The following is a 56208-nucleotide window of genomic DNA, read 5'->3' as shown; positions in this document are numbered from 1 at the left end:
GCACGTCGCACCCGTTCCGCGTGTTCGACGTCGAGGCCGGCCGCACGACAGACTTGTGGGAGATGCCGCTCGCCGTCATGGACACGACGCTCGCCGCGCACCGCGGTCTGGACGCCGAGGGCGCGGCGGCCGCGCTCGGCGCCGTGCTCGACGCCGCACGCCGGTCCGGCGGCTGCGCCGTCGTCCTGTGGCACAACGACCTCGGCGGCGACCCAGCGGGCGGGGCGGGGTGGTCCGCCCGGCTGTCCGCCCTCGACCACGCGGTCGGACGAGCGGAGGCCGCGGGCGCCGCCGTCGCCCCGCTCGACCGGCTCCTCGACGGGTGGCTCGGGCGGAGCGGTCAAAAAACGAGCGAGAACGCCGACACATCGGCGGCGGCACGGCGTTCTCTCTAGAGCACCCTTCGGGTGAGTACGGGGTACCGGGTACGAGGTACGGCCCGATCTGAGCTCAGCGCGCGCGTACCTCGTACCGAGTACCTCCCTGCACGTTGCTCTAGGCTCCGGCCGCCCCGCCCGCGCGCACCCCGCCCCGCCCCGCCCCCTCCCGCATGGGTTCGTCTGCCCCCTCCGCCCCCGACCTCCTCGACCGGCTCCCGCTCGGGGTCTCGGTCTACCGGCTCGACGACCCCGCCGACGCGCGCTCGCTCCGGCTCGTCTACGCCAACGCGGCGAGCGGGGCGGCCATCGGGCTCGACCCGACGCGCGAGGTGGGCCGCCGGCTCGTCGAGGTGCTCCCCGACATCGGCGAGACGGACGCCCTCGAACGCTACGCCGAGGTCGCGCGCACGGGCCGGCCGGCCAACCTCGGGCTCGTGACCTACGGCGACGACCGGGTGCCGGAGCGGACATTCCAGGTCGAGGCGGTCCCGCTCCCGGACCACCAGGTCGGCGTGGTGTTCGAGGACGTAAGCTCGCGGGCCGAGCTCCGGGCGCTCCGGGCCGCGCGCGGCGACCTCGCCCGCGAGGAGGCCCGCTACCGCTCGCTCATCGAGGCGACGGCGGCCATCGTCTGGGTCACGGCGCCCGACGGCACGTTCGTCGAGGACCAGCCGCAGTGGCGGGCCGTGACCGGGCAGACGACGGCGGAGCTGACAGGCGCGGGGTGGATCGATGCCGTCCACCCCGACGACCGGGCCGAGACGCTCGCCGCGTGGGAGGCGGCCGTGGCCGCCGGGACCCCGTACCAGGTCGAGCACCGGCTCCGCCTGGCCGACGGCGGCTACCGCTGGATGGCGGCCCGGGCCGCCCCGGTCCGCGGCGCGGGCGGGGCGGTCGTCGAGTGGGTCGGGATCCACGCCGACATCGAGGCCGAGCGGGCGGCGGCGGAGGAGCTGGCGGCCAGCGAGAGCCGGTTCCAGACGCTCTTCGACGCCATCAGCGACGTGGTCCTCGTGTACCCGCTCGGGCCGGACGGTCCCGAGCCGTTCGTCGCGTTCAACCAGGCGGCCGTCGACCTCTACGGGTACGCCGCCGACGAGCTCCGCGCGATGACCCCGGCCGACCTCGTCGACCCCCGGCGCGTCGACCTGCGCGCCGCGCTCGTCGAGCTCCGGCGGACGCGGCGGTCGACGTTCGAGTCAGTCCACCTCACGAAAGACGGCCGGCGCCTCCCGATGTCGACGAGCGCGCAGCTGGCCGAGTTCGACGGGCGCCTGTGCGTGATCGCCCTGTGCCGCGACGACACCGAGCGCCGCCAGTTCCGGCGCGAGCTGTCGCGGGCGAACCTGGGCCTCGAACGCGCCGTCGCCGAGCGGACGGCCCGGGCCGAGGCGTTCGCCGAGGACCTCAAGATCCTCCACCGGATCACGACCGTCGAGCACGACTCGCCGCAGGCCCGTTACGAGGCGTACCTCCGGGCGGGGTGCGAGATGTTCGACCTCCCCGTCGGCATCCTGTCCGCGACGCCTATCGACGAGGCGACCGACGAGCAGTTGTACCGGATCGAGGCGGTCGTCTCGCCCGACTCCGAGCTCGAGCCTGGGGTCACGGTCCCGCTCCGCGAGGCGTTCTGCGACGCGGTCATCGAGAGCGGCGAGACGGTCGTCTACGCCGACGCCCAGGAGGAGGCCCCGGACCACCCCGCCTGCGCCGGCCGCGGCCTGCGCGCCTTTATCGGGACCCCGCTCCGCGTCGACGGCGAGGTCGTGGGCACGCTCAACTTCGTCTCGCCGGAGCCGCGCGAGGGCGGGTTCAGCGCGGCCGAGCGCGACCTCGTCGAGGTCATGGCCGACGCCGTCGCCCGGCGGCTCTCGCTCGACCGCGCCGAGGCGGCCGAGACGGCGGCCCGCGAGCGGTACCGCTCGATCGTCGACACCGTCGAGGCCGGCGTCGTCGTGGTCGACGCCCAGGCCCGCGTCGTCGTGTCGAACCCGTCGGCCCGCGCGTTTCTCGGGCTCTCCGACGACGGCGAGGACCGCCCCGCCCGCTGGCCCGTGGTCGACGAGGGCGGGGCGGCGATCGCGGACGACGACCTCCCCGAGCGCACGGTGCTCCGCACCGGCGAGCCCGTCCGCGGCAGGGTGCAAGGCATCACCCCGCCCGGCCAGCCCACGCGGTGGTACCGCGTCAACGCGACGCCCATCGACGAGGACCACGACGGCCGGCCCGACGCCGTCGTCGTCTCGTTCCTCGACGTGACCGACTACCGCGAGGCGCTCCTCGACGCCCGGCGCTCGCAGGGCCTCCTCCGCTCGGTCCTCATCGCCTCGCCCGACGGCGTGATGGCGTTCCGGTCCGTCCGCGACGACGGCGGCCACATCGTCGACTTTGAGTGGACGCTGGCCAACCCGCGCGCGTCCGAGATCGTGGGCCGCGACGTGGCGGACCTCGTGGGGCGCCGGCTGCTCGACGTGCTCCCCGGCAACCGCGACGCGGGCCTGTTCGACGCCTACGTGGGCGTGGTCGAGACGGGCGCCCGCTACGAGACCGTCGTCCCGTACGCCCACGACGGCCTGGACGCGTCGTTCCGGCTCGTGGCCGTCCCGCTCCCCACCGACGACGGGTTCACGGTTACGTTCGCCGACGTGGTCGAGGGCCACGTCGTCGACGAGGCGCCGGGGGTGGCCCTCGACGTGTTCGACGTGAGCGGGCCGCGCCCGGACCGCGCGGGCGGGGTGGCGTGACTGACCGCCCCGCCCCGCCCTCGGCGTCCGCCCCGCCCGATTCGTCTGGCCCTGTGCCGTCGGGCGGGGCGGGGCGGTCGGCGCTCCTCGTGTTCGCGAAGGTGCCCGAGGCCGGGCGCGTCAAGACGCGGCTGTGCCCGCCGCTCGCGCCCGAGGAGGCGGCCGCGCTCTACGACGCCTTCCTCCGCGACGCGCTCGACCGCTACGCCGCGCTCGGGGCCGCGCCCGGCGGCCCGGCCGTCCGGCTCTACCTGACCGGCGCGGCGCGCGAGCCGGCCGGCCTGGTCCCGCCCGGCGTGAGCGTGCACCCGCAGCGCGGCCGGGACCTGGGCGAGCGGATGCTCCGGGCGTTCGTCGAGACGTTCGCGGCCGGCTACGGCCGCGCCGTCGTCGTGGGGACCGACCACCCGACGCTCCCCGACGCCTTTTTCGGGCTCGCCTTCGAGGCCCTGGAGGACCCGATGACGGCCGTTATCGGTCCCTCTAGCGACGGCGGCTACTACCTCCTCGGGCTCAACGAGGTCACGGCCGACCTGTTCGACATGGCCTACAGCCACGACGCCGTCTTCGAGGACACGCTCGCGCGCGTGATGGACAACGACCTCACGCCCGTCGTCCTCCCCGCCCACTACGACGTCGACGACGGCGACGCGCTCGACCGCCTGGTCGCCGAGTGGCGGGGCGGGGCGGAGGTCGGGCCGCGGACGGCGCGGCTCCTCCAAACCCTGGCCGGGCAGGACCGGATCGGGGCGTAGCTTCTAGCGAACGTTCGCTCTCGCCTGAAGCCCCTTCTCCCGACCCCCTCCGCGCATGGACTCCCCGACGCCCGCCACCCCGCCCACGGCCCCGACGACAGACGGGCACTCCTCGAACGGCCTCGGCGGCGGCACGCTCGCGACGGGCGGCGGCGCGCTCAAGACGCTCGAGCAGTTCATCATCGAGCGCGAGGCCGACGCGCCGGGCTCGAAGGGCCAGTTCTCGCGGCTCCTCCGCGACATCGTCGTCGCCGCCAAGATCGTCGACCGCGACGTGCGCAAAGCGGGCTTGGTCGACCTCTTCGGCGACACGGGCGACGTGAACGTGCAGGGCGAGGTCCAGAAAAAGCTGGACCTCTTGGCCCACGAGGAGTTCGTCCGCGCGCTCCGTCGGGGCGGGGAGGTCTGCCTCATCGGGTCCGAGGAGCACGCCGAGGCCATCCCGCTCCTCTTCGAGGACTGCCAGGGCAAGTACGTCGTGCTCTTCGACCCGCTCGACGGGTCCTCGAACGTCGACGTCAACGTGTCGATCGGGACCATCTTCTCGATCTACCGCATCCCCGACGACCACGTCGGCCGGGTCACGATGGCGAGCGCGCTCCAGTCGGGGCGGAAGCAGGTGGCGGCCGGCTACGTCGTCTACGGCTCGTCGACGGTCCTCGTGTACACGACCGGGAACGGGGTCAACGGGTTCACGCTCGACCCGTCGATCGGCGAGTTCCTGCTCTCGCACCCCGGCATCCGCACGCCCGAGCGCGGCCGGATGTACTCGGTCAACGAGGGCAACTACAACTCGTGGGAGGACGGCCTCAAGGAGTACATCAAGTGGATGCAGACCGAGGCCCCCGACGACACGCCGCCCCGCCCCTACACGACGCGCTACATCGGCTCGTTCGTGGCCGACTTCCACCGGAACCTGATGAAGGGCGGCGTCTACATCTACCCGGCCAACGCGCGCAACCCGAACGGGAAGCTCCGGCTGATGTACGAGGCCAACCCGATGGCCCTGATCGTCGAGCAGGCCGGCGGCCGCGCCGAGACCGGCCACGGCCCGATCCTGGACGTCGAGCCCGGGGCGCTCCACGACCGCTGCCCGGTCTACATCGGGAGCCGCGACATGGTCGACGACGCCATCGGGTTCCTCTCGGGCGAACGGACGAGCGACGGGTAGCGAGCGACGCGCAGCGCGGGCGGGGCGGCGTCCCACACCGCCCAAGGCCGCGAGCGGGGCGGGGCGGGGTGGCGGGAAGAAGCGCCCAATCTCAGCGCCCGCACCCCGCCCAGGAATCTTCTGGGGCGGGCGCGGGTTGGTGGGCGTGTCGAGCCTGACACGACTCCCGCCCCGCCCGGGGCGGTTCTTTCCCCCCGCCGTACCTCTCTGTGGTCTGTTCTGGACCGCGAGAAACGGAGCCCGACGCCCATTCTCCTACACCCACTCCCATGCGCCTTTTCCTCCTGGCTACCGCTCTCCTCTTCACCGCCTCTGTCGCCGACGCCCAGATTCAGCAGGACGTCATCCAGGTCGGCGGGACGGGGAACCTCTCGATTGAGCCTGAATTCGCCTTTGGGCTAGCGCCCGTCGTCGGCTACTTCATCACGGACAACATCGAGGTAGGCGGAAACCCCCGGCTCGCGACCGACTTCAGCGATTTCTTCAACGCGACCATCAGCGCCTTCGGCAACTACTACCCGACGGGCGGGACGGACACGAACACCTACCCGTTCATCGGCGCCAACCTCGGCGTGAACGTGGGCGACGGCGGTGGCGGCATCGGGATCGGCGGCCAGGCGGGCGTCCAGCGGTTCATCTCGGACACCGCGGCCCTCACGCTCGCCGTGCGCGCGACGACGGACGACGACTTCGACGAGGTGACTCTCCTCGCAGAGGCCGGGTTCTCGATCTTCATCAACCGGGGCGCCGCTGAGGACGTGATCGAGTCCATCGACTAGGTCCAACGGGTTAGGCTCACCGGCCGAACCTTGGCGGGCGGGGCGGGGTAGCTCGGGCATGACGCCCGACGCTGCCCCGCCCTCCGCGTTTGACGCGGCCGTCCCGTTCCGCCGCCCCGCCCCGCTCAGCCTCACGTTCGAGGGCTTCCCGGACGAGGCGTTCGAGGCGCTGGAGAGGCTCCGCGCCGAGCCGCACATCGGCCGGTACCGCGAAGAGAAAGAGGTCCTGGACCGGGCCGTCACGGCCCCGTTCAAGCGCTACCGCGACGACCTCGCGGTCAACTGGGTGCTCCCGAACGGGCTCCCCTTCGAGACCGAGCGGAACGTGTTCAGCCGCATCCTGAAAAACGACTTCGGGCGGGGCGGCTCGCACAGCCACCTCTGGATGTCGTTCTACCGGACGGGCCGGAAGCGGCTCGCGGACGTCCAGCTCAGCCACGCCGTCCACCCCGACGCCTTCCGCTGGGGCATCTACGTGGGCGAGTACGCCGGCGAGGTGTTCCGGGCGGCCCGGTCGCGCATGGAGGCGCAGCCGGCGGAGGCGCTCGCGCTCGTCAACGCGCTCATCGGGCGGGGCTACCGGCTCGCGTTCGCACCCCACGTGACGAAGCCCGAGGGCCACCCCGAGCACGACGAGCCGCTCGACGCGCTGCCTGACGGGCTCCTCAAGGCCAAGGGCATTTGGCTCATGCGCCGCATCCCGCGCGCCGAGGCGCAGGCGCTCGGCCCGGACCTCGTCGGCGCCGCGATCGACGCGCAGGAGGAGCTGTGGCCGCTCTACCGCTTCTGGACGGGGGCGGGGGGGGACGGGTGACGAGTTACGGGTGATGAGTGATGAGCAATCCGCCGCGAGGCCGGCGCCTGAGCAGACGGCCCCGCCCCAACGCGCCGAGGCTCGGGTTGACGGGGCGGGGTGGCGCGAGCCGACCGCCCCGCCCCGTCGCCGCTGCGCCCCGCCCCGCCCCAGCGCGCTGAGGCTTGTGTCGGCGGGGCGGGGTGGAGGGTCGGACAGCGTATCACCTTGCCTGACGTCGCCCCGCCCGGTGGGCGGCCGCCGACTGCCCCTTTGCCACCGCCCGGACGCTGCGGCCCGGCGGCGTTGCATGCAACGCCGCTACGCCGGCCGCCCCGCCCTCGCGCATTGCGGGCGGGGCGGCGCATTTCGCCGCCCGCTGAGGCGTGGGTTGACACCGACGGGCGGGGCGGGCACCTTTCCCACTCTCCACTCTCCACTCTCCTGTGCTTCAGTCCTCCCGCTCCGGCCCCGTCCTCACGCTCACGCTCGACCGCTCCGACAAGCGGAACGCGCTCGACGCCGCTCTCGTCGGCGCGCTCACCGACGCGCTCCGGGGCGCCGGCGCCGACCCGTCCGTCCGCGTCGTGGTGCTGACGGGGGCGGGGCGGGCGTTCTCGGCCGGCGCCGACCTGGCGGCCCTGGAGGCGCTCCAGACGGCGAGCGCCGAGGCCAACTTGGCCGACTCCGAGCACCTCGCGCGCCTGTTCGAGACCATCTACACGTTGCCGAAGCCGGTCGTGGCGCGCGTCAACGGGCACGCGATCGCGGGCGGGTGTGGGCTCGCCGCCGTCTGCGATTTCTCCCTCGTGGCCGAGGGCGCCAAGCTCGGGTTCACGGAAACGAGAATCGGGTTCGTGCCGGCGATCGTGTCCGTGTTCGTCGTGCGCAAGCTGGGCGAGGCGGCGGCACGGGACCTCCTGCTCCGCGGCCACTTGGTCGACGCCGCCGAGGCGGCCCGGATCGGGCTCGTCACGCGCGCCGTCGCCCCGGACGCACTCGACGCCGAGACCGACGCGCTCTGCGCCGAGCTGGCGACGGAGACGAGCGCGAGCGCCGTCGCCCTCACCAAGCGGCTCCTGGCCGATGTGCCCTCGATGGGGCTGGCCGAGGGGCTGAGCTATGCCTCCCGCCTCAACGCGCTCGCGCGGTCGACGGGCGACTGCCGCGCCGGCGTCGCCGCCTTCCTCGGCAAGGCCGCCCCGCCATGGAAGGCCGGTGGGGCAGTAGAGGATCAGTAGGTCAGTTGAAGATCAGTGGCTCGGTAGAAGATCAGTGAGTCAGTGGGGGAGCCGCAGGGTGGCCGTTGCGCCTGGCGCTGAGCGGGGCGGCGCTGTGGACAACTCCCGGACAACGCGCCGCCCCGCCCCTGGCGCCACGCGGGCGGGGTGGGCACCTTGACCCACCGACCCACCGACCCACCGACCCACCGACCCACCGACCCACCGACCCGCCGGTACCTTCCGCTCTCACCGCAGCACAGGCATGGCAACGTACAAAGAGGCCGGGGTCGACATTGACGCGGGCGAGGAGGCCGTCCGGCGGATCTCGGACCACGTCCGGGGCACGTTCACGCCCGGCGTGCTCACCGACGTCGGCGCGTTCGGCGGGCTGTTCGCGCTGGCCCAGGAGGGCGTGCGCGACCCCGTGCTCGTGTCGTCGATGGACGGCGTGGGGACGAAGCTGAAGGTGGCTCAGCGCGTGGACCGCCACGAGACGGTGGGCGAGGACCTCGTCAACCACTGCGTCAACGACATCGCGGTCTGCGGGGCGCGGCCGCTGTTCTTCCTCGACTACTTCGCCGCCGGCGTCCTCAAGCCGGACGTGGTCGAGGCCGTCGTCAAGGGGTTCGCCAAGGCGTGCCGCGAGAACGGGTGCGCGCTCATCGGCGGCGAGACGGCCGAGATGCCCGACCTCTACAAGGCCGGCGACTACGACCTCGCCGGGACCGTCGTGGGCGTCGTCGAGCGCGACGCGATCGTTGACGGCTCCGCCATCGAGGCCGGTGACGTCCTGCTCGGGCTGCCCTCGACCGGCCTCCACACGAACGGCTACAGCCTGGCCCGGAAGGTCCTGTTCGACCGCTTCGTCGCCGCCGACACGCCGGACGTGCTGGGCGGGGTGACGGTCGGCGAGGCGCTCCTGCGCGTCCACAAAAGCTACCTCGACGCCATCCAGGCCCTCATCGCCGAGGGGCTCGCGCACGGCTTCGCGCACGTCACCGGGGGCGGCCTCGTGGGCAACACCGAGCGCGTCCTGCCCGACAGCCTCGCCCTCGACGTGGACTGGGACGCCTGGAGCCGCCCCGCCCTGTTCCGCCTGATCCAGGAGACCGGCGAGGTGCCCGAGGACGACATGCGGCGGACGTTCAACCTGGGCGTCGGGCTCGTGGCCGTCGTGCCGTCCGACGCCCGCGCGCGGGCGCTCGCCGTGCTCGGGGCGCTCGGCGAGCCGGCCTTCGAGATCGGCCGCGTGGTGGAGGGGAGCAGGTAGAGCAGGTAGAGCAGGTAGAGCAGGTAGAGCAGGTAGAGCAGGTAGAGCAGGTAGAGCAGGTAGAGCAGGTAGAGCAGGTAGAGCAGGTAGAGCAGGTAGAGCAGGGGGCGGGGTGGCCGAAAAGTTCCACGGCGGCTCCGCCCCGCCCGGTGGCGCGCGCGGGGCGGGGTGGGCATCTTGCTCTCTCCGCTCTCTCCGCTCTCTCCGCTCTCTCCGCTCTCTCCGCTCTCTCCGCTCGTCATGCCCACCGCCCCGCCCACCGCCGTTCTCGGAGCCGGAAGCTGGGGGACGGCCCTGGCCATCAGCCTCGCCCGCGCCGGCCACCCCGCCCGCCTGTGGGCGCGCCGCGAGGAGGCCGCCGCCGAGATCGCGCGGACGCGCCGGAACGAGGCGTACCTCCCGGGCGCCGACGTCCCGCGCACGGTCGAGGTGTCGTCGGACCTGGAGGCGGTCGTGGGCGGGGCGGCGGTGTGGGTGGTCGCCGTGCCCAGCCAGTCGGTCCGCGCCGTCGTGGCGCCGCTCGCGGGGCGGATCGAGAATGAGACCGTTATTGTATCCGTCGCCAAGGGGATCGAGACCGACACGCTCCTGACCACGAGCGCCGTGCTCCGCGACGTGCTCCCGGCCGCCGACGCGGGCCGCGTGGGCGTGCTCTACGGGCCGAGCCACGCCGAGGAGGTCGCCCAGGAGCGGCCGACGAGCGTCGTCGCCGCGCTCCCCGACCCGGACACCGCGGCGTTCGTCCAGGACCTGTTCATGACGCCTAGCCTCCGCGTCTACACGAACCCCGATGTCGTCGGCGTCGAGGTGGGCGGGTCGGTCAAGAACGTGATGGCCGTCGCGGCCGGGATGTCCGACGGGCTGGACCTGGGCGACAACGCGAAGGCCGCGCTCGTGACGCGGGGGCTCGCCGAGATCACACGGCTCGGGCTCGCGCTCGGCGCCGACGCGCACACGTTCGCCGGACTCGCTGGCCTGGGCGACCTCGTGGTGACGTGCTTTAGCCGGCACAGCCGCAACCGGGCCTTCGGCGAGCGCGTCGGGCGGGGCGAGACGCGGGCCGAGGCGCTCGGCCACTCGACGATGGTCGTCGAGGGCGTCCAGACGACGGCGTCGGTCCGCGCGCTCGCGCGCCGGCACGGCGTCGAGATGCCGATCACCGAGGCCGTGTGGTCCATCCTGTTCGACGGCCTCGCCCCGCGCGACGCCGTCGAGGCGCTCATGACGCGGAGCGCCGCGCCGGAGACGGACCCCGCCCGCGGCCCGGCCTTCGACGGAACCGCGGCGTAGCCCTCGCGCGTGCACGGGCGGGGCGGAGAGGGCGCGGAGGCGGGGCGGCCCGTCGTTCCACCCCGCCCGTTCCCCCACCACCATCCTCCCACCCGGCATGACCCACGACGACCTCAAGCGGCTGGCGGCGATGGGGGAGGGCGCGCACCTCGAGTTCAAGAACCGCGTGCCCCGCCCCGAGCGGATCGCCCGCGAGGTGATCGCGCTCGCGAACACGGGCGGCGGCAAGGTGCTCGTCGGCGTCGACGACGACGGGACGGTCCTCGGGCTGAAAGACGCCCATGAGGAGTTCTACGCGCTCGGGCAGGCGCTCCACGAGCGGATCCTGCCCGAGATCGACCTGGGCTTCGAGACCGTCCGCGTGAGCCGGAAGCGCGAGGTCCTCGTCGTCCACGTCCCCGCCAGCCTCGACCGCCCGCACGTCCTGCTCCCCGACCGCCGGCCGGACGGGACGCTCCCCAAGCGCCGGGCGTTCGTCCGCGTGGCCGACCAGTCGGTCGAGGCCAGCCGCGAGGCCGTCCAGATCATGCGCGCCGAGGGCCGCGGCGAGGGCGCCCAGTTCACGTTCGGCGACGCTGAGCGGACGCTCCTGGAGTACCTCGAACGCCACGAGCGGATCACCGTCCGCGAGTACGCGCGGATGACGAAGGCGCCGCCGTGGCGGGCCTCGAAGACGCTCGTGGCGCTGGCCCGGGCCGGAATCGTCGCGCTCCACCCGCAGCCCGGCGGCGACGACTACTTCACGGCCGCGCTCGGAAACGCCGCCTAGGGCGGGGCGGGGTGGGGTAGAGGCGGCGGCCGCCCCGCCTGCCGGTGCTGTCTGCGCCGCGGGCCGTCAGATCCCGTCGCACGCGCCGCCGTGCCACCGCCCCGCCCACGCTACGGGCGGGCGGTCCAGGCTGGCCGCCCGCCCACGCGCCTACGTGCTGGCGCGCCTGCTCGCCGCCCCGCCCGCTACTGGTCCCACCAGATGCGGTCCGTCAGCGAGGCCTCCGGGATGTTGCTCGCGTTGCGGCTGTACTCGGTGTCCGGGTAGTCGATCCGGCGGATAAACTCCGGGAGCTCGGCGTTGGCCGGCAGCACGAACCCCTCGTAGTCGTAGTCGTGGCGGCGGGCGTCGACCCAGGCCTCGGGGTTCAGGAACAGGACCTTGTACTTTTCGCGGAACACGTCGTCCAAGGTCAGCGCCGCGGCGCCCACGCTGACCTGCGGGGCCGCGAGGTAGGCCGCCGCCGCGTCGGCGCCGACGCCCAGTTTGTCCATGTGCGCGCGGATGGCCTCGGTGTAGGCGGCGTAGGCCCGGTCGCGCTGGCCGGCCCGGAGCGCGGCCTCGGCCTCGACGAGCTTGACCTCGCTGTACGTCACGAGCTCGAGCGGGGCGGTCCGGCGGGCGTAGTACGTGTTCGTGGTGAGCACGACGCGCTCGCCCTGCTCTTTGGCGCCACCCCGCCCCGCCCCGTTGACGGTCCCCACGTAGGAGCCGTCGGCGAGCGAGTCGGTGTAGGCCTCGATGCGGGGGTCGACCACGCCGTAGGTGGTCCCGTCGACGGCCTGGACGAACTGCTCCGAAAGCCACCCGCCGAGGAACAGGTTCGCGTTGTCGATGGCGACATCGGCCCACGGGTTGATCTCGTCATCGAAGTACGCGACCGTCGCGCTCTCGGCCTCCGACGTGTAGGCCCGGTCCACGGCCGCAAGCACGGCCTGCGGGTCGTACGCGTCCGTTTTGGTCAGGTGGTTGAGGTAGCGCGCCCGGAGCGCGTAGGCCGTCTTGACCCACAGGTCGGTGTCGCCGCCGTACACGAAGTCGTCGCCGCCGGGGGAGAGCGTGGAGCCGCCCGCTTCGAGCGCGGCGATCCCGTCCGCGAGGAGCCGGAACACCTCGTTGTAGAGGGCCTCGCCGTCGTCGTAGGCCGGGTTCAGCGTCTCGACCGGGTCGAAGGCCTGCGAGTACGGGGCGCTCCCCCACGCGTCGACCGTCGAGGCGAGGTGGTACGCCAGGAGGATCCGGGCGACGCCCGCGTAGTCGGTCGCCCCCTCCGCCGCGGCCTGGGCCTCGAGCCGCTTGAGGTCGGCCATCACGTCGTACAGGTTCCCCCACGTCTCGTCGAGGCTGATTCGCTCGTAGACGTCGGAGGCCGAGGCGCGGTTGGGCGAGGCCAGGTACTGGACGTAGTTCGCGGTGAGGTTGCCCAGGCCGAACGTGGTCTCGCCCGTCGCGAACGTCGTGCTGGCGAGGAGCGCGCCGACCGGCACCTGCGTCGGCTCGTTGGGGTTCTCGTTGATGTCGAGGAACCCGTCGCACCCGGGCGCGGCCACGAAGAACGCGCCGGCGAGGAGGACGGAGAGGGCGGGGCGGAGGCGCGCGGTCATGGGGCAGCGGAGAGGGCGGGGTGGTCCGATGGGCGGGGCGCCGCGCGGGCGAGCCCGCTGGGCGGGGCGGCTCAGATCCCGAGCTCGAGCGTGAGCGTGTAGCTGGCGACGCCGGGGTGGGCCAGGCCCGAGAACCCGGTCGCATTCGAGCCCGACCCCGCCGACGTCACCTCGGGGTCCCAGTACGGGTAGGGCGACCACAGGACGACGTTGTTGACGGCCAGCCGGATGCGAGCGCGGTCGATCCCCGCCCGGCCGACGAGCGAGGCCGGCAGGCCGTAGGCGAGGCTCACGTTGCGGAGCTTGACGTAGCTGGCGTCGAAGACCGAGTTCTCGGTCGAGGCCCGGTACGTGTTCCGGTAGTAGCCGGCCCCGTAGTCCCGGCCGTCCGGCCCCGCGCCCTGGCCGAGGTAGACCGGCTGCGCGTTGGGCTGCCCGTCGGCCGTCGTGCCCTCGAAGACCATCGTGTCTTCGCGGTCGAGGGTGTACTCGGGGATGCCGAACGCGGCGAAAAAGTTGTTGAACTGGCTGTATTTCTCTGCCCCAAAGCTCACGTCGATGAGCGCCGAGAGCTCGACGTTCTTGTAGCGGACCCGGTTGAGAAGGCCGCCGATCCAATCGGGCGTCATGTTGCCCAGGATGCGGAGCGTCCGGTCGACGACGGGGAACCCGTCGGCGCCGATAAGGAGCGGGCGGTCGGGGTCGAGCTCGAGCGGGTCGGCGTCCTCGCCGGGCGCGTAGTAGCGGGCGTAGCTCGTGCCGTAGATGGCGCCGTACGGAGCGTCCGGGAGGAGCCGGAGGTAGGCGGTGCTGCCGGCGTACCCGGACTGCCTCCCGACCTCGATGGTCTCGATCCCCTCGCGGATCTCGACGACCTCGTTCCGGTTCCGGGCGAAGTTGGCCGTCACGTCCCACCCGACGTCCGAGGTTTCGACGACGGCCGCGTTGAGGACGAGCTCGACGCCCGTGTTGCGGATCGAGCCGGCGTTCGTGATAAAGCGCGAGAACCCAGTCGCGTTCGAGATCGGGACCGGGATGATCTGGTCCCGGCTCGTCGCGTTGTAGTACGTGGCGTCGAGCCCGACGCGGCCGCCGAGAAAGCGGAGGTCGACGCCGGCCTCGAACGACGTGGTCCGCTCGGGCTTGAGGTCGGGCGAGCCCAGAACGCCCGACTGCGTAAACCCGGTCTGGCCGTCGAGCGGGAAGGCGCCGGGCGAGACGAACGTGACGTTCGTGGCGTAGGGCGGGGCGTCCTTGCCCACCTGCGAGAACGAGGCGCGGACCTTCCCGAACTCCAGCACGGGCGACGACCCGAGCGTCTCGGTAAACACGTAGGCTAGGCTCAGGGACGGGTAGAAGAACGAGCGGCTCTCGACGGGGAGCGTCGAGGTCCAGTCGTTCCGGCCGGTGAGGCTGAGGTAGAGGGTCTCGTCGTAGGCCAGCTTGAGGTCGCCGTAGAGCCCGACGAGCCGCTGGTCGCGGACGAACTGGCTGGTGGTGAGGTCGCGGGCGTTCGAGAGGGTGTAGAAGTTGGGGATCGTGAGGTCGGAGCCGGACACGTTCACGCGGTCGTAGCTCCGGCCAAACACGTCGTTGCCCAGGAGGAGGTCGGCCTGGAGCTTGTCGCCGAACCGCCTCGACAAGGAGACGTTGAGCGTCGAGGTCAGGTCGCGGCTCGAGATCCGCGTCTCGCCGACCTCGCCCTCGCTGTCCAGCGCGTTCTCGCCCGCGATCCCCTGCGGCCCCTGGAGCGTCTCGAAGCGGGAGTCGGAGTAGGTGTCGACGCCCAGCCGGTACGTCACGTCGACGCCCTCGGCGAAGGTGTAGCCGGCGTTGACGCTCCCGATGAGGCGGTCGACGTCGTCGTTGTAGGTCGCGAAACGGGCGTCGTAGAGCGCGTTCGTGCCCACGTTGTCGTCGCTCCCGTAGTACCCGAACATGGTCCCGTTCGGCTTGATGTACTGGGCGACGTCCTGGTTCGGGGTCCAGTAGACGAGCCGCTCGTTGAAGCGGTCGGCGAAGACGCGGTCGCCGCCCGAGTTGACGTAGTTGAGCGTGCCGCCGAACCGGAACGCCGCCGACGGCTGGACCGCCCCGCTCAGGCGGGCCGAGGTGCGCGCCCAGTCGCTGAAGGGGAGGACGCCGCCGTTGTCGAGGCGCCCGACCGAGGCGTAGAACGAGGCCGCGTCCGTCCCGCCCGACACGCTCACGTTGTTCTCGACCGTGTAGCCGGTCTGGTACGCCTGCTCCCAGTTGTTGTAGAACTGGAGGTCGGGCGTGACCTGGCGGGCCTCGTCGATCGGGGCGCCCCAGCAGCACCAGAAGCTCGTGGGGTCGTACGCGCCGCCGAACCCCTGGGTGTAGACCTGCTGGACCTCGGGGGTGCGGTTGACGCCCTCGGCCCCGACCTCGCTCGTGACCTCGACGCGCGTGGTCCCGGCGCGGCCGCGCTTGGTGGTCACGATGACGGCCCCGTTGGCGGCGCGGACCCCGTAGAGCGTCGTGGCGGCGGCCCCCTTTAGCACGTTGACCGAGGCGACGTCATTGGGGTTGAGGTCGACGGCCCGGTTCGAGAACCCGCGCGAGTTGAACCCCTCGGCGCCCGAGTCCGTCGAGTTGTCGATGGGGACGCCGTCGACGACGAAGAGCGGCTGGTTGTCGGCGTTCGGGTCGAGCGAGGTGATCCCGCGGAGGATGATCCGGGCTCCCTGGCCCGGCGCCCCGCCCGTGTCGATGACTTGGGCACCGGCGACCCGGCCGGAGAGGGCCGAGACGAGGTTGCCGGTGTCGGCCTCCTGGAGGTCGGCCGCGTCGATCTGCTGGACCGAGTACCCCAACTCGCGCTCCTCGCGCTCGATTCCGAGCGCCGTCACCACGACGTCGTCGAAGACCCGGGACGCGGGCGCGAGCGCCACGTCGACGACCGCCCGCCCGTCGACGGCCACGGCGAGCCGCTCGTAGCCAATAAACGAGAACACGAGCGAGTCGGCCCCGGCCGGCACGTCCAGGCGGTAGCCGCCGTCGGCGTCGGTCGACGTCCCGACCGGCGGCGTCCCGGCCACCACGTTCACGCCGGCCAGCGGGGCGCCGGTCTCGGCGTCGGTGACGGTCCCGGTCACCGCCCGCTCCTGGGCGCGGGCGGGGTGGGCGGCGGCGAGCAGGACGAGGAGCCCTGTGGCGAGGGCGACGCGGGTAGCGAAGAGCATAGGGCCGGGGGCGGGGTGGGGCGCTCGGGAGCCGCCGTCAAGGTAGCGTGAAGCGCCTGTAGGGCAAGGGCTTTTCTTAGGCCCCGCTCCGCCCCGCCCTTAGGTCCGCTGCTCCTGCGGCCTCGCTCCGCCCCGCCCCACACTGACGGCCCGTGCTGCCCCGCCCCGCCCGCGGCCTACACCGACGGCCCGTACCGACCACCCCGCCCACAGCCCGTGCCGACCGCCTCGCCCAAACGAGCGCCGCCCCGCCCCCGGCGTGCGGGGGCGGGGCGGCGCGGGCCTACCGAGGGCGGGCGGGGCGGCTCAGGAGAGCGCGTCCTTCGCCTTCTGGACCAGCCCAGCGGCCCCGCTTTTGGCCCCGTCCTGCGGCGTCGCCGCGTCGAACGTGGACGGCGGCGGCTCGGGGAGCTGGGGCTCGCCGCCGAGCGGCTCCATCTTCGGGATGAACGAGAACTCGCCCTTGCCGTCGATCGAGCGGCCCGACGTGTAGCGGGCGCCGGGGTCGTCCTGCGGCTCGATGTGCGTCGACATGAACGCGTAGCTCAGGTTCATCTCCTCGACGTGCGGCCCCTTCTGCTCCTCCGACATGGGGATCGACGCCGGGATCGGGTGGACGTTCTCCACCCCGCCCAGCTCCTCGATGACGGCCAGCCACTGGTTCTGGTGCATCGTGTCGCGGGCGAGCAGGAACCGGAGCATGTCCTTCATGCCCGCGTCGTCGGTCATGTGGTAGAGCCGGGCCGCGAGCGTGCGGCCGGTCGACTCGGCCATGACGTTGGCGTACATGTCGCCGGCGAGGTTGCCGCTCGCCACGATGTAGTTGCCCGTGAACGGGCCGCCGTTGGCGTCGACGGGCATCGCGCCCAGCCCGGCCGAGAGGAACTGGCGCGGCTGCATCCCGCCGAGGATGGCGGCCACCATCGGGTTCTCGGCCGCCTCGTCCTGGACCTGGGTCGGGGCGCCTTCGAGGTTAAGGGCGACGGCCGTGCACAGGATCTCGATGTGGCTGATCTCCTCGGTGCCCGTGTTGAGCAGCATGTCGCGGTACTTCGACTGCGACGGCGGCTGGTTCCACGCCTGGAACAGGTACTGGAGGCACACGCGCATCTCGCCCTCCTGGCCGCCGATGGCCTGCTGGAGGGCCTTGGCGAAGAGCGGGTTCGGCTTGTCGACCTTGACCTCGTACTGGAGCTTGTTGTCGTGGTAAAACATGTGGGGAGAGAGGGTGGGGGAAGTGAAAACGTGACCGCCCCGCCCTCGTGAGCGGGGCGGGGCGGATGGCCTAGGCCTCGGCGGCGAACGGGTTGACGATGGACTCGGCGAGCTGCGTGAGCGAGTCGTCCGTCGCCTCCTCCTCAGCCAGCGTTTCGGCGAGGAGTCGGGCGTCGTCGTCGCGGCGGAGCCGCTCGGCGAACGTGCGGACGGTCCCGTAGCCGGCGATCTCGTAGTGCTCGACGCGCTGGGCCGCCGCGATCAGGCCGGCGTCGCGGACGGCCTCGTCGCCGTCGGCGTCGATGATCTCCTGGCCCTCCTTCACGAGCCCCTTCATGGCCTCGCAGGTCTCGCCGGAGAGGCTCTTGCCGAGGTTCTTGCCGATCTGCTCGAGCCGGTCCTTCTGGCGCCTCGTGGTCTCGAGGTGGCGCATGAACGCCTGCTTGAGGTCGGGGTGGGCGGCCGCGTCGGCCATCTTGGGGAGCGCGTCGACGAGCTGCGACTCGGCGCTGTAGAGGTCCTTGAGTTGGGCGACGTAGAGGTCGTCGAAGCTTTTGAGGTTGAGGCTGAAGAGGCCCATAACACTGGGGGCGGGGTGGGAGAGAGGGGGCCGGAGGTACCGGCGCGCGCCCACGCCGGTTGCCGCCCTGCCCGCCGATCCGCCCCGCCCACGGCGATGTCGGGCGTCGCCGGACGCCCTGTCCGGTGGCTCTCCCGTGCCCGCCGTCAGGGGACGGGCGGGGGTGGGCGTGTCCCTACGGCCGCGGACGGTGGGCTGCCTGGGGCGGCGCCTCAGCAGCCGCTCGTGCGGTGCCGCCCCGCCCGCCCGACGAGCGCGCCGGGCGGGGCGGCACTCGACAGGTAGAGCGCGGGCCGCGAGACGACGTAGTGGTCGGCCTCGTCCAGCAGCAGGTCGAGCCGGCCATCGCCGTCCAGATCCCCGGCCCACAAGAGGGCGGGGCGGCCGTCGCCGACGAGGTGCGCGACGGGCTGCCCCACCCCGCCCGCCGACAGCACGGCGACGCGGGCGGGGCGGACGGGCTCGGGCGCGCCCACGGCCTCCGGGCCTTCGACCACGCTCAGCACGTAGGCCGCCCCGCCCAGCCTCAGGCCGATCTCGCCCGACGCGAGCGGCCACCGCCCGGCGAACGCCGTCGGCGCCGGCCCGTCCGCGAACGGGCGGGGTGGTCGGACGAGGAACAGGGCGTCGTCCTCGACGGAGCCCCACGCGTCGACGGTCGAGAACGGCGTCGTTACGCGCCGGCCGGTGGGCGGGCCGCCCGGGTCGTCCACGACCTCGTCCCGGACCGTCTCGACGCGGACGGCGAACGACCGGAGCGCCACCCCGCCCAGCGTCGGGTAGAGCCCCTGCCACCGCTCGCCGGTCTGCACCTCGACCTCGTCGCCGTGGAACGTGCCCGCCCCGCCCAGGAGCGCCACCGCCCCGCCCGCCGTGTCGGCGGCGGCGGCGAGCGCCCGGAACGAGTCGGCCGCGACCGGCTCGCCACGCGGACCGCGGGCGAACAGATCGAGCGGGGCGGGTGCCGGCGCCGCGTCCCGCTCGGCGGCCGCGGGCGGGGCGGCTGGCGACGGCGCCTCGGGCTGGCAACCGGCGAGGAGAGCGAGCAGGAGCCAGCGTGTGGACACGGACGCAGGGCGGGGCGGCGTGAGGCGCGCACGGACCGTGCCCGGCCGCCCCGCCCGCAGAACAGGGCGCGAGGCCGACCGCCCCGCCCTCCGGCAGGACCGGCAGGACGCGGGGCCGCATCAGACAGCCGCCGTGCGTCTGCCTCGGGGCGGGGCGGCGTATGACGCGCCCTGTCACCCCGGCCTCGTACTTTGGCGCATCCCCCGGACACGCACGCCAATGCCCGTCGTCGACACGATCCCGCTCCACGAGACCGCCAAGGAGCGGTACCTCACCTACGCCCTCTCGGTCATCACGAGCCGCGCGCTCCCCGACGTCCGCGACGGGCTGAAGCCGGTCCAGCGGCGGATCCTGTACGCGATGTACACGGGGCTCCGGCTGACGCCGGAATCTAGGCACAGAAAGAGTGCGACGATCGTGGGGGAAACAATGGGCAAGTACCACCCGCACGGCGATACGGCGATCTACGACGCCATGGTGCGGATGGCCCAGACGTGGTCGCTCCGCGCGCCGCTCGTCGACGGCCAGGGCAACTTCGGGAGCCTCGACGGCGACGCGGCCGCGGCCATGCGCTACACCGAGGCCCGGCTGCGGCCGCTCGGCGCCGAGTTGCTCCGCGAGATCCGCCAGGACACGGTCCCCTTCCGGCCGACCTACGACGGCCAACTCTTCGAGCCCGTCGTGCTCCCGGCGACGGCCCCCAACTTCCTCGTCAACGGGGCCACCGGGATCGCGGTCGGGATGGCGACGAACGTGCCGCCGCACAACCTGGGCGAGGTCGTCGACGCGGCCCTGGCGCTGCTCAAGAGCCCGAACGCGCGCGTCGACACGCTCCTGCAGTACGTCCAGGGACCCGACTTCCCGACCGGCGGGCGCATCCTCAACACGCCCGAGGAGATCGCGAAGATCTACGAGACCGGCGAGGGCGCCGTCGATCTAAGGGGCGAGTTCGAGACCGAGGGGAAGAGCCGCGTGGTCGTGACCTCGATCCCGTACGCGACCCAGAAGGCCGACCTCATCGAGAAGATCGCCGACCACATCCGGGCGGGGAAGGTCCCGCAGATCGTCGACATCCGCGATGAGTCGACCGAGGACGTCCGCATCGTGCTGGAGCTGAAGCGGGGCGCGAGCGCCGAGGCCGCGATGGCGTACCTGTTCAAGCACACGCCGCTCCAGAGCCGCTTCCACGTCAACATGACGGCGCTCGTGCCGACGGACAATCCGGAGGTCGCGGCGCCCGAGAAGGTGGACCTGCGGACGGCGCTCCGCCACTTTCTCGACTTCCGCCTCGACGTGGTCACGCGGCGGCTCGCGCACGAGCTCCGCGCGCTCGAAAAGCGGATCCACATCCTCGAAGGGCTCGCCGTCATCTTCGACGCGCTCGACGAGGCGATCGCGCTCATCCGCGCCTCGAAGAACAAGGCGGACGCGAACGGCCGGCTCCGCCACCGCTTCGGGATCGACGAGGACCAGGCCGACGCCGTGCTCGAGATCAAGCTCTACCGGCTGGCGCGGATGGAGATCGACGCCATCCTCAAGGAGCTCCGCGAAAAGGAGGCCCGGGCGGCCGAGATCCGCGCGCTCCTGGCCGACGAGGCGGGGCGGTGGAAGATGGTCCGCCGCGAGCTCCGCGACGTCAAAAAGCAGTACGCCGACGAGCGCCGCACGGCCGTCTCCGGGCCGGACGCCGTCGTCGAGTACTCGGCCGAGGACTACATCACGAAGGAGGACGTCTACGTCATCGTGACGCGCGACGGCTGGGTCAAGCGGCAGCGGTCCTACACCGACCTCGACGCGATCCGCGTGCGCGAGGGCGACCGCGTGCTCTACGCGCTCGCGGCGTCGACGCGCGCGACCGCCGGGTTCCTGACGTCGGCCGGGCGGTGCTACACGATGCGCGTCGACGACCTCCCGCAGACGACGGGCTATGGCGACCCGGTCCAGAAGTTTTTCGACTTCGCGGACAAGGAGACGGTCGTGGGCGTGGTCTCGTTCGACGACCGCGTGCTCCCGACGGGCGTCCCCGAAGTCGACGGCGAGCCGCAGCCGGAGCTGTTCGCGGGCGACGGCGCGCCCGTGGGCGACAACGTCGTCGCCGGCCCGTACATCGTCGCCGTGTCCTCAGACGGGCTCGCGGTCCGCTTCGAGACCGAGACGTTCGTGGAGCCGTCGAACAAGAACGGCCGCGTCTTTATGCGCGTGAAGTCGGGCGAGCGCGTGATCGGCGCCGAGGTCGCGGCGGGGTCCGAGAACGTGTGCCTGGCGTCGCGGCAGGGCCGGGCGCTCATCTTCCCAGTCCCGCAGGTGCCGGTCTTCAAGAGCGCAGCCAAAGGCGTCATCGCCATGCGCCTGAGCGGGGCGGACGACCGCGTGCTCGGGATGGCCGTGTCGGAGGCCGCCCGGCGCGGGCTCGAAGTCGAGACCAGCCGCGGCCGCACCGAGATCGTGCGCACGACCAAGTTCGAGGTGACCAACCGCGGCAACAAGGGCGCGACGATCATCAGCCGCGGCACGCTCCGCGCGGCGACGGCGGACCCGACGGAGCTGCACCTGCCGGGCCGCGAGTAGACCACCCCGCCCCGCTCTGAGACTGCCCCACCAGACTGCCCCGCCCATGGTGGGGCGGGGTGGACGCGAGGCGCGCCGGGCGGGGCGGCGTAACCTGGGCGGGGCGGCCGCGTACCGCTGCTGCTCCACCGCCACCCCGCCCCCATGCTCCCCGACGGCTTCGACTTTAACGACGTCCGCTTCTACCTGGCCCTCTTCGTGACGGCTGGGCTCCTGTTCGTCACGTGGCGCGCGCGGCGGATCGTGCGCGCCCAGGACGCCGAAGACCGAGAGCTCGCGCTCGCAGAGGCCGCGGGGCGGACGAGCGTCCTGGGGCCGCCCCGCCCCGTGGAGCGGGTCCGGGCGGGGCGGTAGGGCGAGGCGAGACGCCCTCGCGTCGCGCTCGGCGCCTCCGTCCAGCAGGCAGGCCTCCCTGTGCCACCCCGCCCGGGCGGGGCGGGGCGGGGCGGGGCGCTACAGCGCGAGCTCGTTCGTCCAGTAGGCGTCGGCGCCCGGCGTCTCGTCAATGAGGCCGCGCTCGTGCATCCACGCCTCAAGCTGCCGGTAGTAGTCGGCGCTCATCGAGAAGTCGTGCGTGAAGCAGGGGACGGTCGCGTCGTAAATGGCGCGCGTGAGGGCGTCGCCGGCGTCCGTCTCGGTGTGCGCGAAGTAGACGGCGCGGGCGGCCTCGGGCGCCTGCTTGACGGCGTCGACGCCGCGCCGGAGCACGCGGACGAGCGCCTCGAACGCCGCGCGCCGCTCGGCGAGCGCGTCGGGGTGCGCGATGAGGATGAGCTGGCAGAAGTCGGGGACGCCCCAGTCCTTGAGCGCGAACATTCGCACGTCGAGCCCGCGGTGCTCGGCCTCGACGATCTCGAAGTTGTGGAACACGAGCGTGGCCACGTCGGCTTTGTCCTCGGCGAGCGCGTCGGTGTGGTAGAACGAGTTGTTGACGCGGCCGTAGCCGTCTTCGGTGCCGGTCGGCCCGCCGTCGGCCTCGACCATCGTGGCGACGATGGCGGGTCCGCCGGGGCCGGGAGCGCCGGGGTACTGGATCCGCCGCCCCGCCATGTCGCGCGGGCGGGCGATCTCGGCCTTCGCCATCACGCCGCCGTTGGTGTGGAGGAAGCGAGCGAACCCGACGCACGGCCGGCCCTCGGCCCGGTCCTCGACGAGGTGGAGCGGCTCGGTGACGGCCACGTCGAGCTCGCCCCGCTCGATGGCCTCGACGGCGTCGAGGTGCTCCTCGGGCTCGACGAGCTCGATCTCTAGCCCTTCGTCGGCGAACCAGCCGCGGTCTTGGGCGAGGAGGAACGGGACGTGGTCCGGGTTGAGGAACCACTCGAGGCCGATGCGGAGGCGCGTCATGGGGGCGGGGCGGGGTGGGAGTAGGCGGAAGCTCCCGGGGCCACCCCGCCCGGGCACGCGCGTGCTCGGCGGGCGTGAAGCGCTCCCTACGCCGGTACGAGCCGGATCAGGTGCGGAGGGTCTGTCTCAGCCGCCCCGCCCGCACGAGGCGGGCTGGGGACGGCACCCCTGGCTTCCGGCGTCAAAGTACACCGCCCCGCCCAAGGTGAGGGCGGGGCGGCGGGGTGCTCTCTCAGCCTGGGCGCTGGTAGTTCAGCCCGAACGTGCCCGTCCAGGTGCCGCCCAGGCCGGGGCGGGCGCCTTCGGCCGTGTGGAACGCGGGAGCCCGTACGATCGCGAGGGCCGCGTCCAGCAGCGGCCCGCCCCCGCTGACGACGTCGATGTCGTAGGGGACGCCGTCGGCGCCGATCGTGTAGCGGACTTCCGCTGTCCCCCCCGCCGCGTTCTCCTGAGCGAGCGTGGAGGGCAGTGAGCGGATGCGGCGCTCGATCTCCGCCCCGCCCGAGAGCCGGGACACGTCGACGCCCCAGTAGCGGACCTCGCCCGGCGCCATCCCCTGGTCCTCGCCGGCCGGCAGCCGGAACGTGATGGGGACCGCGAACCGGACCGGCACCGCCTCCCCGCCCTGGCGGCCGGGCTCGAACCGGAGACCGCGCACGGCGTCGAGCGCCGCCGCGCTCAGCCGGTCGTCCGGCGAGCGGAGCACGGCCGGGTCCGCCACCCCGCCCGCCTCGGTCACGACGAACTGGACGACCACCTGGCCCTCGACGCCTTCGGCCCTGGCGTCCTCGGGGTAGACGACCCGCTCCTGGAGCGCCTCCAGGCCGCCGACCAGCTCCGGCTGGACCTCGGCCACGTTGTAGACGCCGTCGGCGCCAGCCTCGGGCACGGGCGGGGTGGCCGCCCCGCCCTCAAGCTGGAACGTGACGGGGACGGCGAACCGGACGCGGACGGGCTGCCCGTCCTGCATACCGGGCTCGAACCGCGCCTCGCGGACGGCCTCGGCCGCCGCTTGGTCCAGGCCGTCGTTGCCCGTCGAGCGGAGCAGCTGGAGGTCCGTCACGGCTCCCTCTTTGCTCACGATAAACTGAAGGACTGCCGTGCCCTCGACGCCCGCCTGGTGCTGGAGCTCGGGGTAGTCGAGGCGCTCCTGGAGGCCCTCCAGCCCGCCGATGAGCTGGGGTTGGACGTCGGCCACCTCGTACACCTCGTCCGTCGTGTCGGGTGGGGCGAGCGCGCGGTCGCCCGCGGGATCGGGCGGGGCGGGGTGGGGAGCCGTCATGGCCGCGAGTCCGCCAGCGAGAACGAGCGTCAGGAGGCCGGCGAGGCGGCCGCGGCGGGCGAGGCGGCGGGCGCGGTCGGGCGAGAGGGTGCAGGTCATGGCGTCGATGCGGGTTTTGAGGGACGAATCCCCCCGCCCCGCCCCCAGCGCGAGGGGCGGGGCGGGGAGGGAGGCGTAGCGGAGGAGGAGGTCGGCGTAGGTCCGGCGGCGGCCCGGGCAGGCCGCGAGCACGGCGGCGTCGGCGGCCCGCTCGCGGTCGAGGTCGAGGCCGCGCCCGAGCGCCTGCGCGAGCGGGTGCCACACGAAGGCGGCGGCGACGGCGCGCTGCGCCGCGTGCCACGCGAAGTCGGCCCGGCGGACGTGGGCGAGCTCGTGGGCCAGCGCCACGTCGAGCGCCGCCCCGCCCAGGTCGGCTGGCACGGCCACGACTGGGCGCCGCCAGCCGACCGTGAACGGGGCCGCGCCGGGCGGCGCCTCGACGGCCGCGACCGGCCGCCCGACGCCCGCCCGCTGCCGGGCCGCGTCGAGGGCCGCCGCGACGGCGGGCGGGGCGGGGGGGAGGGCGCGCCGCACGCGGGCCAGGCGCAGCGCGCCGCCGGCGACCCGCACGAGCGCGACGACGCTCGCGGCGAGGGCCAGCGCCGTCAGCACGCCCAGGGCGATGAGCCCGGCGGGCGGGGCGACGAGGGCGGGTGCGGCCGCCCCGCCCCCGACGACGACCTCGGGCAGCCACGTCACGGCGGGCGGGGCGAAGGCGGCGAGCGCGACGGGCACGTTGGGCGCCCACGCGCCCAGAGCGGCCGGCACGGCGAGCGCGACGGGCAGCGCGGCGAGCGCCGCCCCGCGCACGGGCAGCCCGACGGCGGCCTCGGCGCGCGTCAGGCGGAGCGCGCCCTCAATGATGAGCGCGAGCACGGTCCAGGCGGCGACGGGGAGCCAGAGCGACCCTAGCGCCGCCCCGCCCAAACTGGCGAGCGTGGCGGCGTCAGGCATCGGAGGGCGGGGCGGGGTCGTCCTCCAGGCGGTCGACGATCCGGCGGAGGTCGGCGCGGTCGGCCTCGCTCAGCGAGCCCTGGTCCACGAGGGTCTGGACGAGGTCGCGGGCCGAGCCCCCGAACACCTTGTCGAGGATGCCCGAGAGCACGGTCCCCTGGACCTCCTCGGGCGGGCGGGCTGCCGAGTAGACGTAGGCCGTCCCCTCGGGCTCGTACTGGAGGTAGCCCTTGTCGGCCAGGTTCTTCATCACCGTCATGACGGTGGTGTAGGCGAGGCGGCGGCGCGCGGAGATGCGGTCGTGGACGTCGCGGGCCGTCGCGCGGCCGAGCGCCCAGACCTCGCGGAGCACCTCCATTTCGGTCCCGCCGAGCGGGGTGAGGGGGTTTCTCATAGAGCTTCGGTCGGTTCGTACTAATTGTATAGTAGATCGGGGGCGAGCGCAACCCCCCGGATCATTTTTTCTGACCCACCCCGCCCGTCGCCGCCCTGCTCGGCTACGGGCGGGGCGGTCCTGCACGGCGCCGCTCCTCCCAGGCGCCGTTGCAGGGGACGGCGCTACGGCATCCGCCCCGCCCGTGCCGTGGGCGGGGCGGGCATTGTGCCCCCATGCGGACACCACGCGTAGTGTCCCTACGAATCTGGGCCGCTACGTTTTTGAGGGCGGGGCGGCCCCAGACGTCTCGGCCTGACGGCATCGCATGCAACGGCGCTACGACGGCCACCCCGCCCACGCCACGGACGGACCCAAAGGGCGGGGCGGTGATCTTCTGCTGCCCGCTGCCCGCTGCCCGCTGCCCGCTGCCCGCTGCCCGCTGCCCTCTTCACCGAGTCTCGGCGCGGTGGCCGGTGGTGGAATCCGCCGGCCGCCGCGTATATTCGTCAGCCCCGCCCGGCGTCACCGGCGCTAGGCAGAGCGGGTCGAGTAGCTCAGTTGGTAGAGCAACGGACTGAAAATCCGTGTGTCGGCGGTTCAAGTCCGCCCTCGACCACCCCGCCCGGATCGCGGCCTCACGGTTAAGATCCGGCGGAGCGGCCACCCCGCTCGCCCCCGCCCACATGGGGGCCGTAGTTTGGTCGCACCCCGCTGGCCCGGTAGTTCAGTTGGTTAGAACGCCTGCCTGTCACGCAGGAGGTCGCGAGTTCAAGTCTCGTCCGGGTCGCCCGACGCCCCCGCTTCGCAGGAAGCGGGGGCGTTTTGGTGTAGAGAGGGGCGGGAGGAATCGGGCACGAGCAGAGGGCGGGGCGGCCTGTAGCGCCCGCTCATCCCTCTATCCCGCATCCCTCGATCCCTCCTAAAACACCCCCGCCTGCCCCCAGGACAGCTTTTCGCGGATGGTCGAGAAGTAGTCGCGGTCGGGGAGCGTCACGAGGCGGACGGCGTGGTCCGACCGGCGGACGCGGACGACCACGTCGCCGCCGCCGTCGAGCAGCGTCGACGTGCCGTCGACGGCGAACGCGAACGGGTGGCCCCGCGTCTCGACCCGGAGCACGAGCTCGGCGTCGCACGGGAGCACGATGGGCCGGGCGGTCAGCGTGTGCGGGGCGATGGGCGCCACGACGATGACGTCCGCGCCCGGCACCAGGATCGGCCCGCCCACCGAGAGCGCGTAGGCCGTCGACCCGGTCGGCGTGGCCACGACGAGGCCATCGGCCCAGTACGTGTTGAGGTGGGCGCCGTCGACGGTCGCCTCGACCTGGATCATGCTCGTCGTGCCCGACTTGTCGACGACGACGTCGTTGAGCGCCCACGCAGGGAGGTCGGCGAGCGCCGGTCCGTCCGCCGCCCCGCCCGCGCGGCCGGTGCCCGAGACCTCGACGGCCAGCGTGATCCGGCTCTCGACCCCAAACGCCCCGGCTTCGAGGAGCTCGACGGCATGCTCGACGTCGGCGACCTCCACCTTCGTCAGGAACCCGAGCCGGCCGATGTTGACGCCCAGGATCGGCGTCCCCTCGGCCCGGTGCGCCGAGCGCAGGAGCGTGCCGTCGCCCCCGTACGAGAGCAGGACGTCGGCGTCGGCCGCGACGTCGTCCGAGCCGTGCTCGGCGGCGAACGCGTCGTCGACCAGGCCGCGCGCGACGAGGCCTTCGGCGACGTCGGCGTGGAGCCGGAACGCGATCCCCTTGCGGTGGAGCCACCGCGTGAGCGCGGTCACGGGCTCCCAGAGCGCGTCTTTCGTCGTGTTGCCGGTGATGCCGTACGTCATGCGGGGAGGGGCGCGTCCAGAGGGGACGGTGCCAACGACGGCCGCCCGTGCACCGTTCGGGCGGGGCGGGCGCCCTCGTAGACGCTCCGCCAAGTCCCGTCCGGCGACCCAGCCTCACCGCTGTGCCCCCGCCGCCGTGCGCTCGAACCCTGGGCGACCGCCTACGGCGCCACCTCGGACCGGCCCTCTCCCTACGACCCCGCCCCGCCCAGAGCCTGCGCCAGGTACGGTGCGGTCTGGCTGACCGGCGCCTGCGCCACCTCCCGAGGCGTCCCCTGCGCCACCACCCGGCCGCCCTCGTCGCCCGCGCCGGGGCCGACGTCGATCACCCAGTCGCTGCCGACGACCAGCTGCATGTCGTGCTCGACGGTGAGCACGGTGTGCCCGGCGTCGACCAGCCGTGCGAGCTGAGCGGCCAGGCGCTCCACGTCGGCGGGGTGGAGGCCCGTCGTGGGCTCGTCCAGGACGTAGAGCGTGTGGCCGCGCCCCGCGCGCTGGAGCTCGGTCGCCAGCTTGACCCGCTGCGCCTCCCCGCCCGAGAGCTCCGTGGCGGGCTGCCCCAGCCGGAGGTAGCCCAGCCCCACCTCGCGCAGGGTGTCGAGGCTGCGGAAGACGGGCGCGTCGTCCCGGAAAAAGTCCCACGCGTCGTCGACGGTCATGGCGAGCACGTCGGCGATGGTCTGGCCGCGGTACCGGACCTCCAGCGTCTCGGCGTTGTAGCGCGAGCCGTGGCAGACGGGGCAGGGCGCGTAGACGCTGGGAAGGAACAGCAGCTCCACCATCACCCACCCCTCGCCCTGGCAGTGGGGGCAGCGCCCGCCCTTGACGTTGAAGGAGAAGCGCCCCGGCTTATAGCCCCGCTCGCGGGCCAGCGGCGTGGCGGCGAACAGCTTGCGGACGGGGTCGAACAGGCCGGTGTACGTCGCCATGTTGCTCCGGGGCGTGGCCGATCGGCTTCTGGTCCACTTGCACCAGGCGCGACAGCGAGCCCACGTCGCCCTCCAGGCTCGCGGCAGCGCCCGGTGGCTGAGCGTCCTCGAGGTCGCCCTCGTCGGCGGGGCCCGTCTCCGACGGCCCGCCGCTCTGGCCGAGGCGAGCCGCCAGCGTCTCGGCCAGCACCTGGCTGACCAGCGTCGACTTGCCCGAGCCCGAGACGCCGGTCACGCACGTCAGCACGCCCAGCGGGAACGAGACGCTGAGGTCGCGGAGGTTGTGGCGCGTCACGCCGCTGAGCTCCAGCCACCCCGAGGGCGCGCGCGGCGGGCGCTTCTCGTGGGGCGCGGCGCGGAACAGGTACCCCGCGGTCTGGGAGCCTTCCACGTTGCGCAGCCCCTCGGGCGGACCGCTGTAGAGGACCTCCCCGCCCTGCTCCCCGGCTCCCGGCCCGACGTCCACCAGCCAGTCGGCCTGGCGGATCACGTCGAGGTCGTGCTCCACCACGAACAGCGAGTTGCCCGCTGCTTTGAGGCTGGCGAGCGCCGCCAGCAGCGCCTCGGTGTCGGCGGGGTGCAGCCCGGCCGAGGGCTCGTCCAGGACGTACACCACGCCGAACAGGTTGGAGTACAGCTGCGTGGCCAGGCGCAGCCGTTGCAGCTCGCCCGGCGAGAGCGTCGGCGTCGAGCGCTCCAGCTGGAGGTAGCCCAGCCCCAGGTCCAGCAGCACGTCCAGCCGAGCGACCAGGTCTTCGGTCAGGCGCTGCCGGGCGAGGGCCTGGGCGGGGTGGTCCTGGGCGTGCTTCCCGCTCCCCTGGCCGCTGGCGTAGGGGCGCAGCAGGGCGGCCACCTCCTTGAGCGGCAGGCGCGAAAAGTCGGCGACGTCGAGCCCGGCGAACGTGACGGCCAGCGACTCGGGCCGGAGCCGCTTGCCGTGGCACAGCGGGCACTCGGCCGCGATCATGTACGCCTGCACCCGCCGCCTCATGGCCGCGCTCTCGGTGTTGGCGAAGGTGTGCATGACGTGCCGCCGGGCGCTGCTGAAGGTGCCCATGTAGTTCGGCTCGTCCCCACGCTCCACGGCCTGCCGCGTCTCCTCGAAACTCCGGCCCCGGTAGACCGGCTCGACCGGCTGCTCGTCGGTGAACAGGATCCAGTCGCGCGTGGGCTCCGGCAGGTCGCGCCACGGGACGTCCACGTCGACGCCGCGCGTCACCAGGATGTCGCGCTGGTTCTGGCCGCCCCACGCCTGCGGCCACGCAGCGACGGCCCGCTCGCGGATGGTGAGCGACGGGTCCGGGACCATCGACGCCTCGGTGACCTCGTAGACCACGCCTTGGCCGTGGCACTCGGGGCAGGCGCCCTCGGGCGTGTTGGGCGAGAAGCCCTCGGCGTAGATGATGTCCGGTCCGTTCGGGTACGTCCCGTCCAGGCCTGGCGGGTAGGTCCCGGCGCGCGAGTACAGCATCCGGACTAGGTTGGAGAGCGTCGTCACGCTGCCCACGGACGACCGCGCGGTCGGCGCGCCGCGCTGCTGCTGCAGGGCTACGGCCGGCGGCAGGCCCTCGACGGCGTCCACGTCGGGCGCGCCCACCTGGTTGAACAGACGGCGGGCGTAGGGCGAGACCGACTCGAGGTAGCGCCGCTGCGCCTCGGCGTAGAGCGTCCCGAAGGCGAGCGACGACTTGCCCGAGCCGGACACGCCGGTAAAGACGACGAGCGCGTCGCGCGGCACCTGGACGGAGAGGTCTTTGAGGTTGTGCTCGCGCGCTCCGCGCACGCGCACGAAGCCGGAAAACTCAGCGGGGGTCGACATGGTGGCGCAGGTGGGGCGGGGCGTGCGGCCGAGTGGCGGGGCGGCCGGACGGCCCCGTAGGAGAGGCCCGAGGGCGGGGTGGAGCAGGGGCAAGCGGACGACGACCTCTCACGAGGCCGAGTTCGGGGGCGCCCGTGAGATCGCGTCGAGAAAGGCGCCGGGTAGAGGTCCCGGACACCGGCGGGCGGGCGAACCGCAGGGCCGAGGCGTGGTAGGACGTGGTCCCCTTCCTGTACCCTGATGCCCTCCATGCGCGCCGCGGCGATCGACCAGTTTGGCGGCCCGATCACCGTCCACACGCTGCCGGTCCCCGAGCCCGGGCCGGACCAGCTCGTGTTCCGAGTCCACACGGCCGGCGTCGGCGTGTGGGACCCGAACGTCCGCAGCGGGTCGATGGCGAAGAGGGCGGGCGCCCACCCGAGCTTCCCGCTCGTCCTCGGCTCCGACGGCGCCGGGACGGTCGTCGCCGTGGGCGAGAACGTGGTGCGGTTCCGTCCAGGCGACGAGGTCTGGGCGATCGGGACCGTCAACGAGACCGGCGGGTTCTTCGCCGAGTACGGGCTCGCCCTCGAAGACCACGTGGCGGCGCTGCCCGACGCGCTCCCGCTGGCGCAGGCCGGCGCGCTCGGCGTCGACGCGGCGACGGCGATGGGGGGGCTGAGCGGAGCGCTCGACCTCCAGTCTGGCGAGGCGCTGATGGTGTACGGCGCGAGCGGCGGCGTGGGCCACCTCGCGCTCCAATTCGCGAAGCGGATGGGTGCGCGCGTGCTCGCGGTCGCCTCCGGCGCCGACGGCGTGGCCCTTGTGGAGGCGCTCGGCGCCGACGCGTCGGTCGACGGCAGGACGGCCGACGTCGCCGCCGCGGCTCGGCGGTTCGCGCCGGACGGGCTCGACGCCGCGCTCGTGCTGACGAACGGGGGCACGCTGGACGCGGCGCTCGCGGAGATCAAGGACGGAGGCCGCATGACATGGCCGAACGGCGTCCGGCCCGTGCCCGACGTGCCCGAGGGCGTTCACGGGCAGGCGCACAACGCGACGTTGTCGCTCGACGCCATCAACGACCTGGTCCGGTCTTCGGGCGACGGTCTCCCGCCGTTCCAGGTCCACGTCGCCGAGGCGTTCCCGCTCGACGCCGTCCCCGAGGCGCTGCGGGCGCTCGACGCGCACTACGTGGGCAAGCTCGCGGTCACCGTCGCCGGCTAACGCGCGCGGGCGGGTCGGCGGCGTGCTACGGGCTCCGGTGCTCCGACGGGCACGGCCCCGTTAGCGGCCGGGGGCGGGGTGGGGGAGCTGAGAAGTAGGAAGCGGGGAGGAGCGCCCGCCCCGCCCGTTCCGCCCCGCCCTGTGGCGCCGACGGGGCGGGGCGGTCATCTTCCCGTACCCCGTACCCCGTACCCCGTACCCCGTACCCCGTACCCCGTACCGCATTTCCATGCACGCTGTCATCGTCGGAAACGGGATCGCCGGCGTCGCCGCGGCCCGCCACGTGCGGAAGGGGGACCCCGGCGCCCGCGTCACCATGATCTCGGACGAGACCGCGGACCCGTTTTCGCGGACGGCGCTGATGTACGTCTACATGGGCGTGCTCGCGCGCGCCCACACGCACCTCTACGAGCGCCGGTTCTGGGACGAGAACCGGATCGACCGTGTCCTCGACCGCGCCCTCGCCCTCGACCCCGCTGCCCGCGTCCTCACGCTCCACGAGGGCGGGGCGGTGCCCTACGACCGGCTCCTCGTGGCGACGGGCTCGCTCCCCGCCCTCCCGGACTGGCCGGGCCGCGACCTCGACGGCGTCCAAGGGCTGTACCACCTGGCCGACCTCGACCGGATGGAGGCGGCGGCGCCCGGCGCGGCCCCGGACCCCGCCGTCGTCGTGGGCGGCGGGCTGATCGGCGTCGAACTGGCCGAGATGCTCCGCACCCGGGGCGCCGCCGTCACGTTCCTCGTGCGCGAGGAGCGCTACCTGCCGCGCGTGTTCTCGGCGTCCGAGAGCGCGCTCGTGGCCGCCGAGGTTCGGCGCCACGGCGTCGACCTGAGGCTCGGCACCAAGGTCGAACGGATGGAGGGCGCGGGTCACGTCGAGGCCGTGGTCACGAGCCGCGGCGAGCGCCACCCCGCCCGCTTCGTCGGCGTGGGCACGGGCGTGCGGCCGAACGTGGCGTGGCTGGCGGGGAGCGGCGTCGAGGTCGGGCGGGGTGTGCTCGTCGACCGGACGCTGGCGACGTCGGCGCCCGGCGTGTGGGCGGCCGGCGACTGCGCCGAGCTCCGCGACCCGCCGGACGGCGTGCGCCCGCGCGAGCCCATCTGGTACACGGCTCGGCTCCAGGGCGCGACGGCCGCGCTCGGCATGCTGGGCCGCCCGCGCGTCTACGCGCCGGGCGTGTTCTACAACTCGGCCAAGTTTTTCGACCTCGAGTACCAGGTCTACGGCCGCACCGAGCCCGCCCCGCCCGACAGCACGGGCGGGGCGGACTGGGAGTGGACCGACGGCGCCCGCCACCTCCGCCTCCACCACGAGGGCGGGGCGGTCCGCGGCGTGAGCGCGCTGAGCGTCCGGCTCCGGCAGGACGTTTGCACGCGGTGGATTGCCGAGGGCTGGACGCTGGAGGCGGCGCTCGCGGACCTGGGCGCGGCGCGGTTCGACGCCGAGCTGTCGCGCCCGCTCGGGGTGTAGCGCGCGCGGTGGGCGGGGGCGGGGTGGCCGCCCCGCCCGTCTGGGCGGCCTACCTTGCCCCATGCCCGTCGTGCTCCCCGACTCTACGCCGCCCCGCGTTCGCGCCGCGATCGCGGACGCGAAGGCGCGGCTCGAAGCGCTCTACGGCGACCGGCTCGACCGGCTCGTCCTCTATGGCTCGCGCGCCCGAGGCGACGCACGGCCGGACTCGGACGTTGATTTGCTCGTGGTGCTCCGCGGGGCGTACGAGCCCTACGCCGAGCTCAAGCGGACGGCCGTGCTCCGCCTCGAGCTGTCCATCGAGCACGGCGAAGACGTCTCGATGCAGCCGTACGGCGCAGACGAAGTCGCGGCGGACGTCAACTCGTTCTTGCGGGCGGCCACGGGCGAGGGCGTCGCGCTGTGACGGAGCACCAGCAGGCCCTGTTCGACAAGGCGGAGCGGGCGCTCGCGTGCGCGCGATCCGCGTTGGAGGCCAGCGACGCGGAGGCCGCCGTGAACAGGTCGTACTACGCCTGCTTCTACCCGGCTCAAGCAGCGCTCCTCGGCGTTGGGGAGCGGCCCAAGACGCACGCGGGCACCCACAACCGCTTCGCCTTCCATTTTGCCCGGTCGGGTCGCGTCACCCCTGACATCGCGGGCATCCTCCCGCACGCCGCCCAGGCCCGCGAGCGAACGGACTACGACGCGTTCGCTGTGACGGACGCCGCCGCCGACCTTCTCGCCGACGCCGAGCGGTTCGTCCGCGCCGTCCGCGAGGTCGTCGTGCCTCCCCGCCCGTAGGTCCCGCCCTGCCCGCCGTACGATGGGCGGGGCGGGGCGCGTCCGGCACCACCCCGCCCGTTGGGACCGCCCGCACGTCCCGTCCGCTCGGTCCGCCTGTCGGGACCGCCCCGCCCTCGGGCGCCCTCACGTTATGCCCGACCTCCCGCTCGCGCAGCCGCGCCTCGCCCTGTTCGACAACCCGGCGTTCCGGCCGACGGCCGTGCAGCGGCTCGGGCTCGCGCTCGTCGGCGTGGGCGGGGTGGCCGGCGTGGTCGCGCTCGCGAGCGATCTGGGCGCGCGGCACCCGCTGGCCTTCTCGCTCGCCTTCCTGGGCGGGCTAAGCGCGGGCGGGGTGGTCTACGCGCTCGGCGGGCTCGCGCGCTCGGCCGGCGTCCACAACGAGGGGACCATGTTCTCGTCGAACGAGGCGCGCGGCGCGGTCGGGTGGACGGTCGGCGTGGTGCTGACGGGGCTCTACGTCGTGCTCTACTTCTGGCCGGCCGCGCTGGGCGGGCTGATCCCGCTGGGCGACCCGCTCTCGCGGCTCGTCCGCGGGATGCCGGCGACGCTCGCCAACGGCGGGCAGTGGTTCCTCTACTCGACGCTCTACACGCTGGCCGTGCTGGTCATGGGCGTGCGCGCGTTCGTCCGCTACCGGCACAGCCGGTACCACCTCGTGCGGACCGTGAGCGTGGTGTTTTTCCAGACCGTGATCGCGTTCGCGCTGCCCTACGTGCTCGTCCGCCTGCAGGAGCCCGAGCTGTACCTCCACTACACGTGGCCGCTGGACTTCGACCTGTTTTTCCCGTGGAAGGTGGCCGAGCTCCGCGAGGCGGGGCAGCTGGGCGTGGCGATGGTGGTGTGGGGCGCCGTCCTGCTCGCCGTCGTGACGCCGGTGCTCACCTACTTTTTCGGGAAGCGGTGGTACTGCTCGTGGGTCTGCGGCTGCGGCGGCCTCGCCGAGACGGCCGGCGACCCGTACCGCCACCTCTCGGACAAGGGCCTGACCGCGTGGCGCGTCGAGCGGTGGATGGTCCACGGCGTGCTCGCCCTGATCGTCGCCGGGACCGCCCTGCTGTGGGTCGCGGCCGTGGCCGACGTCGCCTGGCTGGACGCCACGGCGGGCACGTTCTCGTGGCTCTACGGGCTCCTCATCGGCTCCGTCTTCGCCGGCGTCGTCGGCGTCGGGTTCTACCCGATCATGGGGAGCCGCGTGTGGTGCCGGTTCGGGTGCCCGATGGCGGCCATCCTGGGCCTTCAGCAGCGGTTCTTCTCGCGTTTCCGCATCACGACGAACGGCGGCCAGTGCATCTCGTGCGGCCAGTGCTCGGCGTACTGCGAGATGGGGATCGACGTCAAGTGGTACGCGCAGCGCGGGCAGAACGTGGTGCGCGCGGCGTGCGTGGGGTGCGGCATCTGCGCGACGGTCTGCCCGCGCGGCGTGCTCCGCCTCGAGAACGGCCCGGACACGAGCGGCCCGTCCCGGGCGGGGCGGCCGGTCAACAACCTCATCGCGGACCTCGACATCCTCGACGACGCGCTGTTCGAGACCGCCCCGCCCGCGGCGGGGCCGCCGGTCGGGCGGGGCGGGCCGACGGTCGAGCGAGCGTCGTGAGCGGGGCGGAGACCGGGAAGCGCTCGCTCGCCGCGCTCGCGTTCGGCGTGGGCGGGGCGGCGAGTTCGGTGCCCCTCGCCCTGTTTCTAAGAGGAGCCAGCGTATGGCCGTTCGGCATCAGCGGAGCCGCGGGGGCGCTCGCGCTCGTCCTCGCGTTCGGCGTGGGCGGGGCGGTAGCGGCGTGGCGCGGGGCCTGGCGCGTCGTGGCGCCCGCCCCGCCCCTGGCCGCCGGCGCCGGCGGCCGCGCGCTCCCCTCCGGCGTGTCGCGCGGGATGGGCGTGGCCTTCCGCGGCTTCGCCCTCGGGTGCGCCCTGTTCCCCGTCGCCGTCGCCCTGGTCACGCTCGGGACGACCCTGGCCGCGGGCGGGGCGGTGGGTGCGGTGACGGTCCGAGTGGCGATCCTCGCCGTCGTGGGGCAGGTGGTCGGGTTCCTGGCGGCCGGCGCCGTCGGCTCGTTTACCGTCCTCCCGCTCGCGCTCGTGCTGGGCGGGGCGGCCGGCGGGGTCCTCGGCCGCGGACGCGCCGCCCCGCCCGTGGGCTAAGGCGGCCGCCCCGCCCCCGTTGGGTTCACCGGGCGGGGCGGCCGTCGCCGCGCGACCCGGGCTGTTCAGCCGAGCCGGTCGAGCAGCTTGTCGTAGTCGTCGTGCTTGCCGATCCAGAACCACGTGACGTGGTCGTCCTGGCGGTAGCCCACCATCCGGTAGTCCTGGCTGACGCGGACGGACCACGCGCCTTCCTCTTCCGAGACCCGCTTAAAGTGGAGGCTTGGGTAGCGCTCGTCTTGGTCGAGCCGGTCGAGCGCCTTGAGGGTCCGCGTCTGCACGTGGCCGGGCAGCTTCTGGAGCCGTTTGAGGTAGCCCTTCGTAAAGTCGAAGGTCACAGGCTCGCTTTAAGCTCATCAAGGCTGAGCGTGCCGTTGTCGGCTGCGTCCTGTCGAGCCTCGGCCACCATCGAGGTCCAGTGCGCCGGGCTCGTGTGGGCGAAAAGCTCGTCCCAGCGTTCGTCAGCGTCCAGCTCCTTGAGGAGCTGGCGGGCGTAAAACTCCTGGTCCCGCTGCGGCAGGCGTCGGAGGCGGTCGATGGCGTCCTGGAGGAGGGCGGTCATGGCGTGGAGTATACCCGGTCGCGGTGCGCGAGGGGTGGAACGCGCCGGGCGCTCTCCCAGCGTGCAGGCCGAGAACCGACAGTTGGCCGCGGAACCGCCGCCCCGCCCGCGAGCCAAGGCGCCCGCCCCGCCCCGGCGGCCGCCCCGCCCGTTACGGGGCGACGACGCGGAAAAAGTGGTCGGCCGAAGTGCACGGCGTCACGCCGCCCTCGGCGTTCTCCTCGCCCCGCGCCTCGACGCGGTCGCCGGGCTGGAGCGTGCCCAGGTCGGGAAAGTCGCTCGCGGCGCACAGGTTGATCCGGGCCGGGACGTGGACCGTCCGCTCGCCGGCGTCGGTGCGCACGACGACGAGGGCGTCGCCGTCGTAGGCGAGCGGGGCGGCGTCGACGGAGACGACCTCACCGCGGAGCACGTCGCCTGTGGGCGGGGCGCAGGCGGCGAGGGCGCACAGGCCGGCAGAGAGGGCGAGCAGGGCGGGGCGGAGGCGCATGGCGGTCGGGGAGGCATCGGCGCCCCAACGCGCGGGCGGCTCGCGGGGTTACGTCGCGGGCGGGGCGGGGTCTACCGGCGCCCACCCCGCCCGCTGCCCATGCCGACGTCCCAGCTGTCCCGCGTCTGGAGCGCCGCCGTCCTCGGCGTCGACGCGCTCCCCATCGAGATTGAGACGCACACCGAGCCCAACATCCCGCGGTGGACGGTCGTCGGGCTCCCGGACGGCGCCGTGCGCGAGAGCCGCGACCGCGTGTGGGCGGCGCTGAAGACAAGCGGGCTGCCGGTCCCGCGCGGGGCCGTCACCGTCAACCTGGCGCCGGCCGACGTCCGCAAGGAGGGGTCGGCGTACGACCTCCCGATCGCGCTCGGGCTGCTGGCCGCCGTGACGGGCGGGGCGATCGCGCAAGACGTGCTGGACGAGGTCGTCGTCGTGGGCGAGCTGGGGTTGGACGGCGCGGTGCGGCCCGTGCGCGGCGTGCTCCCGATGGCGGCCGGCGCGCGCGCCGAGGGCCGCCGCGGCATCCTGGTGCCGCCCGAGAACGCGGCCGAGGCCGCCGTCGTCGAGGGGCTCGAGGTCTACCCCGTGGCCACGCTCCGCGAGGCGTTCGACTTCCTGGCGGAGCGGGGCGGTGTGGGGACGCCCGCGGCGCCGGTCTCGCTCGAAGCCGCGACCGCCCCGCCCGGCGGGCTGGACTTCGCGGACGTCCGTGGGCAGGGGCTCGTGAAGCGCGCGCTCGAAGTGGCCGCGGCCGGCGGGCACAACGCGCTCATGGTCGGCCCGCCGGGCTCGGGCAAGACGATGCTGGCCCGACGCCTCCCGACGGTCCTCCCGCCCTTGACGCCGACGGAGGCGCTGGAGACGACGAAAATTTTGTCGGTGGGCGGGCGGCTGAACGGGGCCGCGCGGCACGGGCTGGTCGCCGAGCGCCCGTTCCGCTCGCCGCACCACACGATCTCGAACGCCGGCCTGTGCGGGGGCGGCTCGAACCCGATGCCCGGCGAGATCTCGCTCGCTCACAACGGCGTCCTGTTCCTGGACGAGCTGCCCGAGTTCGACCGGCCGGTCCTCGAAGTCCTGCGGCAGCCGCTCGAAGAGGGCGAGGTGACGATCGCGCGGGCGCGGGCGACCGTCCGCTACCCCGCCCGGTTCATGCTCGTGGCGTCCATGAACCCGTGCCCGTGCGGCCACGCCGGCGACCCGACGCGGGCGTGCGTGTGTGCGCCGGGCCAGGTGCAGCGGTACCTCGCGAAAGTGAGCGGGCCGCTCCTGGACCGGATCGACCTCCACGTCGAGGTCACGCCGGTCCCGTTCGAGGACCTGCGGCGCCGCGAGGACGCCGAGCCCAGCGCCGCCGTCCGCGAGCGCGTCGTGGCGGCGCGGGCGCGCCAGGCCGCGCGGTTCGAGGCCGACGGCGGCGCGAGGGGCCGCTATTGCAACGCGCAGATGACGGCCCCCGAGGTCCGCCGCTGGTGCCGCCTCAACGCGGGCGGGGCGGGGCTCCTCAAGGCCGCGCTCACGACCCTCGGCCTCAGCGCGCGCGCCCACGACCGCATCCTCAAAGTATCGCGCACGGTCGCCGACCTCGCCGGCGCCGATGACGTCCAGGCCGAGCACGTGGCGGAGGCCGTCCAGTACCGCTCGCTCGACCGGGCGGGGTGGGGGCAGTAGCGCCCTCGGCGTCCGCCCCGCCCTCGGCGGCCGCCCCGCCCTCGGCGCTCGGTCCGGGGCACGGGGCGGGGTGGTCGGCGGCGTCGGGTCCTGCGTCGTGGTATGCGGGCGGGGTGGCGGAACCGGGCCGCCCCGCCCGTGCGCGGCGGTACGTTGGGGGACGTCTCCCGCCTTCGCCCCGCCCGTGCGCCTGCTGCTCGCCCTCGCCGTCCTCCTCGCCGCGCCCGCCGCCCTCGCCCAGGAGGCGCCGCCGACGCGGGCCGACACCCTCCGCGGCTCGGTCACGCCCGAGCGCGCGTGGTGGGACGTCACGCACTACGACCTCGACGTCCGCCTCGACCCCGAGGCCCGGGCGCTCCAGGGGAGCGTCGGGATCACGTACCGCGTGGTCGGGCCAGCGCGCGAGATGCAGATCGACCTCCAGGAGCCCCTCGTCGTCGACGCCGCCGAGCAGGACGGGCGCCCGCTCGCCGTCCGCCGAGACGGGAACGCCGTGTTTATCGCCCCGGCCGAGCCGCAGGTGCCGGGCGAGCTCCGCACCGTCACCGTCCGCTACCACGGCGCGCCCCGCCCCGCCCCCAACGCGCCGTGGGACGGCGGCTTCGTGTGGGCCGCCGACAGCCTCGGCCGCCCGTGGATCGCGACGGCCGTCCAGGGGCTCGGCGCGAGCGCGTGGTGGCCCGTCAAGGACTCGCAGACCGACGAGCCCGACAGCCAGCGCGTGGCCGTGACGGTTCCCAGCGCCCTCACCGACGTCTCGAACGGGCGCCTCCGGCGCACGACGGACAACGGCGACGGCACGACGACCTACGTCTGGGCCGTCACGAGCCCGATCAACACCTACAACGTGGCCGTCAACGTGGGCCACTACGCGCACTTCGACGACACGTACGAGGGCGAGGGCGGCACGCTCACGCTCGACTACTACCCGCTCGACTACAACGAGGACCGCGCGCGGCGCCAGTTTGCCCAGACCAAGCCCATGCTGGCGTGCTTCGAGCACTGGTTCGGCCCGTTCCCGTGGTACGACGACGGCTTCACGCTCGTCGAGACGCCCTACCTCGGGATGGAGCACCAGAGCGCCGTCGCCTATGGGAACGGCTACGAGAACGGCTACCGCGGGCGCGACCTCTCGGGGACCGGCCGCGGGCTGAGCTGGGACTTCATCCTCGTCCATGAGGCGGCTCACGAGTGGTGGGGCAACAGCGTGACGTCCGAGGACGTGGCCGACATGTGGGTCCACGAGGGGTTCACGGCCTACGCCGAGAACCTGTTCGTCGAGTGCGAGCAGGGCCGCGACGCCGGGGCCGAGTACGTGATCGGGACGCGCGCGAACGTCCTCAACGACCGGCCCGTCGTCGGCCCGTTCGGGGTCGCGCGCGAGGGCTCAGGCGACATGTACTACAAGGGCGCCAACCTGCTGCACACGGTCCGCCAGCTCGTCGGCGACGACGCGCGGTGGCGGGCGGCGCTCCGCGGGCTCCAGGAGACGTTCCGGCACCGGACCGTGACCGGCGCCGAAGTCCGCGCCTACCTCAGCGGGGCGACCGGGCTCGACCTGACGCGCGTGTTCGAGCAGTACCTGGAGACGACGCAGATCCCGACGCTGGAGGTCCGCACGGGCGACGGGACCACCGACTACCGCTGGGCCGACGTGGTGCCGGGCTTCGACATGCCGGTCGAGGTCACGGTCGGCGGTCGCGCGCAGACGCTCCGGCCGACCGAGGCGTGGCAGTCGCTCCCCGATGGCGGGGCGGTCGTGGTGGACCCGGACTACTACGTCGAACTGCGCACGGTGGCGCCGTAGGCGGGGCGGGGTGGCGCGCGCAGGCGGAGCCGCCCCGCTCGGGCGGGGTGGAGAGGGTGACGTTCTCCGCCCCGTCCGTGCCGCTCAGCGCGGCGGGCTTTGCTTCCGTGGAGTGGTCGGCTCGTGCGAGGTCGGGCGGTTCGCTAGACATCTCCGCCGTCATCCCGGACCTGATCCGGGACCGCGCAGCGTCGGCGCAGCCATCCAGGAACTCGGGGCGGGGTGGTCAGCCCTCCTGCACCCCCGCCTGCTCGGGATGAGGCGTCTGGGGGCGTCTGGGCGACCGTCGCCACGTTAGCCCGCCGCCCACGGGTCGGAGCCAGTTGGGCGGGGCGGGGTGGTGTCGTCGCGCGCCGCCCCGCCCGAGTTGAGAATGCTCGCGTCTTGCATCGGTGTCCTCCAGCGCAGAGGCTACAGGAGCGCTCGGAACTCGTCTACCGTCAGGCCCGCCTCGCGAATGATCGAGCGGAGCGTGCCTTTCGCTACCTCCTTGTGGTCCGGGACGACCGCGCGGCGGTGCGGAGCTGCGGACTGGCGGAGGACCATGTGGCTCCCCTTCTGCCGGTCGAACTCGTACCCGAGCTTCGCCAGCGCCTCGGCCACAGCGCGACCCGAAACGACAGGCAGCCGGCCCACGCTAGACCTCGACCATCTCCTCCGTGATGGGCGGCGGGACGGGGTCGCCGTGGTCTTTGAGGCTCTCGACGTACAGCGCGATCGCGTCGCGGACGTTAGCGAGAGCTTCCCCCCGCGTCGCGCCGTCCGCGACGCAGCCGGGGAGGCTGGGCACTGTGGCGACGAAGACGCCGTCTTCGTCCGTCTCGATCAGAACGCGGTACTTCATTGAGCCAAACGGATCGGTTGCGGACGGATGATACAGCGTAGCTCAGTCGGGTAGGAAGGCGTAGCCGCAGTGCGCGATCCACCCGGAGGCGTCCGATGGTGTGACCGCGGAAACGGCTTCGTCGAGCGCGTCGAGCAGCGCGTCCCGGGCGTCGGCCAGCTTCTGCTTGACGATCGCCTTCACCTTCGACCACATCGGCTCGATCGCGTTGAGATCCGGGCTGTACGGCGGCTGCGGGAGCACGCGGGCACCGACGGCCTCAACGAGTGCGATTGCAGCCGGGCTGTGGATCCGGGCGTTGTCCCAGATCACTACGTCGCCCTCCTCCAAGCACGGCACCAGGCTCTCGGCCACGAACGCCTCGAAGTGGGGGGCCTTGACGGACCCCTCGTGTGCCCGCACCGACCCGCACGTCGCGGCCATCCACCCGATGAGGTTGACCCGCTTGCCGACCCGGAAAGGGGCGACCTCGACGCACCGCGTGCCGATGGGCGCGAACCCGTACGCCGACCGCGCGCCGATCTGAATCCCCGACTCGTCGACGAAAACCAACCGCTCGGCTGGGATCGCCGCGACCTCCGCCAAGAACGCCTCGCGCTTGGCGACCACATCCGGGCGGAAGCGCTGGGAGGCGATCATGGACTTTTTTTTCGGGTGACCCGCCACAGACCCAGCATCCGCTGGACGGTCTGGCGGCTGATGGCGCGTCCGGTGTCGGCCTCGAACCGGCGGGCGATGGTCGCGTGCGGCATCGAAGGGTTCTCGGCGAGGTACCCGTCGAAGAGCGGGCGGTCGTCGTCGGTCACGAGCGGGGTATGGCCACCGCCGTGGGGCCGAGGCTCGACGGACCCCTGAATGCGGTCGAGGTGGCGGAGCCGGTGGACGGTCGAGACGGAGACGCCGAAGCGGGCGGCGACGACGGGGGCAGTGGCCGAGCGGGCGGCGTCGAGGACGCGGCGACGGAGGTCGACGGAGAGCGGGGCGGGCATGGCCGAAGCTACCCTGTCAACCCGGGATGGCTTCGCTGTATGACGCGGCGCTCGGCATTGAAATTGGCGGACACCTCGTCAGCCAGCTCTTCTACCAGCTCATCCGAATCGTCCACCCAACCTCCTAGCACCAAGTCGGTTAAGTCGTAGACCAACTCGGTATCCGATGGAACGGTATCGACCGCAAGCCGGAGAAAGTGCCGATACTCATGCCCGGGGAATCCGTACCAGTTATTGGTAAGCACGTATCTATGCAGGGGAGATAGCGAGGCAGATCGGTCGTAAGGGTTCGCCCGATGAAGTGACTCGGCCTCAATATCACGCACCGTCTCTTGCCACTGGTCCAGCGTAATCTGTCGGAGAACTGAAAGGGTTTCAGCATACAGATCACCATATGAGTCACGGCGACTCCACTCCTCAAGCCTGTCAACCTCAGCACTTCGCCCAACTTCGAACCCCTTCTCAGCGACTGATCGGGTGAAGCCCAACAACTCAAGACGGTCTCTTACGACCGGGACAGTGCAAGCATACTGGATCAGTGTGATTGGGTCGTTCTCCTCACCCTCGTCCACCTCGCCGTACAATCCGCACTCACCCAAGGTGGTCTCGACAAGCCGCTTGTCAGACTCTTGGAAAAGGCTCAAGAGGTAGGGGTCATACCCATTCTTTACCGATCCCAAGCTGAGCGCTCCAAGTTTTATTTCAGAATAGCTACCCATAAAAGAGCCCTGACCGAGGGCAACGGTCTCGGAGCATGCGGCAGAACTAGAACTTCAGCTGACTGTGCGGGCGGTGGCGGAGAAGCACAAGACGCAGCCACCACCCCGCCCCGCCCTACTCCACCGCCACCGCCTCCGTCGCGATCGACACGCGCATGTCGAGGGCCGAGGCCGCCGAGGCCACGGCCGCCAGCCCGGCGATCGACGCGCTGCTGTCGGCGTAGACCGCCAGCGCCTCGCGGTCGCCGCGGACGGCGGCGATAGCCGTCGCGAGGCTGTCGCGGGCCGTCTGCTGCTCGTCGACGAAGAAGGCGCCGTCGCCGTCGATCGTGATGGCCACGTACTGCTGTTCGAGCGGGGCGGCCGAGGCCACGTCCGGGAGGTCGACGCGGAGCCCGTTCTGCGTCACGAACGAGCTCGTGAGCAGGAAGAAGATGAGCAGCAGCAGGACGATGTCCGTCAGCGAGGCGAGGCTGAACGCCGTGATCGGCTTGCGGCCGGACGAGAAGTCGAAGGAGGCCATCGGCTAGGGCGCGACCGCGCGCGGCGGGGCGGGGCGGCGGTCGCCGGCCGGCGTCTGGAGGAGGTCGATAAAGTCGGACGAGGCCCGCTCGAGCCCGTTGACGAGGCGCCCGATGCGGCTCACGAGGAGGTTGTAGGCGAACAGCGCCACGAGCCCGACCGCGAGCCCGGCCGCCGTCGTGATGAGGGCCTCCCAGATGCCGCCGGCGAGCGCGGCCGGGCTCGCCAGCCCTTCGAGGCGCTGGATGTCCTGGAACGCCGCGATCATGCCCGTCACCGTGCCCAGAAACCCGAGCATCGGGGCGATGGCGGCGACCGATGCTAGCAGGTCCATCCGCTTTTCGAGCGCGTACGTCTCGCGCCGCCCCGCCTCCTGGACGGCCTCCTTGATCTCGCCGATCGGCCGGCCCAGCCGGTCGAGCCCGCGCTGGACGATCCGCGCGGCCGGCGTGTCCTGGGAGCGGCAGAACGCCTTCGCCCCGCTCACGTCGCCGGCCTCGACGTAGTCGGCGACGGTCCGCGTGAGCGTCTCGGGATCGCCCTGCGCCCGGCGCAGCGCGCGGACCCGCTCCCACACGATCGCCACCATGAGCACGGACAGGAGCAGGATGAACACCATCGTCCACCCGCCGAGCAGGAGCAGGCGGACGCCGCCCGTGAGCGAGTCGAAAAAGGACGGCTCGGCGGCGGGCGCAGTGGCTACGGCGAGCGTGTCGGCCAGGCGGACCGAGTCGGCGACGGCCGTCTGGAGGGCGAGGGGGAGCATGGAGGCCCGGGCGGGGCGGGGCTAGAGGGTGCGGAGGGAGAGCGCCCAGGTTTCGGGCGGGGCTTGGGGCGGGAGCCGGTCGCGGAGGCGGAGCGCCTGCGACCGCGACCGGAACTGGCCCACGGCGACGCGGTGGAACTCGCTCCCCGAGGGCGGGGCGAGGAGCGCGGTTTTGTATCCGGCCTCCTGGTAGCCCCGGCGGATGGCGTCGGCGTCGTCGCGGATCTGGAGCGAGACGACGACGAACGTCCACGTGTCGCGGTCGTCGGGGTCGACGGTGCCGCCGGTGAGCGCGGCGCGGTCGTCGGCGTCGAGGCCGCCGAGCTGGGGCGGGGCCACGTTCACGGCCGGGATCGACCGCGCGGGCGGCCGCGCAGGCGCCGCCCCGCCCGGAACGCGCGGCGGCTGGCCTCCGGGCGCCGCCGCCGCGGGCGGGGCGGGGTCGACGGCGGAATCGGCGTCGTCGTCGGGAGCGGGCGCCGCGGCGTTTCCGGGCACGCCCTGCGCGTTGTCGCGGCGCGGCGCGGCGCGGGAAGCTGGCGGGGCGGCCGAGACGACGGTCGGCTCGGCCTGCGCGACGTCGGTCGCGGCGGTCGGCGGCGCGTCCGGTCCGCGCGAAGTCGCCCACCACGCGAGCGCGGCGACGCCGAGGAGCACGACGGCGGCCACGATCCACCACGGGAACGAGCGCTCGGGCGGGGCGGCAGCGGTCGGCCGCCCCGCCCCGCCCCGGAGCGCCTCGACGGGCGGGGCGACGGCCGGGCCGGCGGCTCCGGGCGGCTTCGCAGGCGGGCCGACGCGGTCGACGGGCACCCGCCGCGGCCGCTCGGGTGCGGACGCCTCGGTCGGTGCGGCGTCCGTCTCGGTGGGCGGGGTGGCGGGTGGCTCGCTGGCCGTCTCGGCGGTCGGGACGGGCTCCGCCCCGCCCTCGTCGCTGGAAGGCGCTGCGGCGCTGGAGAGGGGCGCCGGGTCGTCGCTGAGGGGCGCCGCGGCGGCCGTTCCCAGCGACGCCCACGCCGCGGGCGTCGGGGCGTTGTCGTCGTGGCCCGCCCCGCCCGGATCGGCCGCCCCGCCCAGGTCGTCGGGTGCGGCGTCGGCGTCGAGCGCGGGGTCGTGTTCGGGCGGGGTGGGGGGGAGGACGTCGGCGAGCGATTCGCCCTCGGGAACGCCGAAGGGGACGGCGAGCGTCTCGTCGTCGGCCTCGTCTCCTGCGGCCTCGTCTTCCGCGGCCTCGGGAGTGCGGGGCGGGGCGGCGTCTTGATCGGCGTCGGCCTCGTCGGCCTCCGTCATGCCGTGTCCGAGCGCGTCGTCTCCGAGCGCGTCGTCTGCCGCCTCGTCGGCGGGCGGCGCGTCCTCCGGCGGGGCGAGCGAGCCCCAGCCGAGGCCGGGCGGGGCGGCGGCCGGGGCGGCGTCGGGCGGGTGGGGGAGGAGGTCGTCGAGGTCGAGCGTCGAAAAGTCCTCGTCCTCGTCGGCGTCCTCCTCCTCGGGGGCGGGCTCGTCGTCGTCCCACTCCGCCGCGGGCGGGTCCTCACCCCAGTCGAACGGGGACGCGTCGGGCGGGGCGGCGTCCGCCTCGCTGTCCGACGCGTCGCCCGCGTCGTCGTGGGGCGGGGCGGGCTCGGCCACCGCCCCGCCCGCCGGCCGCGCCTCGATGGGGGCGAGCCCGTCGTACGCCTGGTTGACGGCGTCGAGGAGCGACGACTCGACGCCGAGCACGACGCCGCGGCTCGTCCGCCGCAGCAGGCCGATGCCGTGGAGGCGGGCCTCGCCGGTCGTCGCGAGCCGGGCCTCGACCTGGTCTACGGCGTCGGCCAGCGCGCCCTCGGCGTCGCCGGGCGGGAGGCCGAGCGCGCGCGCGAACGCCGCCGCGATGGGCTCGGCCGTCTCGTCGGCGCCGGCCAGCCCGATCGTCTCGCCGGGCGGGAGGATCGTGCGCGAGCCGTCCGCGTGCTCCTCGACGCGCGCCGACACGTGCTGGCGGACGAGCGTGCCGAGGCCGGGGAGCGGGGCGGGCCGGCCGGTCACGAGCCGCTCACGGAGGGCGGCGGCGAGGGCGTCGATCGGTGTCACGGGGCGTGCGGGTGCGGGGAGGGCAAGCTACGGGGCGGCGTCAGCGGGCGAGGCGGAGCCCGAGCATGACGGCGAACGGGGGCCGCGGGAAGCCTGGCCAGCGCTCGGCCTCGCCGACGAGCCGCTCGGCCCGCAGCGTGACCGAGAACGGGTCGTAGACGTCGTAGCGGGCGTCGAGCGAGACGAGCCCCCACGCCGAGGCGTCGTCGCCGCCGATCCGCTGCGTGGGCCGCGGCCCCTCGCCGTAGGCGGCCAGCCCGACGCGCCCGCGCGGGAACGGGACCTGGACGCCGGCCCGCCCCACGAACGGGGCGTAGAACGGGACCGAGTCGCCGTCGTCCGTCCGCGCGTAGCGGTACTCGACGCCGGCCGACGCCTCCGCCCCGCCCGGGGCCGTCGCCACGAGGTCGGCGCCGGCGCCGTAGACCGTCGCCTCGACGTAGTCCTCAGCGTAGAGCGCGTCGCCGCCCCGCTCGAAGACGAGGAGCGTGGGCGCGTAGAGCCCGATCCCGAACGCCCGCGCGCGAAACGGGCCGCGCCCGACCTCGACGCCGGCGCGGGCGTCGACCGGGAGCACGTCGGGGACCACGAGCGGGTCGGGCGCGACGAACGGGTTGAGCGCGGCGAGGTCGGAGAGCGACCGAGCGGCCAGGCGCGGCGTGTTCGTCGCGAACGCCGTCATGCCGCGGAGCGGGAGCGTCAGGTCGATGATCGGCCCGACCGAGACGCTGTTGCCGCCGCCGTCGCCGTCGTAGCCCAGCACGCGGGCGCCGACGACTAGCGACGCCCCGCCCCGCCCGAGCGCGACGGCGGCCCCGGCCGACCCATACTGGACGTCCGCCCCGCCCGAGCCCGGGCTGGCCGTCCCGCCGGCGGCGTCGAGGCGGACGCGGTCGTCCAGGAAACCGGCCCGTGCGAGCGCCTCGAAGCGCCCCTCGGTCGCCTCCTCGTCCCCGTCGGTCCGCGCCAGCCGCGACTGCTCGAACCGGACCTCGGCGTCGTAGCGGACGGCCCCGAACCCTTCCACGCCGACCTCGGCGCCCAGCGAGCGGCGCGAGCGGCGTCCGAACTCGGCGGTCGCCGGCGTCGAGTAGCGGTCGAGGACCGCGTGCCCCTCGATGCGCACGCGGCCCGGTGCGAACGAGTGCCCCCCCGCCCGCACCGCGAACGCGTCCTCGCCGACCCGCTGGTCGAACCCGACGTCGCCGCCCGGAATCCCGTCGTAGTCGGCGTCGACGAAGAAGGCGCCCGCGGCCCCGGTCGCCGCGAGGTCGGCGCGCCCGTAGCGGGCGACGTGGGATCCTACGCCGCCCTCGACGCGGAACGTGTTCGGCTCGCGGGCCGAGAGCGCCGGCTCGGGCGGGGCGTCGAGGACGTAGACCGGGAGCGCGTCGAGGTCGGGCGCGAACGGCCGCGTGGCCGGCTCGCGCTCGGCCGGCACCACGTACGTCCGCGGCGGCGGCCCAAAGCCCGAGAGCGGCTGGCGCTCGATGTCCGGGAGGCTCACGCGGACGGTCCCCCGGCTCTCGAATACGCGCGGCGTGAGGCTGGGGAGCCGCTCGTCGTCCGGCGTCTGCGCCGCCGCGAGGGCGGGGAGGAGGAAGGGAAGCAGGAGGAGAGCCGCCCCCAACCGCCCCGCCCGGAGGAGAGCGCCCGTAGGGACACGACTCGTCGCGTCCGCCGCGGGCGGGGCGGGCACGGCGGACTGCGACGGCGCCGCCCCGCCCGTCTGGGCGGAGGGCGGGGTGGGGGGCAGGGTCCTGGCAGGCGAGAACGCGCGCATGGCTCAGAGGGCGGGGTCGGGGAGGCGGGCGCCGGCGAGGAGGGCGCGCTCGAACGCAGTCCGGGCGGGGCGGTCGGCGAACGCGCCGTCGGGGAGCCACACGACCTCGCTGGGGAACAGCTCGACGAGGACGCCCTCGTCGCGGGGCTCGGCGGCGTGGAGCGCGTCGAGCCGGTAGGCCGCGTGCGAGACGCCCTCGACGTCGACCACGAGGTCGGCCTCGGTCACGCGCGCCGTCACGGCGCGGCCGATGTCCGACCGCCCCGCCCCGGCCGCGCGGGCGCGGCGGCGCGCCAGCGTCGGGTAGAGCGCGGCGACGACGGCGAAGTAGCCGGCGGCGACGAAGAACAGCCCGCCCCCGCCGACGAACCACCACCACGCGAGGGCGGCCGCGAGCGTGATGACGGCGTAGCCGGCCAGCCGCGTCTGCGCCGTCCGGCGGCGCTCGCGCGTGCCGTGCAGGACCGTCTCGGCGAACACGTCGCGGGTCATGACGAACCGGGCAGTGGGGGCCTCGGGGGGGCGGGGCGGCGTCGGGGTCACGGGGCGCCGCCGTCCTCGCCGTCGACGGGGGGCGGGGCGGGGGCGAGCTCGGGGCGGGCGCGGAGCACGGCGCGGGCGGCGGCCGACTCGGGGTAGCGCTCGACGAGCGTGCGGAGCCGGTCGTCGCCCTCCTCGGGGCGGCTGAGCGCGTCGAGCGCCGTCGCTTCGAGGCGGAGCGCGGCGGCGACGCGCTCGGTGTCGGCGGGGTAGGCCGCGGCAAAGCCTGCGGCGACGGCCCGCGCGTCCTCGGCGTCGCCGGACGCCAGGAGCGCGTCGGCCAGCTGGAGCTGGGCCTCGGGCGCGAGCGCGCTCTCGGGGAACCGCGTGAGCAGGCGCCGGAGCGCGCGCGCGGCGTCGGCCGCGTCGCCGGCGGCGCGGTACGCCCCGCCCAGCGCGAGCAGCGCGTCGGTCTCGACCTCGGGCGGCGGGCCGCTCTGGAGGAGCCCCTCGAGCTGCGCCACCGCCAGCGAGTCGCGGCCGGCCGCCAGCGACGACTGCGCCCGCGACAGGCGAATTCTCGCGCGCGCGGCGGGGTCGGTGACGCGGGCCTCGGCCGCCGCGACCGCCGCGTCGACCTCGCCGCCCCGCCCCTGCTCGCCGAGCGCGAATGCGAGCCCGTCGAGCGCGTCGGTCACGAGCGGCGAGCCCGGGTAGCGGTCGAGGACGGTCCGGTAGGCGGCCTCGGCGTCGGCGTACCGCTCCTGGTTGAGGCGGACGTCGGCGACGCCCAGGAGCGCGCGCGCGGCGGCCGGGTCCTGCGGCCGCTCGCTCAGCACGCGCTCGTAGTCCGCGACGGCCGGGTCGTAGTCGCCGCGCGCGGCCAGGAGCGCGCCCCGCGCCACGAGCGCCTGCGCGTACAGCTCGGACTGCGGGTACTTGGTGAGGAGCCGGGCGTAGGCGGCGAGGGCGCTGTCGGTCTGCCCCTCGCTCCCGAACGCCTGCGCCGTCTGGTAGAGCGCGTAGTCGCCGCCCTGGCGCTCGGACGTGGCCGCGGGCACGCGGGCGTAGACCTGGCGGGCGTCGTCGTAGCGGCCGAGCGCGTAGTAGGCGTCGCCCAGGCGGAGCAGGGCGTCGGCGTAGTAGGGGACCGACTCGGCGCTCCGCGAGTAGGCCGAGAGGAACCGCTCGAAGCCGGTCGCGGCGGCGTCGTAATCGCGGCGCTTAAAGTGGGTCCACGCCAGCACGTACCGCCCCGCCGTCGCCTGGCGGTGGTCGGGGTAGCGCGCGAGAAAGTCGACCAGAATGGTCTCGGCGCGGGCGTACTCGCCGGCCTGAAACGCCGCCTCGCCGGCCCAAAACAGGGCCTCACCCGCGCGCGGCCCCGCCGGGTCCGCCTCGGCCACGGCGAGCAGCGCGGGGACGGCGCCGACGTAGTCGCGCGTGCGGAACCGGGCGTAGGCGTCCTGGAACGCGACCTCGGCCCGCGTCTCCGCCGAGGCCGTCCCCAGGTTTTCGGCCTGGGCGAACGCCTCGCGAGCGCGGGCGGCGTCGCCGAGCGCGGCGTAGGCCTCGCCGAGCATCCGGGCGGCCTCGCCGGCGTACGGGCTCTGCGGGTACTCCGCGAGGAGCCGGTCGAAGGCGCCCGCGGCGTCCGTGTAGCGGCGGCGCTCGTAGCGGAGCAGGCCGAGCTCGAGGAGCGCGGCGTCGGCGTAGGCGCCGTCTGGGCGGTCCTCGGCGGCGGCAAAGGCGGCCTCGGCGTCGGCCAGTTCGCCGAGCTGCTTGAGCGCGAGGCCCTGGTAGTAGGCCGCCTCGTGGGCGACGGCGTCGGCCGCCCCGCCCGGTGCGCCTTCCAAGGCCGCCCCGCCCGCGCGCGCGGCGGCGAGGGCGTCGGCCGCCCGCTGCCAGTCGCCGTCGGCGTAGGCCGCGCGGCCCTCGGCGAGCCGCGCGCGGCGGCCGTAGCGGCTGGCGTCGGGGACGGCCGCGAGCGCGGCCTCGGCCGCGTCCATCTGGCCCAGGCGCACGCGCGTCTCGCCGGCCAGGAGCGCCGCGCGCTCGGCGTCGTCGCCGGCGAGGGCGGGGCGCCGGGCCTCGGCCTCGGCGGCGGCCTCGTCGAGCCGCCCCGCCCGGAGGTACGCCTCGGCCAGCCCCAGGCGGACCGCCGCGTTCTCGGGGGCCGTCGGGTAGCGGTCGCGCAGCCCTTCGAAGGCGGCCGCCGCTCCGCCCCAGTCGCCGGCCTCGACGCGCGTCGTGCCCAGCGCGTAGAGCGCGGCCGGCGCCGTCGGCGTGTCGAGCGCGGCGGCCTGCGCGAAGGCGGCCTCGGCGGCGGCCGGGCGCCCCTGGCGGATCGCCGTCTGGCCCAGGAGATACGCGGCCTCGGCCTCCAGCGCGGGCGGGGCGGGGCGGGCGAGCGCGGCCTGGAGCGCGTCCTCGGCCTGGTCGTACGCGCCCGACGCGTAGTAGTAGCGGCCCAGCGCCAGCCGCGCGTCGGCGGCGAACGGGCTGGCGGGGTAGTCGGTCTCGAACCGGGCGAACAGGTCGGCCGCGCCGCGGCCGTCGCGCGACGCCAGCGCGGACTCGGCTTGGAGGTACAACGCCTCGGCAGCGCGAGGGCTCTCGGGGTACCGCTCGCGGAAGGCCTCGAACGCCCGCGCGGACGACTCGTAGAGCGCGCCGTCGAACAGGGCGCGGGCCTCGTCGAACGCCTCGGCCGCCCGCGCCGGGTCGGGCGCGACGAGCCGCCCCGCCGTCTGGGCGTAGGCGGGCGGGGTGGCGACGGCGCCGCACGCGAGCGCGGCGGCGAGCCACCGGGTGGCGAACCACCGGGGACGGGACGGGGGCGCGGGCCGACGCGGCGCGCGCAGAGACCGGAGGGGCATGGGGGGACGACGTCCGGCGAAGGGGCGCAATCTACGCGACCGCCGGCCCCACCGTCCCTGCGCCACCCCGCCCCCGAACGAATCGTGCGTGCGCGGAGGCCGGGGCGGGGCGGCCGCTCTTGACGCCCTCTCCGCCCGAGGCGCGGGCGGGCTAGAAACAAAGGGGGGGCGGGGCGTCGTACCTACGCTCTTTCCCTCTCTTCCCCAGAGCGCCCCGCGCGCCCCTTCTCCCCAGACTCCATCAGACTCATGGCCGACGACTCCACCAAGAACACCCCGCCCGCCGGGACCCCGGGCAACGCCGCCAAGGGCAACGCTGCCAAGAGCGACACCGCTACGGGCGGTAGCGCTACGGGCGGCACCACGGGCGATGCCCCGGCCCTCCCCGACGCCACCATCGAGCCCGTCGCGCAGGAGGCGGCCACGGCGTCGAGCCCGACCCGCCCCCCGCTCCCGGCCGACTACGAGATGCCGGACGACTACGCCGACCAGGACTGGGTGACGAAGACGAAGTCGTGGGTCGAGGAGCACCCCGGGCTCGCGATCCTCGCGGCGACCGGGATCGGCCTGCTCGCCGGCCGCGTCGTGACGGCCCTGCTCCCCGACCCCGAGCCCACGCTCGCCGACCGCGTCGAGAAAAAGGCCAAGGTGTACAAGAAGGAGGCCGCCAAGCGCCGGAAGCAGTACAAGAAGGAGGCCGAGGCCTTTAAGAAGGACGCCGAGAAAAAGGCCAAGAAGTACCGGAAGTCGGCCAAAAAGGAGATCGCCTCCTTCCGCAAGGACCCCGAGGACTACATTGAGGACGTCGGCGACTCGCTCGAGGACAGCCTCCAGCGCGCGGCCAAGCTGCTCCGCCACTCGGCCGACGAGGCCGGCGACACGCTCGAGGACGGCTACGAGCGGAGCAAGGACTTTGTCGACCACGTCTCGGACGCCGTCAAGGTGGCGCTCTCGGGCGTCGTCGCGGCCAAGGTCGACGACTGGGTCAGCAAGGCCCGCCACTAGCCGGTTCGAGGGCTTCGGCCCGTCCGGTCCCGCGGGGGCGCTCCAGGTCCGGGGCGCCCCCGCTGTCGTGGGGACCACCCCGCCCGGCGCCACCCCGCCCTGCACGCGATGTTCGCCGGCCGAGGGCGGGGCGGTCGGGGCGCCCGCGTAGTTTGGCGCCTGCCCCTCCCGCTTCCCCATCCCGCCCGTCCCATGAGCATCCTCGTCGTCGGGACCGTCGCCTACGACACCGTCGAGACCCCGTTCGGCCGCGCCGACCGCGTGCTCGGCGGGTCCGCCACCTACGCCTCGCTCGCCGCCCGCGTGCTCGGGGCCGACGTCGAGCTCAACGCGGTCGTCGGCGGCGACTTCGCCGAGGCCCACGTCGATGCCCTCCGCGACCGCGGCGTCGGGCTCGACGGGCTCGTCCGCGACGAGGCTGGCAAGACGTTTTTCTGGGAGGGGCGCTACGGCCACGACCTGTCGTCGCGCGACACGCTCACGACCGACCTCAACGTGCTCGCCACGTTCGAGCCCGACCTGCCGGCCTCGCTCCGGGCGCCCGAGATCGTGTGCCTGGGCAACCTCGACCCGGTCATCCAGGGCGCCGTCATCGACCAGACCGCGGCGGCCGCCCCGCTCGTCGTGGCCGACACCATGAACTTCTGGATCGAGAGCGCGCCCGAGGCCCTCGCCGAGACGATCGCGCGCGTCGACGTGCTGCTCGTCAACGAGGAGGAGGCCCGGCAGCTCGCCGACACCCCGAGCCTGGTCAAGGCGGCCCGCGACATCCGCGCGATGGGGCCGCGGACGGTCGTCATCAAGAAGGGCGAGCACGGGGCGCTCCTGTTCTGCGACGACGACGTGTTCGCCGCCCCGGCCTACCTCCTGGAGACCGTGGCCGACCCGACCGGGGCCGGCGACACGTTCCTCGGCGGGTTCGCGGGCCACCTCGCGCGGAGCGGGGCGCGCTCGTCCGAGGCCATGCGGCAGGCGGTCGTCGTGGGCTCGGCGCTCGCCTCGTTCGTCGTCGAGTCGTTCGGGCCGGACCGGCTGCTCGAGACCACGTCCGACGACCTCGACGGGCGCCTCGAAGCGTTCCAGCGCCTGGCGTCGGTCCCCGCCCTCGTCTTTTAGAGACGGTTTGGTAGGCAACGTCAAGTCTCCTCCCCCCAGCGGGGGGAGGCAGGGAGGGGGGACCCAGGGTGGCCGCCCCGCCCGCGACGGCCGCCGCGCGGTTCGTGTTGCGTGTCCGAGGCCGGCGCAACACGCTATGCCACCACCCGCCGACTCGTCACGTCGGGTTTGGCGCTGCGCTAGCCGGAGCACGAGGCGCGCGACACGCCCCGCCCCGTCCGCTACGCTCGGGTCGTCGGGCTAAAGCGGTCGAACAGGACGGCCTGGGCCTCGAACACCCACTGGTTCAGGATCATGTCCTCGGAGACGCTGGCCGCCTCGCTCAGCCGCTGCGCCGCGCCCGGTCCGATCCGCGCCACGTCGTCCAGCGTGAGGATCCCCGCCTTGTAGAGGGCGGCCTGCGTGCGCGCGTCGACCGACCCGATGACCGTCAGGTCCTCGGCCCCCTCGGGGCGCGGCCCGTCGACGTCCGCCCCGCCCGCGCGGTCGGCCCGCGCGATCCACGCCGCGTCGCCGTCGGGTCGCGGGGCGGCGAAGGACATGGGCGTGAAGATGTCGAGGTCGGACGGGTCGGGGAGCCCGTCTCCTGCCGCGTCGGGCGGGGCGGATTCGGGGGCGGCCGGGGGCACGAGCTGCGAGAGGTCGAGGCGGTCGATCGGGGGCGGGTCGTCCGGGAGGGCGGCGGCCTCGGGCAGGGCGGCAGCGGGCGGGGCGGCGCCGTCGCCCGACGTCCCGGCGCTGGCCGGCTCGTGCGGGGGGAGGGCGGCCCGGGCGGGCGCCGCGCCCATCCGTATCGTCTCGATCTGGTGGCGGATCTGCTCCATCTCCGCGTCGCGCCGGCGGACCTCGTGGCGGAACTCGTTGCGGAGGCCGCCGACCGCGTGGGACTGCTCGTCCATCGTCTCGCGGACGCCCTCGAGCTTCTGGGCCAGCAGTTGCCGCTGCGTCTCGCCCTGGTGGCGCTGCTCGACGAGCGACTGCTCCATCTGCGCCCCGATCGCGCGGAGCTCGCCGACGAGTGCGTCGCCGGCCGGGGCGGGGCGGTCCCACCGGCGGCCGCGGGCGACGGCCAGGGCGGCCCCGACGACGGCGGCGGCGAGGACCACCGCCGCGGCGGCCACCGTGACGAACAGGCTCGCGGCAAGGGGGAGGGTGAGCTCAGGCATCGGTCGCGGGAGCGCGGGGCGGGGGCGCCCGGGTCAGGGGGAGATAAGGACCCGCCGGGGGGTAGATCGGTAACCGCCGAGGCCGGCGGGCGGGCGGTCTGGGCGGGAGGCGTGCCGGGGCGGAGTCGGGCAAGCGCCGTGCCGCCCCGCCCGTCCGCGCGGCGCGCGATCTTAGCGGCCTCACCCCGCCCCGCCCCGATGTCGCTCTCCACCGTCCGCCTTGTCAACGCCGTGTTCTACGCGCACCACGGGGTCATGGAGGAGGAGCACCGGATCGGCGGGCGCTACGAGGTCGACGTTGCGATGACGCTCGACGTGGGGCCGGCGGCTGAGACCGACGACCTCTCGAAGACGGTCGACTACGAGCGGGTCTACGCCCTCGTCCGCGACGTGGTGACGGGCCGGCCGGCCTACCTCATCGAGCGCGTCGCGTGGCAGATCGCCGAGGCCGTCGTCGCGGCGTATCCCGCCCTCGCCGCCGTCGAGGCGACGGTCCGCAAGCCGAACCCGCCCGTCGGCGGGCCGTGCGACCGGGCCGAGGTCACGGTCCGGCGCGAGGGCCGCGCGCCGGGCTCGGCCGGCGCGGCACCGGGCGGCGCGGCGCAGGGTGGGTCGGCGCGGGCGGGGCGGTGAGCGCGGACCGCCTGCTGGACCGGCCGGTCGACGTCTACGTGGGCCTGGGCTCGAACGTGGGCGACCGGCTGGCGGCGCTCCGCGCGGCTGTCGCGGTCCTGGACGGGCACGCCGAGACGGCCGTCGAGGCGGCGAGCCCGGTCTACGAGACCGAGGCCCACGTGCTCCCGGGCGCCCCGCCGCAGCGCGACCACCTCAACGCCGCCGTCCGCGTCCGCTCGCGGCTGCGCCCCGAGGCGTTCCTCCGCGAGGTTGCCCAGGCCGCCGAGCGCCGGGCGGGGCGGGACCCCGACGCCGCGCCCTGGTCGCCCCGCCCGCTCGACGTCGACGTCCTCCTCTACGGCGCCCTCGTGATCCCGGGCGGGGCGGGGAAGGGAGAGGCGGCCGCCCCGCTCGTGGTCCCGCACCCGCGGCTCGCCGCGCGCCGGTTCGTGCTCCGCCCCCTCGCCGACCTCGCCCCCGACCTCGCGGTGCCCGGCCTGGGCGCGACCGTCGCCGAGCTCCTGGCGGCGACGCCGGACCGCTCGCGCGTCGACCGCACGGCGCTCGTGCTCGGATAGAGGGCGCCTGGGCGGGGCCGGCCGCCTCAGTCGAGGGGCGCGGCCTCGCCCCCCGGCCCTCCGAACGACCAGAGCGGGTACGGGTGCGGCACATGGACGCCGAGCGCGGTCAGGAGCACGCCCAGCTCGCCGCGGTGGTAGACGAGCGGGGCCATCCCGAAGGCGCGGACGGCGTTCCCGCGCGGCATCGTGGCGACGGCCACCCCGCCCCGCTCCAGCTGCCACGGGGCGCGGAGCGAGGCGGCCGTCGCGCGAGCGGCGGCCTCGGCGGCGGCCCGGGCGTTCGCGCCGTAGGTCGCGTCCGCCTCCCGGAGCGGGCCGGCCTCGGGCGCGGCGGGCTCCAGGCCGAGCTCGACGGCGTCGAGCGCGAAGACGAGCTCGAGCCGCGCGACGACCTGGGCCAGCCGCCACGCGAGCGTCCGGGGCGAGGCGACGCCCGGGTGCGGCGTCCAGTCGGCCGAGGCCTCGGGGATGAGCCGGATGAGCCCGCCCACTTTCCCGACCTCCGCGAGCACCTCGCCGACGAGGGCTGGGCGCGGCCCGTCCGGCTCGCTGGCC

General features: G+C 74.2%; 49 protein-coding genes, 2 tRNA genes, 1 pseudogene and 1 riboswitch (2 of these 53 cut by a window edge). Of the genes and pseudogenes, 26 read left to right on the top strand and 26 right to left on the bottom strand.

Features of this window, described 5'->3' with window-relative positions; genetic code table 11:
* The 10 genes from RQM47_RS12740 to RQM47_RS12695 form a co-directional block, all read left to right on the top strand.
* On the top strand, positions 1-395 hold the end of the coding sequence (locus RQM47_RS12740) for a hypothetical protein (protein ID WP_314009221.1). It extends 1081 nt beyond the left edge of the window; only the last 395 of its 1476 coding nucleotides appear in the window; its start codon lies off the left edge, out of view; it ends in the stop codon at positions 393-395.
* A gap of 155 nt (positions 396-550) precedes the next feature.
* Positions 551-3124 carry a PAS domain S-box protein gene (locus RQM47_RS12735; protein WP_311665734.1) on the top strand — a complete coding sequence of 858 codons (2574 nt, stop codon included), beginning with the start codon at positions 551-553 and terminating at the stop codon, positions 3122-3124.
* Positions 3121-3879, top strand: coding sequence for a TIGR04282 family arsenosugar biosynthesis glycosyltransferase (locus tag RQM47_RS12730; protein ID WP_311665732.1), 759 nt, complete (start codon positions 3121-3123; stop codon positions 3877-3879). The genes RQM47_RS12735 and RQM47_RS12730 overlap by 4 nt, the downstream gene beginning before the upstream one ends.
* Before the next feature lie 55 nt (positions 3880-3934).
* Positions 3935-5050, top strand: a complete 1116-nt coding sequence (gene fbp / locus RQM47_RS12725; RefSeq protein ID WP_311665730.1) for a class 1 fructose-bisphosphatase — start codon at positions 3935-3937, stop codon at positions 5048-5050.
* A gap of 269 nt (positions 5051-5319) precedes the next feature.
* Entirely contained in the window at positions 5320-5829 is a 510-nt protein-coding gene (locus tag RQM47_RS12720) for a hypothetical protein (RefSeq protein ID WP_311665728.1), read from the top strand.
* A 58-nt stretch (positions 5830-5887) separates the two neighbouring features.
* Positions 5888-6643 (top strand): hypothetical protein, encoded by a 756-nt coding sequence (locus tag RQM47_RS12715; RefSeq protein ID WP_311665726.1) that lies wholly within the window; start codon positions 5888-5890, stop codon positions 6641-6643.
* Positions 6644-7068: 425 nt separating this feature from the next.
* Complete coding sequence (locus RQM47_RS12710; RefSeq protein WP_314009220.1) at positions 7069-7863, top strand: enoyl-CoA hydratase/isomerase family protein; 795 nt, start codon at positions 7069-7071, stop codon at positions 7861-7863.
* A 244-nt stretch (positions 7864-8107) separates the two neighbouring features.
* Positions 8108-9115, top strand: coding sequence for a phosphoribosylformylglycinamidine cyclo-ligase (purM, locus tag RQM47_RS12705; protein ID WP_314009219.1), 1008 nt, complete (start codon positions 8108-8110; stop codon positions 9113-9115).
* Positions 9116-9355: 240 nt separating this feature from the next.
* On the top strand, positions 9356-10405 hold the full coding sequence (locus RQM47_RS12700) for an NAD(P)H-dependent glycerol-3-phosphate dehydrogenase (protein WP_311665078.1): 1050 nt from the start codon (positions 9356-9358) through the stop codon (positions 10403-10405).
* A gap of 97 nt (positions 10406-10502) precedes the next feature.
* Positions 10503-11174, top strand: coding sequence for an ATP-binding protein (locus tag RQM47_RS12695; RefSeq protein WP_311665075.1), 672 nt, complete (start codon positions 10503-10505; stop codon positions 11172-11174).
* Positions 11175-11359: 185 nt separating this feature from the next.
* Here the strand turns inward: RQM47_RS12695 and RQM47_RS12690 are convergent, their stop codons facing one another.
* The 5 genes from RQM47_RS12690 to RQM47_RS12670 all read right to left on the bottom strand — a co-directional run bounded on the left by RQM47_RS12690 (position 11360) and on the right by RQM47_RS12670 (position 18846).
* Positions 11360-12778 carry a SusD/RagB family nutrient-binding outer membrane lipoprotein gene (locus RQM47_RS12690; RefSeq protein ID WP_311665073.1) on the bottom strand — a complete coding sequence of 473 codons (1419 nt, stop codon included), beginning with the start codon at positions 12776-12778 and terminating at the stop codon, positions 11360-11362.
* 71 nt (positions 12779-12849) lie between these two features.
* The gene (locus tag RQM47_RS12685; protein WP_311665071.1) at positions 12850-15984 is read right to left on the bottom strand and encodes a SusC/RagA family TonB-linked outer membrane protein; all 3135 of its coding nucleotides are present in this window, start codon (positions 15982-15984) and stop codon (positions 12850-12852) included.
* A gap of 306 nt (positions 15985-16290) precedes the next feature.
* Positions 16291-17199 (bottom strand): manganese catalase family protein, encoded by a 909-nt coding sequence (locus tag RQM47_RS12680; RefSeq protein WP_311665069.1) that lies wholly within the window; start codon positions 17197-17199, stop codon positions 16291-16293.
* 70 nt (positions 17200-17269) lie between these two features.
* A complete protein-coding gene (locus tag RQM47_RS12675; RefSeq protein ID WP_311665067.1) occupies positions 17270-17779 on the bottom strand; it encodes a ferritin-like domain-containing protein in 510 nt (169 codons plus the stop codon).
* Between the two features lie 212 nt (positions 17780-17991).
* Positions 17992-18846 (bottom strand): hypothetical protein, encoded by an 855-nt coding sequence (locus RQM47_RS12670; RefSeq protein ID WP_311665065.1) that lies wholly within the window; start codon positions 18844-18846, stop codon positions 17992-17994.
* Between the two features lie 220 nt (positions 18847-19066).
* Between RQM47_RS12670 and RQM47_RS12665 the strand changes: the two genes are divergently transcribed.
* A complete protein-coding gene (locus tag RQM47_RS12665; protein ID WP_311665063.1) occupies positions 19067-21415 on the top strand; it encodes a DNA topoisomerase IV subunit A in 2349 nt (782 codons plus the stop codon).
* Between the two features lie 144 nt (positions 21416-21559).
* A complete protein-coding gene (locus RQM47_RS12660) occupies positions 21560-21769 on the top strand; it encodes a hypothetical protein (RefSeq protein ID WP_311665061.1) in 210 nt (69 codons plus the stop codon).
* Between the two features lie 99 nt (positions 21770-21868).
* Here RQM47_RS12660 and RQM47_RS12655 read toward each other — a convergent pair whose 3' ends face one another.
* From RQM47_RS12655 to RQM47_RS12645, 3 genes are all read right to left on the bottom strand, one after another.
* On the bottom strand, positions 21869-22762 hold the full coding sequence (locus RQM47_RS12655; protein ID WP_311665059.1) for an ABC transporter substrate-binding protein: 894 nt from the start codon (positions 22760-22762) through the stop codon (positions 21869-21871).
* A gap of 77 nt (positions 22763-22839) precedes the next feature.
* Positions 22840-22937, bottom strand: a riboswitch (TPP riboswitch).
* 57 nt (positions 22938-22994) lie between these two features.
* Entirely contained in the window at positions 22995-25037 is a 2043-nt protein-coding gene (locus RQM47_RS12650; RefSeq protein WP_311665057.1) for a M56 family metallopeptidase, read from the bottom strand.
* Entirely contained in the window at positions 25030-25431 is a 402-nt protein-coding gene (locus RQM47_RS12645) for a BlaI/MecI/CopY family transcriptional regulator (protein WP_311665053.1), read from the bottom strand. The genes RQM47_RS12650 and RQM47_RS12645 overlap by 8 nt, the downstream gene beginning before the upstream one ends.
* 525 nt (positions 25432-25956) lie before the next feature.
* Here RQM47_RS12645 and RQM47_RS12640 point away from each other — a divergent pair.
* Positions 25957-26029: transfer RNA gene (locus tag RQM47_RS12640), tRNA-Phe, on the top strand.
* A 97-nt stretch (positions 26030-26126) separates the two neighbouring features.
* Positions 26127-26200: transfer RNA gene (locus tag RQM47_RS12635), tRNA-Asp, on the top strand.
* Positions 26201-26332: 132 nt separating this feature from the next.
* Here RQM47_RS12635 and RQM47_RS12630 read toward each other — a convergent pair.
* On the bottom strand, positions 26333-27244 hold the full coding sequence (locus RQM47_RS12630; RefSeq protein WP_311665050.1) for an NAD(+)/NADH kinase: 912 nt from the start codon (positions 27242-27244) through the stop codon (positions 26333-26335).
* A gap of 191 nt (positions 27245-27435) precedes the next feature.
* Positions 27436-29992: pseudogene (uvrA, locus tag RQM47_RS12620) on the bottom strand (excinuclease ABC subunit UvrA).
* Positions 29993-30232: 240 nt separating this feature from the next.
* Here uvrA and RQM47_RS12615 point away from each other — a divergent pair.
* From RQM47_RS12615 to RQM47_RS12590, 6 genes are all read left to right on the top strand, one after another.
* Positions 30233-31195, top strand: a complete 963-nt coding sequence (locus RQM47_RS12615; RefSeq protein ID WP_311665046.1) for an NADP-dependent oxidoreductase — start codon at positions 30233-30235, stop codon at positions 31193-31195.
* A 229-nt stretch (positions 31196-31424) separates the two neighbouring features.
* Complete coding sequence (locus RQM47_RS12610) at positions 31425-32666, top strand: FAD/NAD(P)-binding oxidoreductase (RefSeq protein WP_311665043.1); 1242 nt, start codon at positions 31425-31427, stop codon at positions 32664-32666.
* Positions 32667-32736: 70 nt separating this feature from the next.
* Positions 32737-33072: a nucleotidyltransferase domain-containing protein gene (locus RQM47_RS12605; RefSeq protein ID WP_314009216.1), complete on the top strand. Its 336-nt coding sequence runs from the start codon at positions 32737-32739 to the stop codon at positions 33070-33072.
* On the top strand, positions 33069-33449 hold the full coding sequence (locus RQM47_RS12600) for a HEPN domain-containing protein (protein ID WP_311665039.1): 381 nt from the start codon (positions 33069-33071) through the stop codon (positions 33447-33449). The genes RQM47_RS12605 and RQM47_RS12600 overlap by 4 nt, the downstream gene beginning before the upstream one ends.
* 133 nt (positions 33450-33582) lie before the next feature.
* Positions 33583-35046: a 4Fe-4S binding protein gene (locus RQM47_RS12595; RefSeq protein ID WP_311665037.1), complete on the top strand. Its 1464-nt coding sequence runs from the start codon at positions 33583-33585 to the stop codon at positions 35044-35046.
* Positions 35043-35588 carry a hypothetical protein gene (locus RQM47_RS12590; RefSeq protein WP_311665035.1) on the top strand — a complete coding sequence of 182 codons (546 nt, stop codon included), beginning with the start codon at positions 35043-35045 and terminating at the stop codon, positions 35586-35588. Before RQM47_RS12595 ends, RQM47_RS12590 begins: the two co-directional genes overlap by 4 nt.
* Positions 35589-35653: 65 nt before the next feature.
* Here RQM47_RS12590 and RQM47_RS12585 read toward each other — a convergent pair whose 3' ends face one another.
* From RQM47_RS12585 to RQM47_RS12575, 3 genes are all read right to left on the bottom strand, one after another.
* A complete protein-coding gene (locus tag RQM47_RS12585) occupies positions 35654-35926 on the bottom strand; it encodes a hypothetical protein (RefSeq protein ID WP_311665033.1) in 273 nt (90 codons plus the stop codon).
* A complete protein-coding gene (locus RQM47_RS12580; protein WP_311665030.1) occupies positions 35923-36150 on the bottom strand; it encodes a hypothetical protein in 228 nt (75 codons plus the stop codon). The genes RQM47_RS12585 and RQM47_RS12580 overlap by 4 nt, the downstream gene beginning before the upstream one ends.
* Before the next feature lie 151 nt (positions 36151-36301).
* Positions 36302-36640 (bottom strand): hypothetical protein, encoded by a 339-nt coding sequence (locus RQM47_RS12575; RefSeq protein WP_311665028.1) that lies wholly within the window; start codon positions 36638-36640, stop codon positions 36302-36304.
* Between the two features lie 99 nt (positions 36641-36739).
* Between RQM47_RS12575 and RQM47_RS12570 the strand changes: the two genes are divergently transcribed.
* Both RQM47_RS12570 and RQM47_RS12565 read left to right on the top strand, forming a co-directional pair.
* Positions 36740-38311 (top strand): YifB family Mg chelatase-like AAA ATPase, encoded by a 1572-nt coding sequence (locus RQM47_RS12570; protein ID WP_311665025.1) that lies wholly within the window; start codon positions 36740-36742, stop codon positions 38309-38311.
* Positions 38312-38495: 184 nt separating this feature from the next.
* Positions 38496-40118: a M1 family metallopeptidase gene (locus RQM47_RS12565; protein ID WP_311665023.1), complete on the top strand. Its 1623-nt coding sequence runs from the start codon at positions 38496-38498 to the stop codon at positions 40116-40118.
* Between the two features lie 411 nt (positions 40119-40529).
* Here RQM47_RS12565 and RQM47_RS12560 read toward each other — a convergent pair whose 3' ends face one another.
* From RQM47_RS12560 to RQM47_RS12510, 11 genes are all read right to left on the bottom strand, one after another.
* Positions 40530-40754 carry a type II toxin-antitoxin system HicA family toxin gene (locus RQM47_RS12560; RefSeq protein ID WP_349256331.1) on the bottom strand — a complete coding sequence of 75 codons (225 nt, stop codon included), beginning with the start codon at positions 40752-40754 and terminating at the stop codon, positions 40530-40532.
* A 1-nt stretch (position 40755) separates the two neighbouring features.
* Positions 40756-40962 (bottom strand): type II toxin-antitoxin system HicB family antitoxin, encoded by a 207-nt coding sequence (locus RQM47_RS12555; protein WP_314009215.1) that lies wholly within the window; start codon positions 40960-40962, stop codon positions 40756-40758.
* A 42-nt stretch (positions 40963-41004) separates the two neighbouring features.
* Positions 41005-41601: a transposase gene (locus RQM47_RS12550; RefSeq protein WP_311666088.1), complete on the bottom strand. Its 597-nt coding sequence runs from the start codon at positions 41599-41601 to the stop codon at positions 41005-41007.
* A complete protein-coding gene (locus tag RQM47_RS12545) occupies positions 41598-41951 on the bottom strand; it encodes a helix-turn-helix domain-containing protein (protein ID WP_311666090.1) in 354 nt (117 codons plus the stop codon). Before RQM47_RS12545 ends, RQM47_RS12550 begins: the two co-directional genes overlap by 4 nt.
* An 8-nt stretch (positions 41952-41959) precedes the next feature.
* Positions 41960-42670: a HEPN/Toprim-associated domain-containing protein gene (locus RQM47_RS12540; protein ID WP_314009214.1), complete on the bottom strand. Its 711-nt coding sequence runs from the start codon at positions 42668-42670 to the stop codon at positions 41960-41962.
* 115 nt (positions 42671-42785) lie between these two features.
* The gene (locus RQM47_RS12535) at positions 42786-43193 is read right to left on the bottom strand and encodes an ExbD/TolR family protein (RefSeq protein WP_311665305.1); all 408 of its coding nucleotides are present in this window, start codon (positions 43191-43193) and stop codon (positions 42786-42788) included.
* 3 nt (positions 43194-43196) lie between these two features.
* On the bottom strand, positions 43197-43958 hold the full coding sequence (locus RQM47_RS12530; RefSeq protein ID WP_311665303.1) for a MotA/TolQ/ExbB proton channel family protein: 762 nt from the start codon (positions 43956-43958) through the stop codon (positions 43197-43199).
* Positions 43959-43979: 21 nt separating this feature from the next.
* Complete coding sequence (locus RQM47_RS12525; RefSeq protein WP_311665301.1) at positions 43980-46028, bottom strand: SPOR domain-containing protein; 2049 nt, start codon at positions 46026-46028, stop codon at positions 43980-43982.
* A 40-nt stretch (positions 46029-46068) separates the two neighbouring features.
* Positions 46069-47811 carry a hypothetical protein gene (locus RQM47_RS12520; RefSeq protein ID WP_311665298.1) on the bottom strand — a complete coding sequence of 581 codons (1743 nt, stop codon included), beginning with the start codon at positions 47809-47811 and terminating at the stop codon, positions 46069-46071.
* 3 nt (positions 47812-47814) lie between these two features.
* The gene (locus tag RQM47_RS12515; RefSeq protein WP_311665296.1) at positions 47815-48303 is read right to left on the bottom strand and encodes a hypothetical protein; all 489 of its coding nucleotides are present in this window, start codon (positions 48301-48303) and stop codon (positions 47815-47817) included.
* Positions 48304-48350: 47 nt separating this feature from the next.
* Positions 48351-51170 carry a tetratricopeptide repeat protein gene (locus tag RQM47_RS12510; RefSeq protein ID WP_314009213.1) on the bottom strand — a complete coding sequence of 940 codons (2820 nt, stop codon included), beginning with the start codon at positions 51168-51170 and terminating at the stop codon, positions 48351-48353.
* 249 nt (positions 51171-51419) lie between these two features.
* Here RQM47_RS12510 and RQM47_RS12505 point away from each other — a divergent pair, with 249 nt between their 5' ends.
* Both RQM47_RS12505 and RQM47_RS12500 read left to right on the top strand, forming a co-directional pair.
* Positions 51420-52175: a hypothetical protein gene (locus tag RQM47_RS12505; RefSeq protein ID WP_311665291.1), complete on the top strand. Its 756-nt coding sequence runs from the start codon at positions 51420-51422 to the stop codon at positions 52173-52175.
* Positions 52176-52367: 192 nt separating this feature from the next.
* Positions 52368-53291, top strand: coding sequence for a PfkB family carbohydrate kinase (locus RQM47_RS12500; RefSeq protein WP_311665289.1), 924 nt, complete (start codon positions 52368-52370; stop codon positions 53289-53291).
* A 221-nt stretch (positions 53292-53512) separates the two neighbouring features.
* On the opposite strand, the gene RQM47_RS12495 is transcribed toward RQM47_RS12500, so the two are convergent.
* Positions 53513-54457, bottom strand: coding sequence for a hypothetical protein (locus RQM47_RS12495; protein ID WP_311665287.1), 945 nt, complete (start codon positions 54455-54457; stop codon positions 53513-53515).
* Positions 54458-54655: 198 nt separating this feature from the next.
* On the opposite strand from RQM47_RS12495, the gene folB reads away from it, so the two are divergent.
* Entirely contained in the window at positions 54656-55090 is a 435-nt protein-coding gene (gene folB / locus RQM47_RS12490) for a dihydroneopterin aldolase (protein ID WP_311665285.1), read from the top strand.
* Entirely contained in the window at positions 55087-55650 is a 564-nt protein-coding gene (folK, locus tag RQM47_RS12485; protein WP_311665283.1) for a 2-amino-4-hydroxy-6-hydroxymethyldihydropteridine diphosphokinase, read from the top strand. Before folB ends, folK begins: the two co-directional genes overlap by 4 nt.
* A 26-nt stretch (positions 55651-55676) precedes the next feature.
* Here folK and RQM47_RS12480 read toward each other — a convergent pair whose 3' ends face one another.
* Positions 55677-56208, bottom strand: the 3' portion of a protein-coding gene (locus tag RQM47_RS12480) for a hypothetical protein (RefSeq protein ID WP_314009212.1). It continues 278 nt past the right edge of the window; only the last 532 of its 810 coding nucleotides appear in the window; its start codon lies beyond the right edge, outside the window — the gene reads right to left on this strand; it ends in the stop codon at positions 55677-55679.

The organism is Rubrivirga sp. S365 (assembly GCF_032248475.1).
GTDB lineage: Bacteria > Bacteroidota > Rhodothermia > Rhodothermales > Rubricoccaceae > Rubrivirga > Rubrivirga litoralis.
Note: the sequence above shows the minus strand (reverse complement) of the source record. Positions and strands in the feature narration are given on the sequence as shown.

Bases quoted from the DNA above. Each gene is read 5' to 3' on its own strand.
- RQM47_RS12735 (WP_311665734.1), top strand. From the start codon at position 551: ATGGGTTCGTCTGCCCCCTCCGCCCCCGACCTCCTCGACCGGCTCCCG.
- fbp (WP_311665730.1), top strand. From the start codon at position 3,935: ATGGACTCCCCGACGCCCGCCACCCCGCCCACGGCCCCGACGACAGAC.
- RQM47_RS12720 (WP_311665728.1), top strand. From the start codon at position 5,320: ATGCGCCTTTTCCTCCTGGCTACCGCTCTCCTCTTCACCGCCTCTGTC.
- RQM47_RS12715 (WP_311665726.1), top strand. From the start codon at position 5,888: ATGACGCCCGACGCTGCCCCGCCCTCCGCGTTTGACGCGGCCGTCCCG.
- purM (WP_314009219.1), top strand. From the start codon at position 8,108: ATGGCAACGTACAAAGAGGCCGGGGTCGACATTGACGCGGGCGAGGAG.
- RQM47_RS12700 (WP_311665078.1), top strand. From the start codon at position 9,356: ATGCCCACCGCCCCGCCCACCGCCGTTCTCGGAGCCGGAAGCTGGGGG.
- RQM47_RS12695 (WP_311665075.1), top strand. From the start codon at position 10,503: ATGACCCACGACGACCTCAAGCGGCTGGCGGCGATGGGGGAGGGCGCG.
- RQM47_RS12690 (WP_311665073.1), bottom strand. From the start codon at position 12,778: ATGACCGCGCGCCTCCGCCCCGCCCTCTCCGTCCTCCTCGCCGGCGCG.
- RQM47_RS12685 (WP_311665071.1), bottom strand. From the start codon at position 15,984: ATGCTCTTCGCTACCCGCGTCGCCCTCGCCACAGGGCTCCTCGTCCTG.
- RQM47_RS12680 (WP_311665069.1), bottom strand. From the start codon at position 17,199: ATGTTTTACCACGACAACAAGCTCCAGTACGAGGTCAAGGTCGACAAG.
- RQM47_RS12675 (WP_311665067.1), bottom strand. From the start codon at position 17,779: ATGGGCCTCTTCAGCCTCAACCTCAAAAGCTTCGACGACCTCTACGTC.
- RQM47_RS12665 (WP_311665063.1), top strand. From the start codon at position 19,067: ATGCCCGTCGTCGACACGATCCCGCTCCACGAGACCGCCAAGGAGCGG.
- RQM47_RS12660 (WP_311665061.1), top strand. From the start codon at position 21,560: ATGCTCCCCGACGGCTTCGACTTTAACGACGTCCGCTTCTACCTGGCC.
- RQM47_RS12655 (WP_311665059.1), bottom strand. From the start codon at position 22,762: ATGACGCGCCTCCGCATCGGCCTCGAGTGGTTCCTCAACCCGGACCAC.
- RQM47_RS12650 (WP_311665057.1), bottom strand. From the start codon at position 25,037: ATGCCTGACGCCGCCACGCTCGCCAGTTTGGGCGGGGCGGCGCTAGGG.
- RQM47_RS12645 (WP_311665053.1), bottom strand. From the start codon at position 25,431: ATGAGAAACCCCCTCACCCCGCTCGGCGGGACCGAAATGGAGGTGCTC.
- RQM47_RS12630 (WP_311665050.1), bottom strand. From the start codon at position 27,244: ATGACGTACGGCATCACCGGCAACACGACGAAAGACGCGCTCTGGGAG.
- RQM47_RS12615 (WP_311665046.1), top strand. From the start codon at position 30,233: ATGCCCTCCATGCGCGCCGCGGCGATCGACCAGTTTGGCGGCCCGATC.
- RQM47_RS12610 (WP_311665043.1), top strand. From the start codon at position 31,425: ATGCACGCTGTCATCGTCGGAAACGGGATCGCCGGCGTCGCCGCGGCC.
- RQM47_RS12595 (WP_311665037.1), top strand. From the start codon at position 33,583: ATGCCCGACCTCCCGCTCGCGCAGCCGCGCCTCGCCCTGTTCGACAAC.
- RQM47_RS12580 (WP_311665030.1), bottom strand. From the start codon at position 36,150: ATGACCGCCCTCCTCCAGGACGCCATCGACCGCCTCCGACGCCTGCCG.
- RQM47_RS12575 (WP_311665028.1), bottom strand. From the start codon at position 36,640: ATGCGCCTCCGCCCCGCCCTGCTCGCCCTCTCTGCCGGCCTGTGCGCC.
- RQM47_RS12570 (WP_311665025.1), top strand. From the start codon at position 36,740: ATGCCGACGTCCCAGCTGTCCCGCGTCTGGAGCGCCGCCGTCCTCGGC.
- RQM47_RS12555 (WP_314009215.1), bottom strand. From the start codon at position 40,962: ATGAAGTACCGCGTTCTGATCGAGACGGACGAAGACGGCGTCTTCGTC.
- RQM47_RS12550 (WP_311666088.1), bottom strand. From the start codon at position 41,601: ATGATCGCCTCCCAGCGCTTCCGCCCGGATGTGGTCGCCAAGCGCGAG.
- RQM47_RS12545 (WP_311666090.1), bottom strand. From the start codon at position 41,951: ATGCCCGCCCCGCTCTCCGTCGACCTCCGTCGCCGCGTCCTCGACGCC.
- RQM47_RS12540 (WP_314009214.1), bottom strand. From the start codon at position 42,670: ATGGGTAGCTATTCTGAAATAAAACTTGGAGCGCTCAGCTTGGGATCG.
- RQM47_RS12535 (WP_311665305.1), bottom strand. From the start codon at position 43,193: ATGGCCTCCTTCGACTTCTCGTCCGGCCGCAAGCCGATCACGGCGTTC.
- RQM47_RS12530 (WP_311665303.1), bottom strand. From the start codon at position 43,958: ATGCTCCCCCTCGCCCTCCAGACGGCCGTCGCCGACTCGGTCCGCCTG.
- RQM47_RS12520 (WP_311665298.1), bottom strand. From the start codon at position 47,811: ATGCGCGCGTTCTCGCCTGCCAGGACCCTGCCCCCCACCCCGCCCTCC.
- RQM47_RS12515 (WP_311665296.1), bottom strand. From the start codon at position 48,303: ATGACCCGCGACGTGTTCGCCGAGACGGTCCTGCACGGCACGCGCGAG.
- RQM47_RS12510 (WP_314009213.1), bottom strand. From the start codon at position 51,170: ATGCCCCTCCGGTCTCTGCGCGCGCCGCGTCGGCCCGCGCCCCCGTCC.
- RQM47_RS12505 (WP_311665291.1), top strand. From the start codon at position 51,420: ATGGCCGACGACTCCACCAAGAACACCCCGCCCGCCGGGACCCCGGGC.
- RQM47_RS12500 (WP_311665289.1), top strand. From the start codon at position 52,368: ATGAGCATCCTCGTCGTCGGGACCGTCGCCTACGACACCGTCGAGACC.
- RQM47_RS12495 (WP_311665287.1), bottom strand. From the start codon at position 54,457: ATGCCTGAGCTCACCCTCCCCCTTGCCGCGAGCCTGTTCGTCACGGTG.
- folB (WP_311665285.1), top strand. From the start codon at position 54,656: ATGTCGCTCTCCACCGTCCGCCTTGTCAACGCCGTGTTCTACGCGCAC.